The following is a 57,671-nucleotide window of genomic DNA, read 5'->3' as shown; positions in this document are numbered from 1 at the left end:
TACCCCGGACCCCGACCAGGGGTTGTCCACCCCTGGACCCGGACCAGCCAGGGGCTGGACCCAGGCTCGATGAACCGCGCTCCGCGCAGTTCATCGAACAGGCCCGGTCAAGACCGGCAACGGCGTCGCCAACCAAGACAGCCGCGCTGCGGGTTCTGCTGGCAACCTGGCTTCTTCGTCGGCCTGTTTGAAAAACTGCGCGGAGCGCAGTTTTTCAACCCTCGGTCCAGGCTGTGCCTGGTCCGGGGTCGAGGGGGCGGACAGCCCCCCGCGGGGTCCGGGGCAGAGCCCCGGCACGGCGCTTCCGGTGCATCGGCTCGGGTTGCGGCTGCACCCGCTCAGGGCGCGGGCGTGGGAGACCGCGCGGCTCGTTCGAGGGCGGCGAGCTCGATGCGGTGCAAGAGATCCACGCTCCGCGCGTCCCCAGGCGTGGCCTCGACGAGCTTGCGCGCATGGTGCTTCGCTTCCTCGAAGATCCCAAACCGCAGCGTCAACAGCGCGAGGTTCCGGCGCGCAGCCGTCAGGCCCGGATCGGCGCGTAGCGCGGCGAGGTAACGCTCCCGGGCACGGTTGTAATCGTTCTTCTTGTCCGCGATGATCCCCAGGTCGAAGAGCGCCTCCGCGTCGTTCGGGGCTTCCTTCGGGATCGGCGCGAGGACCTTCTCCGCGCCGTCGAGATCGTTCTCGCGGATGAGCAGCGCGCCGAGCAGGACGGCCGCGTCACGACCGGCCCCTCCCTCGAACGCCCGCCGAGCGGACGCGACCGCCTCCGCCGTCCGACCTTGCTGATCGAGCGCCAGCGCGAGCCCGTAGTCGAGCAGCGGCTCGCGCGCGTCCACGAGCGCCGCGCGCGCGACCTCCTCGGCCCGCTTCCCCTCGCCGTTCGTGGCGAGCGTGGCGGCGAGCGCGGCCTGCGCGAGCGCATCGGCCGGGCACCTGCCCGCGGCGTCCTGCGCGGCTTCGAGCGCGCGCGGCATGTCCCGGAGGTGAAGCACGACGAACGCACGGCGCGAGGCGCAGGCGCAGCTCGCGGGCTTCAGCGTGAGACACCGATCGACGACGGCGAGCGCAGCCGCGTGATCCCGCGCCCGCGCCTGGGGCTCGGTGATCACGTCGAGGGCGCGCCGCGCGTCGCCGTCGCGGAGCACGGTCTGCCACCACATCTGCGGCGTCGAAAAGAGCCACTCGGCCGACGCGCCGAAGAGCACGAGGCCGAGGGCCACGACGGCGGACGCGACGAGCCGCGCGTTCCTGCGCGGAGCCACGATCCCCGCGCACGCGGCGAGCCCCGCCCACAGGGGCACGGCGACGAAGAGCACGCCGCGGCCGAGCGGCGCGCGAGGGCCGCGGAAGTACGCGCCGACGACGAGGGACGCGACAACCGAGAGGACGAGCGCGACCGCGGCGATCCTCGCTTCGGGCGAGCGGACGCGGGCGGCGAGGCGAAGCGCGCCGAGCACCACGGCCGCGAGCACCACGGCCGCGACGAGGGCGCCCCCGATCGAACCGGAGCCGGGCTCGGGCGCGAAGAGCGGCGGCGCGATCGCGAGGGCGAACGCGTGCGCCGCGCGCGTGACCGTGTCTACGAGGATCGAGAGGATGGACACGACGAACGAGGACGCCCGTCGCTCAGTTGGTCACCATGACCCAGCCGTTGATCGCGTCGTTCGAGTTCAGCGAGATCGCGGAGACGTTCCGCACGCAGAACCCGACGCTGTACGTCCCTACCGCGAGGCCCGACACCGTGCCGGCGGCGGCGAACGGAGCGCGCGCCGAGATGCTCGCCGTGGTCGTGTACGAGGTCGGGTAGAACGGGATGATCTGACCTCCGGAGGCCTGGTAACAGAGGCCAAAGCCGACCGACGTGGCCGTCCCCGAGCTCGACCCGAGGATGGCCACCGCCGAGCCCGTGATCCGTTGCCCGGCCGCGACGACGTTCACGCTCACCGGCGTCGCCGCCCACGCGAACACGAGCGAGCTCCCGTTCACGGAAATGCCCGGCGCATCGAGGCTCCGGACCGATACGACGCCCGTCTCGCCCTTCGGACCCTGCGGACCGATCCCGCCCGTCTCGCCCTTCGGACCCTGCGGACCGGTCGCGCCCGTCTCGCCCTTCGGACCCTGCGGACCAGTCGCGCCCGTCGCGCCCGTCGCGCCCGTCGCGCCTTTCGCGCCCGTAGCGCCCGTCTCGCCCTTCGGACCCTGCGGACCGGTCGCGCCCGTCGCGCCCGTCGCGCCCGTCGCGCCCTTGGCACCGGCCGCGCCCGTCGGACCCACGGGACCTTGCGGCCCCATGGGACCCATGAGCCCCGTCGGATCCCCGACCCACTTGCCCGTGCTGTCGATCACGAGGGTGTCGCCGACCCAGACCGACGTCGGATGAATGTCGCCGATCGCGTCCCCCGCGACCATCGCGTAGGGCACGCTTTGCACGGGGGATCGCGGCGTCATCTCGGGATCGCTACCGACCTTGATGCCGAGATACCGCACCGAGCCGTCGAAGACGTTCTTGTCGAAGGCCGTGACCGTCCCGAGGTTCGCCGAGAAGTACCCCTCCTCGAACGTGATGTCGTGCGACTCGGTCCAGATCGGATCGGCCGCCGCGGGATCGGCGTAGAGCGCGAACGTCACCTGGAGCGTGCCATTCACCGGGGCATTCTTTTCGTCGTAGAGCCGGCCCTGCTGGGTGATGGTCTGCGGCACCGCGGCCTCTGCGACGGCGGCGCCGGCAGAGAGCGCAAAAGCGACGGCCGAAGCCGAGATCAGGCGCGTGATCATCCCGTTGCTCATGGCAAGCTCCCGTTCGCTCCAATGAGGCCGCCCTGCATCCGATAGCTGGGCGATGTCGTCTTCGTCTGGTTCTGCGTCGGCTGCCCGAGCGTGAAGACCATCTTGTAGCTCGGGCTCCTCACCACGTTGCCGGCGCTCACGGTGTCCGTGCCGGGAGGCCCTGGCGGGACGGGAGGGCTTCCTCCGTCGCCGCCCGTGCCGCCGTCGCCGCCCGTGCCGCCGCCACCACCGCCGCCGCCCGTACCGGCTGTGGATCCGGTCGGCGTGGTGGACGACCCGTCGCCGCCGCACGCCGCCATCCCCAAAAGGAGCAGCGCTGAGAGATACAGAGCCCCGTATTTCATCCGGTTCATGGATGGCCTCGCGGTGGTACGCCTCCGAAGAGCATTAAACAGCCGTTCAGGCTGGAAAGACAAGCTCGAATTTCAGCTAAGCTCTGCGATCGTGACAGGCTTCATCGCTTCCTCGAGGCGGCCTTCGATACCCGGACCGGCCCTCGCAGCCGCCGCCTTCCTCTTCCTTCCCGCGCTCCCTGCCGCTGCCGACGAGGCCCCGCGGAACGCCGACGCGCCGGCCGCCACGAAAGCCCAGGCCGCCGGCGAACCCAAGGCCCCGCCGAATCCGCCTCCAAGCAGCGGCCGCAAAGCCCTCGCCGTCGCCGGCTCCTTCGTCCCCGGCGCGCTCGTGCATGGCACGGGGCACCTCGTCCTCGGCCATACCCGCACCGGCCTCGTGCTCCTCGGCGCCGAGGGCCTCGGGGCGGGGCTCATCGTCGCCGGGCTCGGCGGCGCGGCCGCGACCGGCGCGACGCGCAGGTTCATCGGCCCGATCATCCTCGGCACCGTCACCGGCGCCGCGGTTTTTTTCCTCTCGGCCCTCGCCGACATTTACGGCGTCCTCGCGCCCGAAGGCGGCACCGGCAGCCCCCCGGTCTCTTTGCCCTCGGTCGAGACCCAGCTCGGCGTCATGTTCGTCCATGACCCGAACTTCGCCTACAACGCCTTCCTCACGCCCGGCGCCGACCTCCGCGCCGGCTCGGTCCGCCTCTCGGCCCTCGGCTACTTCGCGCTCGACGACACGAACGCCCGCACCCGCATCTCCGCCGCGTATCGCTTCTTCGGCCCCCGCACCTCGACGAGCGAACGCGCGCGCGACGGCTCGTACTTCGACATCGAGGTCGCCCTGACGAACCACAGCTACGGCACCGAGGGGTTTTCGGTGACGACGGGCGAGGTGAACCTCCTCGGCCGGCTCGACCTCGCCCGCATCGGCCCCACGTTGCGCGGCTCCTTCGCCGAGCTCGGCCTCGGCCTCGCGTATGCCGCGCATCGGTACCCCGGCATCGGCGTCGAGGCGAACGATCTCCTCACCCCACGTATGGCGTTCGGCATGTACCTCGGCCACAGCGGATACCCCCGCGGCGAGGCCATGGCCTATTACGAACACCGCCACGACGGCTTCGCCGGCGGGCTGAAGAACCCTGGCCTCGGCAGCGGCATCGCTGGACATTTCGGGGCGCAGACCCGGCTCTTCTTCTCGCCTCGCTGGGGAGCGCTCTTCGACGTGCAGGGCGGCTCGGCGCTCGTCGGCCGCGCCTCGCTCCTTTTTCGGTATGGAGGGAACCCGTGAAGCCCATCGCCTCGTTTTTCGCCGTGCTCCTCGTCGCGTCCGCCGCGCCGCTCTTCGCCTCTTGCCTCGATGTCGCCGAGGGCCGCGCCCGCCGGGATCTCGACATCGGCCGCGCCTCGCAGGGCGCCGTCCGCGTCGACGTCGCCGAGGGCCTCGCCGCCGTTCGCCGCCTCGGCCCGCGCGAGCTTCATCTCTGGGCCTCCGCGCCCACGCTCTCGTTCCGTTTGACCACGGGCGCCGCCGAGGGGGGCGCCTGGGACGTTCGCATCGAAAACCTCCTCCCCGACGCGGAGCTCGTCGCCGCCACGAAGGCAGGCGCGCCCCTGCCTGTCGAAATCGTCGCCGCGCCCTTCCCCACCGAGCGCACCTTCCGCCTCGATCTCCCCGCGAACGAGGAGATCACGCTCTCGCTCGCCGCGCCCGATCGGGCCTTGCTCGACCCGTGGCGGTTTGCCGTCTTCGCCGACGTCCAGGAGGCCATCGGCGACGTCCAGGACATTTATTCGAAGATGAACACGACGCCTGGCATCCGCTTCGCGCTCATCAGCGGCGACCTCACCGCGCAGGGCACGCCCGAGCAGCTCGAAACGTTCCAGCGCGAGATGAAGACGCTCGTGTTCCCGTGTTACGCGACGCTCGGCAACCACGAGCTCGGCACGCGGGACGACCTCTACCACGAGTATTTCGGCCGCGGGAACTACACCTTCGATTTCCGGAGCGTGCGCTTCTCGATGATCGACTCGGCGAGCGCCACGCTCGATCCGCTCGTCTACACGTGGCTCGACGGCTGGCTCGAAGGGAGCCGCGACCGCTTGCACGTCGTCACGATGCACATCGTGCCGATCGATCCGGTCGGCTCACGCAATGGCTCGTTCGCGAGCCGGGCCGAGGCGGACAAGCTCCTCGCGCAGCTCGCCCGGGGCGGGGTCGACCTCACGTTTTACGGGCACGTCCACTCGTATTACGCCTTCGAGAACGCGGGCATCCCGGCGCACATCACGGGCGGCGGCGGCGCGATCCCGGAGCGGATGGATGGCATCGGCCGTCATTTCCTGACGGTCGACGTCCTGCCGCCCGGCAGGATCGAGCACGTGGCCATCGTTCGCGTCGATTGATCCCACGAACAAAAAGAAAAAGCGCCTACTCGACGGCGGGGGGGGGGAACCGGAGCAGGCGCTCGCGGAGGACTAGAGCAACCCGCGTACCAACCTCAGGAGCCCCCTGCTCCGCGAAGATCCACGCCGGATCGACCTTCCAACATCGCAACCTTGCAAGAAGGCGTTGCATCCGTGCGAGACGACCTCGCCTCCGCCACACATCGGCAATGCTGATCACATTGTCGAGCGATGGACAAAAAAGAGCGCCTACTCGACGGTGGGGGGGGACCGGAGCAGGCGCTCGCAGAGGACTAGAGCAACCCGCGGGCCAATGGAATCGATTCGATCTTTCCACGGCTTACGTGCGCCCTACCCCCCTCGAATCGCATCTCTGCAATGCACGGCGATCACTTCTGCATTCACAGAACGTGCCCATTGTCACACGGCGCAGGATGTCGACATGGAGGAACGGATTCGCGCGTCGCCGCATAAGGCCGTTCAGAGTGGATACGGTAGCGTCGCGCCGAGCACGGTCACGAGCAGAAGCACGACGGGCAAGAGCACGAGGAATACGATGAACGTGTAGCCCATCACGTCGCGCGCTTTGAGGCCGAACAGGCCGAGGATGGGCAGCATCCAGAACGGCTGCACCAGGTTCGCCAGCGCCTCGCCGAGATCGTAGACGGCCACCATCCAGCCGAGATGCACCTTCAGATCGTGCGCCGCCTGCATCACGTACGGCGCCTCGATCACCCATTTCGACCCCCCGCTCGGCACGAACACCCCGAGCACGGCCGAGTACACCGCCACGACCGCCGGGTACGTCCGAGGCGTCGAGAGCCCCACGAAAAAGCCCGCGATCGACTCGTTGAGATGCGTCTTGACGATCAGCGCCGCGATCCCCGCGTAGAACGGAAACTGCAAGATCACGCCCCACACGCCCGGCGTCGCCTCCTTCACCGCGCGCATCAGCCGCGCCGGCGTCCCGTGCAGGAGCACCCCGAGCGTCAGGAAGATCAGGTTCACCGTGTTGAGGTTCAACGCGTTGAGCCCCTGCCCGCTCGAAGCGAAGTACCCGACGAGGTACGCGCCCGAAAGAAGCACGAAGAGCACGCTCAGGAGGGGCGAATGTTCGAGCCACTCGCCCGGCGTCGCCTTGCGCGGCGGCTGGTCCGCTTCGAGCGGAGATCGACCCATATCGATCCCGAGATCCGCCGCGCTCCGCGCCCGCGCCGCGGACGGCGCGTACAGGTACACGAGCACCGTCACGAGGACGATCTCGATCCCGACGGACACGAGGCTCTGCCACAGGAAGATCGTGTCGGACAGCGGGATCACGCCGCCTGGCACCTTGCCACCGGCCTCCACGATCGCGCGCGTCGCCGGTTGCAGCGCGCTCGGCGTCGCCATCTGCAGGGCCGCGCTCCCGCTGAGCCCTTGCGCCCAGATGCTCCCGAGCCCGAGGAACGCGCTCGCGGCGACGGCGCGGTAATCGACGCCGCGCACGCGTCGCGCCGTCTCCTTCGCGAGCATCGCGCTGAAGATCAGCGAAAACCCCCAGTTGAACCACGACGACAGCATGGCGAACAGCGCCACCCACGCGATCGCCACCCGCGGCGAGCGCGGCACGGCGGCGAGCGCGCGGATCAGCCGATACACCGGCCGCGTCGTCGCGACGACGTAGCCTGTGATGATCACGAGCGACATCTGCAACGTGAACGGGATGAGCTCCCAGAACCCGCCGCCCCAGATCGCCGCGACCTCGGCCGCCGCGCTCGCCGCGCCCTGCTTCGACGACAGGCTCACCCACGCCGCGATCACCACGAGGAACGTGGCCACGAGCGCGAACACGAACGCGTCGGGGATCCACCGCTCGGCCCACGCCGTGAACCGCGCCGCGACCCGCTCGAGCGCGCCCGCGGGGGGATCTTCGTTGGTGGGCAGAGGCGCTTTGGGCTTTTCGAGGGAGCTCGGCAGCTCGGCACCGGACATGGGGGAAACCCTACCTCGTTCTGCGTGGGTCTACGCGCATGGTTCTGGCAAGGATGGCCTAGGCGTCGAGGAGGGCCTCGGGCTGGGTGACGCCCTCGACGAGGCGGACGACGAAAGCGCTGACCTGCCGGGGAAGGTCGAGGAGGTCGTGCGCGGCGGTCATGGGGCGAACGGGGAGCGGAGCGCTGGTCGGGGTGGGAATGTGAGGAGAACCTCGATAGCGGATCGGTATGCAAGGGTCGCGTCGAGGAACACCAGTTTGTGCTTGCAAGCCGGACCACGCCTCATGTAACGTATTCTATTTGTGCGGAGTCCGTATTTCCTTCGCTTTGGGTCATCCACATCCTGAGCGGCTTTTTGTCTCTGGATGGGACACCGAGGACCGGTGCGGGTCTGAGGCGAGGGGTATGGCTGCCGCCTCATGAAAAGGAGAGGATCATGTCCAGCAAATCGGAAAAGCCGCAGATCCACTTGGGAATCAAGGCGAAAGGCGACATTGCATTTTTCGTGGAGAGCGCGACTGCAAACCTCGGCGACGTACCAGGATCCGTGGGCGAGTACCGGGCGAAGACCCGATCGCTTCCGGTCCCGGAAGAGCTCGTCGCGCGCTTCGTGGACATTCGCGTGCGGGTGCGGACGATGGGGGGAAATGCGCAGCTCACGTTGTATGCCCATTCCTCGGCGCTGAAGAACGATCCGGAGACAAAAGATATCGATGAACGCTGGCGCATCATCGCGACCAAGATCGTGGGCACGACGCCCACGGTGCTGGAAGGCAGCTTCGATCCGCTGGAGCTCAAGGACTGATGCGCGCGCTGCTTTTTGCGGCGGGGCTCCTCCTCGCCTCGACTGGTGTTGCGAACGCTCAAGCTCCGGATGTCGGAGAAGCGCCGGAGCCCGACATCGTCCCGGGGATGCCTGACGAGGTGCTCCTCGGCATACCCGCCGACCGGCGCAGTCTGACCAAGGCAGGCGTCGACCCGGTCTCGACGATTCCCTCGCTGGGCCTCGCGCCGGATGTCGCAGCGCCGACGCTCGACGTCCTCGCGGCGTCGCTCCTCGTGAGCGAGAAAGGCGCTGCCATTCGCGGGGTCTTCGCCCCCTTCATCTTCTTGGACGAGCCGCCTCCGGTGGTCGCGGACACGCGGGTCGAAATTCGCGGCCAGTCCGACTTCGGCAAGCCCTGGGGGGTATCCGTATCGACGGGGTACAACAGGGTCACCGACCGGCTGCGAAAGCAGCTCGGCGGGAGTGTGGTGGCCAGGATCAAGGACAAGTGCAAGAACACCCTGACATCCGATGCTGAAACAAGGGTAAGGAAGGCGGCCGACGAACTCAGAGTCGCGCTGACGAAATTGAACCTCGAGGGTATGACCGTCCCGACCCTTGTAAACAAGGACGTGGACCGATACGTTCGCGAGCTGTACGTCACCTGGCAAAACACGAAGGTTACCCCGCAATCGGGCAAGGAGCAGCAGATAAAAGAAGCCGAAGCTGCTGCCAAGAAGCTCTACGAAACCACCGGATCAACACTGGAGGGAGCGCGGGGCGAATGCATCTACAAGGCCTACGCCCTCGAACGTATGACGGCAGCCTACTCCAACGGCTGGGCCATTCGCGTCGAGGGGAGCGTCGACTTCTTCCCGTACATCGAAGGGCCCAAGGTGAGCCCCAAGGAAGGCGAGCCGGCAGCGGAGCCGGTAAAGCACGGGATCGCGGGGTTTGGCGGGGCCGGTTCGCTGATCTGGTTCCCCAGCCGCAGCTCACGCGTGAGCGCCACGGTCTCGTACGGGGCGAAACGAGCGACCCCCAAGATCGACGCCCCGCAGCGCCGCATCGGTTTCCTCCTCGAGACGGCGCACAACTACGGCATCGGCGACATCGACGTGAGCGGCTTCCAGCGCGGCATCGCGTTCGGAGGCATGTTCGCCATGCAGCGCTGCCTGGAGGACGCAGGCTGCAACGATCCAGTGCCGTATTACGACGGGGCGATGACGGCGCGGACGTTGACGATCGGCGGCTTCATCGACGTCCGCGCCGCCGAGAAGCTCCAGCTCCGCGTGGGTCTCCCGTTCACCATCCACACGTTCGCCTCGCCGCCTCCCAACACCGAAGGGGGCGGCTTGCTCGCCTGGTCTTTCGCTCCAACGGTCGCCCTGTCGACGACGCAGTGGACGCTGTGATCCTGGTCGCTTCGTAGGCATTCCCCCGCAGCGACCTGCCGCGCCCCACCTGAGCCCAGCCGAGATGCCGCCGCCGAACGTCCTTTTTCATGGGCTCATCCATCCTCCATCACGTTTCCCCACGTCCCGCTCTCCCCTTCACGCGCCGCCTCCCCCCTGTCCCCTGCCGCCGGCCCTTCTTCCCCACGCCCCCTCCCTCGTCGCCGCGCCCGGCTCCCCTCTTCACCACGCCCGCCCTCGCCTCACCGCCCCTTCCCCGTCCCCCCGCCCGCGAACCTCGCGCCCCACCACCTCCCCGCGCTCTTCCCCGCCTGAACCTCGCCTCCCCGCGCCCCCCACCCCCCTCGCATCGCCGCTCCAACGCACCCACCGCCGTACCCCGGGTCACATTCTTTCACCACGAACCTCCCGCCTCGCCGTCTCCTTGCGTGATCTTTACGACCCTCTTTCTTGGATTCCTCCCGACACAAAGGTAGCGTATCCGTCCACCTCGGAGGCTCCCCCCATGACAGTCAAGGTCTCCCGCATGGTCGCGGACCGCGTCGCGATCACCAACACGGTCGTCGCAGCCATCCAGATACATGGCCCGAGCGTGGCGCCCGCCCTCGACGCGCTGCTCTTCCCAAACGGCGTGCCCCCCGGCATGACCATGGGTCACGTCGTCACGGCCCTCGGCCAACTGCTCGGTCGCATCACCACGAGCCTCGTCGAGGCCGATCAAGTCCATACCAACGAGCTCGCCGACGACGACGGCTATCGCAAGAGGCGCGAACAAACCATCGCCGACCTCCGAGGCCAGCTCTTCGCGCTGCGCACAGCCTTCACCAACAACTACGACGTCTCCGTCGCCGCCGCCTACGGCCTCGCCGTAGCCCTGCCCGACGACAACCAAAGCCTCATCCACACCGCCGGCAGCGTCGAAAAACTCCTCCGCACGCGCCCCCTCATCGAAAAACCCAAGATGAAGGGCCTCACCATCGATCCCCTGCTCACCGCCGACGATCTAAAAGCCGCAGCCGACGCCATGCAAAGCGCCCTCGGCGACGTCGAGCGCGAAAGACGCGAAGCACAGGCCACGCTCGACAAGAAAAACACCGAGCTCGAGACCTGGGGCCGTCGTTATCCCGCCATCGCGGATCTCGCCTCCCTGCTCTTCGTCCTCGCCGATCGCCAGGCCCTCGCCGACCGCGTCAAGCCCACCGCCCGCCGTCGCGCCGGCCTGCCCGAAACGGAGGACCTCCCCTCGGACGCGACCCCGCCCGCACCTGCGGCCCCCCCAGAGACCCCCTGACCGGCTTGCCAATCGGCCCATTTGTGCGTCACGATGCCTCCGAGGGGAGGCAACACCCATGGCCGTCCAACTCAACCACACCATCGTTCTCTCGCGCGACCGCGAGAAATCTGCTCATTTCCTGGCCGACATCCTTGGCCTCGTGGTGGCCAAACCGTTCGGGCCGTTCTTGCCTGTCGTCACCGCCAATGGCGTCACGCTGGATTTCATGACCGGCGGTAGCAACATCGCGATCCAGCACTATGCCTTCCTCGTCTCCGAGGAAGAGTTCGACGCGATCCTCGCCCGCCTCGTGCAGCAAAAGGTTCCCATCTGGGCAGATCCGCATGGCCGGCAGCCGGGCCGGATCAACCGCAATGACGGCGGCCGAGGCGTGTACTTCTTCGATCCCTCGGGGCATGGCCTGGAGGCCTTCACCCGCCCTTACGGCAGCGACCCGTCCACCGCGCTGAATGGCATCACGGAAGAGGTCCCAGGCGCCACGGTTTCGAGCGAATTCCCTCGCTGAACGATCCAAGCCTTGGGAACTTTGCGCGTCCAAGCACGTTCGGAGTCCCTCGATGCCCTCTGCTCGCCTCCTCGCCGTCCTCGCCCCGCTCCTCCTCCTCGCCTGTAGCCGCAGCTCCTCGCCTCCGCCGCCCGAGCAGGTCGCCTCTCCGGCTCCGCTTGGCCTCGCTCGTGTAGACCTCGCGAGTGTCCTCCTCGAAGGCATCCCGCACGTACGACAAAAGCCCGATTTTTGCGGCGAGGCTTGTGTCGCCATGGCGCTCGCGCGGCTCGGCCGCCCGCTCGATCAGGACGAGATCTTCGCGAGGACCGGCCTCGATCCGGCGCTCGGCCGCGGCGCGTACACCGCCGAGCTCAAGCGGGCCGTCGAGGCCGTCGGCTTCGACCCGGGACCCGTCTGGTACCGCATCGACGTCGTGAAGGCCGACGAGGCGCTCGGGGCCGAGCTCGCCGCGCTCCATGCCGATCTGCAGAAGGGCATCCCCTCGATCGTCTGCATGCATTACGACGAGAGCCCCACGACCACGGAGCATTTCCGCCTCGTCGTCGGCTACGACGCTTCGCGGGACGAGATCATCTATCACGAGCCCGCCAAGGACGCGGGCGGCTACCTCCGCATGTCGCGGGCGCGCTTCCTCTCGCTCTGGCCGCTCAAATCCAGCAAGGACGCGTGGACCGCGATCCGGCTGCGCCTCGCCCCGCGGGATCTCGAGCTCGCCAAGGCGACGCCAAGCAAGCCCGGGTTCTCCCCGGCCGATTACGCGCAAAAGGTGATGGAGGTCAAGGCGAAGACCGCGCGCCTGCGTGGCGACTTCACCGTCCTCGTCGAGCCTCCGTTCGTCGTCGTCGGCGACGGCCCCGAGGCCCGTGTGCGCAAGGGCGCCGAGGGCACCGTCCGCTGGGCGACCGAAAAACTCAAGAAAGACTATTTCGCCAAGGACCCGTCGCGGATCCTCGTCGTCTGGCTCTTCAAGGACCGACCGAGCTACGAGCGGAACGCGATCACGCTCTTCGGCGAGAGGCCGACCACGCCGTACGGGTATTACACCTCGAAGCATGGCGCGCTCGTCATGAACATCGCGACCGGCGGCGGCACGCTCGTGCACGAGATCGTGCACCCGTTCGTCGAGGCGAATTTTTCCGATTGCCCGCCCTGGTTCAACGAGGGCCTCGGCTCGCTCTACGAGCAGAGCGGCGAGGAGGACGGCCGGATCCACGGCTACACGAACTGGCGCCTGCGCGGCCTGCAATCAGCGATCGCGGAGAACCGCGTCCCCTCGTTCCGCGCGCTCACCGGGATGAACGACGAGGCGTTTTACGAGGGTGATTACGGCGTTCATTACGCCGCCTCGCGTTACCTCTTGTATTACCTCCAGGAGAAGGGCCTGCTCGTCCGGTATTACCACGAGTTCCACGCGAACCGCGAGAAGGACCCGACGGGCTACGACACCCTCCGCCGCGTGCTCGGCGAGGAGGACATGGCGGCCTTCAAGAAGCGCTGGGAGACCTACGTGCTCGGTCTCTCGTTCCCGTGAGGCGGGCGCGGAAGCGCGACGGCCTTGGTGGGCAACGCCGCTGCCGGTCTTGACCGGGCCTGTTCGATGAACTGCGCATTGCGCAGTTCATCGAGCTTGGGTCCAGCCCCTGGCTGGTCCGGGTGCAGGGGCGGACAGCCCCTGCTGGGGCCTGGGGCAACGCCCCAGCGAATCGGCCTCACGCGAGCCGCCGCGCCCGCCGCTCGGCGAGCGCCTCGCGTGCTCGCTTCTCGGCCGCGTCGAGGTACGTGTAAATCACCGGCGTGATGTAGAGCGTGAGGAGCTGCGACACCACGAGCCCGCCGACGACTGCAATGCCGAGCGGCCGCCGTGACTCGGCGCCCGCGCCGAACCCGAGCGCGATTGGCAAGCTGCCTGCGAGCGCCGCCATCGTGGTCATCATGATCGGCCGGAAACGAATGCGCGCCCCGAGCACGATCGCCTCCGCCGCGGGCTTTCCGTCGCGCCGCTCCGCCTCCAGGGCGAAATCGATCATCATGATGGCGTTCTTTTTGACGATCCCCACGAGCAAGAGGATCCCGACGAACGAATACACGTTGAGCTCCTGGCCGAGGACGAGCAGCGCGAGCAGCGCCCCGAACCCCGCCGAGGGCAACCCCGAGAGGATCGTGATCGGGTGGACGAAGCTCTCGTAGAGGATCCCGAGCACCACGTAGATCACCAGAATCGCGAGCAGGAGCAACATCCCCAGGTTGCCGACCGATTCCCGGAAGACCTGGGCGCTGCCGAGGAACTGCGTCCCGAGGGTGTCCGGCAATCGCTCCCGCGCGAGCGCCGACACGCGCGCGACCGCCTCGCCGAGCGGCGCGCCCGGGGCGAGGTTGAAGGAGATCGTCACCGAAGGCAATTGCCCGAGGTGATTGACGCTGAGCGGGCCTGCGCCCTCCTCCGTCCGCGAGACGGCCGCGAGCGGCACGAGCTCGCCGCTGGTCGAGCGCACGTACAGGAGCCCGAGCGCGCTCGGATCCTGCGTGAAGCGCCGATCGAGCTCCAGGATCACGCGATACTGGTTCGTCGGCGCGTAAATCGTCGAGACCTGCCTGCCTGCATACGCCGAGAAGAGCGCCTCCTCGATGCTCTGCGCCGACACGCCGAGCGTCGCCGCGCGGTCCCGATCGATGACGAGTGTGGCCTCGGGCGTCCTTCGTTCGAGATCACTCGTCACGTCGATGAGCCCCGGGATCCCGCGCATCGCCTGTTCGAGATCCGTCGCCGCGTCGTAGAGCTCGTCCACGTCCGCGCCCGTCAACGTGAATTGATAGAGGGACCGCGTGAGCTGGCCGCCGAGGCGAATGGGCGGCGGGTTCTGGAGGAACACCTCGAGCCCCGGGATCTTCGCGAGCTCGGGCCGTAGCTCGGCGATGATGGCCTCGGGTTTCTTGCCGCCGCGCTCGTCGCGATCCTTCAAGCGAATGAAGAGCCGGCCCGTGTTGCCCGCTCCGCTCGGCCCTCCGGCGCCGTAGCTCGACATCACCGACGAAACGCCCGGATGCGCGCGCACGATGGCCGCCGCCGCCGCTTGGTAGCCGCGCATCGCCTCGAACGACGTCCCCTGCGCGGCGCGCGTGAGCGCGAAGATCTGCCCCGTGTCCTCGCTCGGAAACAGGCCCTTCGGCACGATCACCGCGAGCACGATCGTCCCCGCGAAGAGCACGAACGAGGCCATCAGCGTCGCGAACCGGTGCCGCAGCACGAAGCCGAGGCTTTTCGCGTATGCGCGATCCATGCGCCCCGACGGGCCTGCGTGTGGATCGTCTTTCGTTTCGGGCGCGCTTGCGTTCTTCAACCGCAAGAACCGGCTCGCCAGCATGGGCGTGAGGAACAACGAGACCACGCCCGAGACGAGGATCGCGATGCTCATGGTCACGGCGAACTCGCGGAGCAGCCGGCCCACGATCCCGCCGAGAAAAAGCACGGGCACGAACACCGCGACGAGCGAGGTCGTCATCGACACGACCGTGAAGCCGATCTCCCCCGCGCCGTCGAGCGCGGCTTTGAGCGGGGGTTTCCCCATTTCGAGGTGCCGGAAGATGTTCTCCAGGACGACGATCGCGTCGTCCACGACGAACCCGACACAAAGGGTGAGCGCGAGGAGCGAGAGGTTGTCGAGGCTGTAGTCGAGCGCCCACATCCCCGCGAACGTGCCGATGAGCGAGACGGGGAGCGCCACGCTCGCGACGATCGTGGAGCGCAGGTCGCGCAAGAAGATGCCGATGACCAGCACGACGAGCCCGATCGTGACGAGCAACGTGTGCTCGACGTCGGCGACCGATTCACGGATCGAGATCGACCGATCGTAAAGGGTCGCGACCTCGACCGAGGCCGGGATCTCGGCGCGGAGCGCGGGCAGGAGCGCGCGCACGGCGTCGACCACGGCGACCGTGTTCGTCCCCGGCTGGCGCTGGATCGCGAGGACGATCGCCCGCTTGCCGTCGTAATGGCTCGCGACCCGATCGTTCTCGACGCTATCCGTGACCGTGCCGAGCTCCTCCAGTCGGATGGGCGCGCCCTCGCGATAGGCCACGATGATCGGCCGGAACGCACTCGCCCGGTAGAGCTCGCCGCTCGCCTGCACCACGTACGTGCGCGCGGGCCCTTCGAGCACGCCCGTCGGCAAATTCACGTTCTCCCGCGCGACGGCGGCGGCGACCTCGTCGATGCCAATCTCGCGCGAGGCGAGCGCCTGCGGGTCGAGCCGGATGCGCACGGCGTATTTCTGCGAGCCGTAGACGAGGACCTGCGCGACGCCGCGGATCATCGAGATGCGCTGCGCGATCGTGGTCTCGGCATATTCGGAGACCTCCGACAGGGGCAACGTCTCGGCGTGCAGCGCGAGGTACATGATGGGCTGCTCCGCCGGGTTGACCTTTTGAAAGCTCGGCGGCGCCGGCATGTTGGGCGGCAGATCCCGCGCCGCGCGGGAGATCATCGATTGCACGTCGAGCGCCGCCGCGTCGATGTCGCGCGAGAGGTTGAACTGGAGGACGATCTGCGTGGTGCCGAGGCCCGACGTCGACGTCATCGAGTCGATGCCCGCGATGGTCGAGAACTGCCGTTCGAGCGGGGTCGCCACCGCCGCGGCCATCGTCTCCGGGCTCGCGCCCGGGAGCGACGCGCTCACCTGGATGGTCGGAAAATCGACATTCGGCAGATCACTGACCGGGAGCGCGCGAAAACCCGCGATGCCGAAGATCACGATGGCCAGCATCGAGAGCGTGGTCATCACGGGCCGCAGGACAAAAGGCCGGGAGACGTTCATCGCGCCTCCACGCCCGGCGCCGGCGCCGCGCCCGCTGCGCTCCCCGGGCCTTCGCCCACGATCGTCACCTTCGCGCCCGGCTGAATGCGCAATTGCCCATCGGTGACGACGCGCTCGCCGCCCGTGAGCCCCGATTGCACGAGGATCCGCCCGCCGGCCACGCGTTCCCCCACCTGCACGGGCCTCATCTGCGCGGCCTCATCCGCGCCGACGACGAAAACAAACGTACCCGCCGGCCCGGTTTGCAGGGCCTCGGACGGGATCACCACCGCGCCCTCGCGCACGCCGAGCCGCACGGTCGCCTGCACGAATTGCCCCGGCCAGAGGGTGCGTGAAGTATTTTCGAAGGTCGCGCGCAGGCGCAAGGTCCCGGTCGCGCGATCGATCGTGCTGTCGATGAACGAGAGCGTCCCCTCTTCGCCAGGGTTCGGGGCCCCCGCGTCGCCCGACGGCGCCGCCGCGGCGGAGACGGGCAGCGGCCCGGAGGAATTCGCCATCGCCTGCTGCAAGGTCGGCACGCTCGCCTCGGGAATGGCGAACGAGACGAACGCCGGCGCGAGGCGGACAATCTCGACGAGCACCGTCTCATTGGCCCGCACGAGATTGCCCTCGCGCACGAGGATGCTCCCGGTCCGCCCGGCCATGGGGGCACGAATCGTCGTGTATTCGAGATCGAGCCGCCGCGCGACCATGGCCGCGCGAAACGCGTCGACCGCCGCTGCCGCGGCCCGCGCCTCGGCGCGCCGGAGCTCGGCGTCCTGCCGGCTCGCCACGCCCTCTCTCGCGAGCTCTTCGTATCGATCCGCCTGCGCCGCCGCATTCGCCGCTTGCGTCCGGCTCCGCTGCAAGTTCGCCTCCGCCTCGCGCAAGGCGACCTCGAACGGCCGCTTGTCGAGGACGAAGAGCACGTCCCCCTCGGCCACATCCGCGCCCTCCTGGAATTTCACGGCCGTGACGAGCCCAGTCACCCGCGGCCGCAACGAGACGCGCGCCGAAGGTTCGACCGTGCCAATGGCAGAGAGCTCGATAGGCACGTTCGCCACGTCCGAAAATGCCACGCGGACCGGCGGTCTCGGCGGTTCAGCGGGCCCTTTCCGCTCGCGCGAGCAAGCAGGCCCGAGGACGAGGATCGCGAGGACGAGCAAGAACGCTCGCATTCGCGCGGCGTCGATCGGATGGAGGAAGATCACGGCTCGCACGGAGTCCGATGCCACGCAGGACGATTTCGGTGCGCGGCCGGGCGAGCGCGTCGGGCGGATCGCTGGGGCTTTGCCCCAGACCCCAGCAGGGGCTGTCCGCCCCTGCACCTGGACCAGCCAGGGGCTGGACCCAAGCTCGATGAACTGCGCTCCGCGCAGCTCATCGAACAGGCCCGGTCAAGATCGGCAGCGACGTTGTCAACCAAAACAGCCGCGCTGCGGGTTCGGCTGGCACCCCGGCTTCTTCGTCGGCCCGTTTGAACAACTGCGCGAAGCGCAGTTGTTCAAACCCCGGTCCAGGCCGTGCCTGGTCCGGGTCGAGGGGCGGACAGCCCCCGCGGGGTCCGGGGCAGCGCCCCGGCGCGGCGGCTCACCGCAGGAGCGCGAGATACCTCGTCGCGCGCCGCTCCCCTGCATCCGCGCAGGCCAGGAGCAGGCGGCGCGCCTCGATCTTGCGGCGCGCGAAATGGGCGACGAGCGCGCGCGCGAAAAGGACGCTGGGCTCCATCCCTCCGGCCGGATCCCCGAGCCAGTCGTGCCAGGCGAGCGCGAGATCCCAGAACCCGTCGGCGTGGACCTCGGGTTCGTCCTCGTGCACGAGCAGGCCCTCGAGATCGTGCTCCACCGCGTGGCAGAGGACCAAGAGGCCCAGGAACGGGAGCCCATCGCCATGGCCGCGGAGCGATGCCCCTTGCAGCGCGAGCGCGTCCGGGCCCTGCCCCGCCGCCCCCCGCAGCATGCCCATGTCGAGCCGCTTCGGGGGCGGGAGCGCGTCGTTGACGAACGCGAGCATCTTGGGCCAGTCGGCCCGCGGCAGGTGATGGCCGGACTTGCCTGCGAGCGTGAGCTCCCGGAGCGGCCGCTCGGACTCTGCGTCGATACGCTCGACGATCGCGACCACGTTCTCGGCCATGGCATCCTGAACGAATTCGAGCGGGACGTGGTGCGGATCGTCGACGCGGATCCAGTCGCCGTCGAGCTTGCGCAGGAGCGCCGCGAGCTCACCTTGCCGGCTCGCCTTGCCGCGCTCGACGAGCGCGCGCCCGAGCGCGAGGCAGCTCCACGAGACGGGCGTGTCGTCCCCGCCGGCGCGCCCGACCATCTCGGGCACGACGAGCGACATGCCCGCCCCGGAGACGGCCGCGAGGGAGAGCAGGTTCACCGGCTGCTCGCCCTCGACGTGCGTGTAAGAAAACCCCTTTTGTCCGCGAATGGTTCGTCCCATCGATCTCTCGCCTGAGGCGCGCGCGGGATAGCGCGGCAGTCTCCCAGCGTCGGGCGAACCGGGCCGCTTCGTCAAGCCCAAGTCACGGACGCTCGGCGCTCTTCGCCCATTTCTTCCGGAAATGAACGAACGCCACGATCACGACGGTGACGAGCGTCAAGGGCAAGGCGTGCTTGACGACCTCTGCCCGCAGCACCGCGATCCAGCCGAGGAGCGCCTCGCCGAAGAAGCGGCAGAGGCCGATCCAGAGGGTCTGCGCCACGACGATCGCAGGCACGAGCAGGCGCGCAGGGGCGGCGAACGCGCCCGCGAGGGTGCTGGCGATGGGGCCCGGGACGGCCATCACGAGCAGGGGTGCGCTCATCCGCATCGGCTTCATGAGACGCTCGACGCGCCCCTCGGAGGCCACCCCCCGCGCGACGAGCCAGCGCAGGGCGTGGGTCCCCTCGGAGCGACCGAACAGGTACGCGAGCAGGCATTGCCCGACGCAGATGGGCCATGCGACGGCCCAGTACGCGACCGGCGAGGAGACCCCCGCGACGAGGACGAGGTTCGCGGGGACCGGGGAGAGCGCGAGGAGCGCGAGGGGCGCGTGCGCGAAGAGCACCGGCGACAGCGCCGTCCCGAGGATGCGGGCGCCCATGATCACCACGAAAGCCGCGGCCAGGTACGGCCGGCGCGTCGCGAGTACGTCGTTCCCCGGGCCCTCGCTCATTCAACCGTCCTCGTCGTCGCCCTCGTCGTCGCCGTCCGCGTCTTCGTCCTCGTACCCGTCCGCGTCTTCGTCGTCTTCGTCTCCGCCGTCCTCGTAACCGAGACGCCGATTCATCTCGCTGTCAAGGTACGGATTGCCGAACGGATCACGCTCCCAGGGCGGCGGCTCGTCGCTCTTCGCCTGCGAGGCCTTGCCCTGTTCGGTTTTTGTCTCTTTGCTCTCGACCGAAGCCGCGACGGAGGAGATGGCGAGCTCTTGCAGGTCGTGCAGCGTCTCGTCGAGCGTGCGGCCGCCGGCCTCCGCCGTTTGCAGCGCCACGAGTGTGACGACGATGTTCGTGCCCTGGGTCGTGGAGATCTCCTGGACAAACCCGGAGAGCGCCTCGGTCGCGCCTGCGACGCGCGCCACCGCGGGCGGCGGCGGCTCGCCCCGCAGCGCGTCCTTGAGGCGCGCGAGGATCACGTCGTCCCCGAAGCCCGCGTCGCGCAGCGCTTGCAGCCCGAGACGAATGCGCGACCAGCGGAAGCGTGATTCGACGACCTCCGCCGGCTCCTTGGGCATGACCGCGTCGGCCAACGCCGCGAGGGTATCGAGCGCCCCTTCGACCCCCCTCTCCGTAAGCACTTGCAAGGTCTGCGCGATGGAGGTGCGGAGCCTCGGATGGATGCGCGTACCCAGGTGCTCTGCCTGCGCGACCGCGCCCCGCGCCGCCTCGATCGCAGCCTCGTGCTCGCCGCCCTGCGCGCGCGTGACGAGCAGATTCGTGCACGTCGTGAGCAGATCGACGCGCGCCTCGACGAGCGAATCGTCGTCCGCCGCCCGCCCCTCGCCCTCGAACCCGGCGATCACCTTTTCGAGGATGGACCGCGCGCGGTGGAGCCGCTCGATCCCCTCGTCCCTCCGGCCCGCGCCGAGCGAGAGGCCCGCCATGTCGCCCCAGCTCTTCGCCGCCATCGCGCTCTCGACCCCGTCGTGTTTCTCCCGGAGCGCGAGCGCTTTCCCATAATGAACCTCGGTGCCCTCGGCATCCCCGGTCATCCCGAGCGCGCTGCCGAGGTGGTGATAGGCCTCCCCAGCCTCGCGCGAGCCGGCGTCGATTCGCTCGCGAATCGCGACGGCCCGACGGAGCGCGGCCACGCCCTCCTGCGGATCACCGCCCCAGGTCGCGGCGAACCCGAGGTTTTCGAGGCACGTCGCGAGGCCCGGATCCTCGGGCCCGAGCGCCTTTTCCGCCTTGCGCAGCGCCTCGCGCCCGGCCGTGATCGCCTCCTCGTACCGCCCGAGGAACGAGAGCCCCTTCGCGTGGTCGGCGAGCGTCTTCCAATCGAAGGGCGCGCTCTCCGGCGGAAACTCGTACGTCCCCGCGAGGATCCCCTCGAAGCGCGGATCCTCGCGGACCGAATCGAAATAATCGTCGGCCCGCGCCTTGTCGATCCATTCCTTGTCTTTTGCGACGACGAGGGCGAGATCCCGCAGCGCGCCCTCGGGATCGCCCGTGATCGCGCGCTCGCAGGCCCGGTTGAACCAGAGGACGTCGTAGCTGCCGCCGAGCAGCACCTTGCCGTCCTTGTCTACGCGCGCGATCGCCTCGGTGTACGCCGCAATCGCGTCCGCATGGCGCTTCATCGACGTGAGGATGAAGCCCTTGTCCATCCAGGCGAGGGCCGAATCCTCGGCGGCGAGCGCGCGCTCGGCGGCGCGCAGGGCGCCCTCGTTGTCGCCGCGCTTCTGCAAGATCCGGATGTGCTCGCGGATGAGATCCTTCGGCCTCCGCGCCTGGTACGCGAGGATCCCCTCGGCCCACGCGTCGAAGGAGGCGATCTCGGCCGAAGGCGGATCGGCCTTCCCTTTTGCCGCAAGCTCGCGCTGGGCCATGGCTGCTGCGAGCGCCTCGGCGTCCGCGAGCGCCTCGTCCCCCGTATCGTCCGATGTATGCAGATACGCGAGGAGCGCGAGCGGCGTGATCGCACCCGGCAAGAGATCCCGGAGCTTTTTCGCGAGCGGCAGCCCTTCGGGGTTATTGCGCTGCGAGATCGCCCGGAAGAGGATACGCTCGGCCTCGAGGTTCTTTACGTGCGCGTCCATCGCGTCGATCGCGCGATCACACGCCGCCGTGTAGTCGTCGTTCAATCGGTCCCGTACGATCCAGAGGATCGGGTGCAGGTCCTCCCGGGTCGGCAGATCCTCGCGCGAGGCCAGCGTCGGCTCGATCTCGGCCCGCACGACGGCCGCGAGGCCTTCTTCCCCGCGAGAACGATCGATTTCCGAGACGAGCAGCGCCGCGAAGTACGCCTTCCAGACGCGCCCGGTCGCCGCCATGGCCTGCGCCCACGCGGCCGCCGCTTCGAGCTCGTAGAGCGGCATCTCCCTCCACAGGAGACGCGCCGCGGCGACCTCCACGCGGCGCCATTTTTTCTCCGTCAGATCACGCCGGATCGCGTCGCGCAGGTAATCCTCGTTCTGCGTGTCGAGATCCTCGACGAAATCGCCGCGCACGGCCTTTTCGGCGAGCGCATGGAGCTCACGCGCCCATGCCCCCATGTCCTCGGGCACGGGCCCGCCCGCGAGCATCTCGCCGAGCGTCTGCTCCAGCGACGCGTCCGACAGCGCCATGACGGCCTTGTGCGCCATCCAGCGGACGGGCTCCTCTCCGTCACGTAGCCTCGCCGCGAGCACGCTGCGAATTCGATCGGGCAGCGTCGGCGCCGTCACCGCGACGGCCTCGCAAAGCGTGGAGAGCTTTTCCTCGGGCGCCTTCGCCTCCTCCGCCCGCGTCGCGAGTTCGTCCACCGAGCGACGCACGACCGACGATTCGAGCCAGGCGGGCATCGGCTTGCCGCTCCGCCATTCGATGTAGCGGACGCCGAACAGGGGAGAATCGACGAGCACCATGTGCCGCCCTTCGCCCATGTCGACGCTCCAGAAGGGCGGCGCATCGGCCCTGCGCGGCGCGCGCCGCACGACCTGAAAACCCTCCAGCTCCATGCCCTCGAAGATCGAGCGCAGCGAGACGGCTTCGCGAAGGAAATACACGACTTGTTCGCTCACGATGTTCCTCGAAGGTCAGGGTCGGAGGGCGCGCCGCAAATCCTCGATGTTCCCGGCCTCCGTCTCGCGAAGGAGCGCCTCGTGAAGAAATCGCTTGTGCCGCGCGAAGGAAGCGAGCTGATAGCCGAGGCCCCGCTGCCGGGGATCCTCGCGGCCTCCGATTTCAGCGAGCAGGGTCCGCACGGCGGCGCCGTCGTCGCCCATCGTCGCGAGGCACGCCATCCCGTGATAACCGAGCGACGGCGTCTCCTCGGGATTGCGGACCATTTCGAGGAGTTCGTCCGCCTGATATCCACGAAACCGCGCCACGACCGCGAGCGCGTCGACGGGCATGTCCGAGGGCAAACCCTTGGGCAACCCCGGCAAGAGCTGCGTGAGCAGCGGCAGGATGCTCTCGTGCGCGACGGGGGCATACCGGACCTCGAGCACGCAGAACTTGTTCATCGAAGAGATGGTGACCGTGGCGCCGAGGCGGCGTGAGCGCAGCGTGATGCTCGGCACGGCCCCGTCGGCTTGCGCCATGTTCTCGGGCATTCGATAGCCGGCCCCGACGAGCGCGATTCCCGTGGGGTGATCCGGCCACGGATCCTCGGCGAACCGCGTGCCCCAGGGCAGGCTGTCGGTGCCGGGCAGGCCCTGGAAGAACCGCACGATGGTCTCGAAATCGGCGCCCATTTCGGTCTCGGTGCCGAGGAAGATCCGGACGCTCCGGGGCAAACCGACCACCGCCGGCAATGGATCCTGCGTCTCGGGCCAGGCGTACGGCGCAAAGGCCGCGGCGAGCGACGCCGCCGTCGTCCCCGCGGGGATCCAGAGCGGCGGCGGCGTGGTCTCGTGCAGCGCGATCCAGAGCTGATCCGGCCGCGCAGGGTCGGCGAACAACGTCGGATTGTGGATCTTCCGCATCCAGCGGTCGGCCCGCAGATCACCACGCGTCGCGAGCGGGACCACGCCTTCGAGCATACCGAGGCAAGCCTCGTGCGCTTCCGCGGGGATCCACGCCCCGAGCGGCGCGTCGTCCTGCGCCTCCGCGCTGTGGATCCGCGCGGACGCCTCGCGGCTCTCGTGCTCGCTCAGCCACACCCAGCCCGTTTTCCCGGGCTGCCCCGAATCCCCCGCGGTGTCTGCGAAAAGCGCGTCGAGGAAAGGCTTTCGATCCTTCCACCAGTGCGAGGGGAGGCCCATGCCCGGGACGCTCGCACGACCTCGGCGCGAGGACAACGGGAAAGCAGCCCGCCGCATCCGCGCCTCCCGTTTGACGGCGCAAACGGGGCGCCGGGGTTCGTCAGCCGAGGCTGCCGAGGGCCCAGCGCTCGGCCGACTCGACGTCGGGGAACATGCGGTAGGGATAAGGCGGCGTCGACATCCAGAAAATCGCGGTGAGCGCGCCTTTGGGAAAAGCCGCGTCGACGACGAACGCGCACGCCGAACAGCGACGATAAATCTCTACGTTCTGCGCGAGGTGATCCGCCATCGTCTTGCGTTGCTTGGGCGAGAGTTCTTTCGTCCCGCGATAATCGTGCAAGAGGGCGAACCTGCCTCCACGGCTCCGGAGGACGAGCGCCAGATTTTTGACAAACTGCTCGGTTTGCGCCTCGTTCGCGCGCGGATGATTGACCAGGACGACGAGCGGCCAGCGCGATACGTCGAGCACCCCCCCCTCGAGTACGCCCTGGCCTCCCGAAAGCGAGGCGAGCCGGCCCGTGTCACGCGGCGCCGGCAGGCCTCCCGGAGGAGGAACCACCGAGGCGCGGCCGCTGCTCGGCGGCGCCGGCGGTGGTGTGGACTTGAGGATGAACGACATCGTGGCGAAGATACCACCCTTGCTGCGAAACTGCCACAGGGACATCCCCCACGCCCACGTCCGAAACAGGCTCGCCGACCTGGACGTGTTCACCCTTGCCAGGGCCGTGACGCTGGGGAAGCTCGTCGTCCCCTGTGGATCCATTTCGATCCACCCTTGAATCGTCGCACGCGACGATTCTTGCACGAAATGGCCGTTCGGCCCTTGCTACCGCGTGCGGCGTTGCCTGGAAGATGCGGATGGCGATGTTCCGCCAACGCGCGACGCAATCGCCTCGAACTGGCCAAGCTCGAAATCCTCGCCGTTGATCCGGAGGTCGATCCGGTGCTCGCCCGGGTAATGGCGGCGCGTCGTCAAATCGACGAGCGAGACCCGGCCCTGAATCGTCTCCCGCCCCGACGGCGAGAGTTCGAGCGTGCGCACCTTGAAGACCTTGGGGCGGAGTTTTCCGGTCGCGCCGGGATAATGAATCACCGCGTCGACGACGAGCCGCTGCGACGCGCCCGCGCGCGAGCGTGAGACGATTTCGCAAGAGAATCGCGCCTCCTCGCCGAGGGGGACCTTCTTCGGCGTGACGCTCGCCCGCTCGATTGCGATTTCCGGCGCGGCCGAGGCGCCGAGGAGCGCGAGCGCCCCCGGATGCCCGCGCTTGACGAGCCAGCGAAGCGCGTGCCGGACGATCCACGCGCGACCCGGCCCCGCGCCCTCGAGCCAGTGGCGGCACAAGGCGACGACCCGATCCGGATGATCCTTGGCAATGTCGTTGAGGTTGTTCGCGACGCTGTTGCGAACGTACGGCTCGGGATCGTCCTTCAAGATCTCGAGCAGCTCGAGGATGGGCGTGGGATCCGCGATGAACGCGGGCAATCGCTCGGCCCACGGAAGCCGCGGGCGCGTGCCCTCGGAGACGAGGCGGCGCACGTGGGCGCTCGGATCGGAAGCCCAGACCCGGAGCCGCGCGAGCGACCGCTCCGGGTCGCGGAGGAGGAAGGGTCGGATCGAGAACTCGGCCGTGAACACCTGGGTGAGCGCGTGCTGGGCGCGCATCGAGGCCTCGAAGTGTTCGAGCCCTCGCTCCGCCACGAAGGTCAGGTGCGGGAGGTAGAAGAAGCTCGACATCGCGCCCTCGTCGCGGGACGCAGGCGTCTCGAGCGAGCGGAGGAGGATGTCCACGGCGCGCTCGAAGTCGGCCGGCAAGGCGCGCCCGAGCGCCGCGGCGATGTGGCGCCCGCGCTCCTTGAGCTCCTTGTCGTCGAGCCCGGTCTTGGCCTCGGCGATGAACGTTCGCGCTGGAAAGTCGGGCCAGGCGCCCCGGATCGAGGCCGCGATGCGGCGCACGAGGCGTTCGTCGAAGAAGAGCTTGAGCGGCTCGGCCATGCGGGCGTCGCCATGACACGAGGCGGCGGAGGCGGGAAGGCGCGCGCGCGCGCGGACGAAATTTTTCGGGGTGGGGCCTTTCCCCGTCCTTTCCGATCGGAAATCTACCCAGGCGCGCGGGACCTCGCGTAGCCTGTACGCGCAGTGGTCCCGGAGTTCAGTCAGGCGTCGGACCGGTTCCTCATCGAAGGTCGCGCAGGCAGCGGCGGCATGGGGGACATTTACAAGGCGACCGACCAGCTCACAGGACAGGAGGTCGCGCTGAAGCTCCTGCGCGACAGCGCGACGCCGCAGGAGCGCGTGCGGTTCATGCGCGAGATCGCCATTCTCGCGGACCTGCGCCACCCGAACATCGTCCAGTACATCACGCACGGGACGTGGAACGACGGGCGGCTGTTCTTCGCGATGGAATGGCTCGACGGCGAGGATCTTGGCCAGCGGCAGCGGCGCGCGCCGCTCGGCATGCGCGACGCGGTGGAGGTCGTCCGGCGATCGTCGGCGGCGATGGCCGCGATCCACGCGCGGAACGTGGTTCATCGCGACCTGAAGCTCTCGAACATCTTCCTCGTCCGCGGCAAGGGCACGGCCATCAAGCTGATCGATTTCGGCGTGGTGAAGCCGCCCGTCCCCGACGAGTACCAGACCGAACGCGGGACGATCATCGGGACGCCGCATTTCATGGCCCCCGAGCAGGCCCGCGGCGAGCCGATCGACGAGCGCGCCGACGTGTACTCGCTCGGCGCGGTGCTGTTCCGCCTCGTGACGGGACGGAACGTCTTCGAGACGGAGCACGTGATCGCGCTGCTCGGCCGCCTCGTGCTGGAAGATCCGCCGAACCCGCAGAGCATCCGCTTCGACGTGCCCGAGGCGCTCGCCGACGTGATCCTGCGCTCGGTCGCGCGAAACCGCGAGGGTCGCTTCGAGAACAGCGGCGAGCTCGCCCGCGCCCTCGCCCGCGTCGGCCAGCTCAACAACGATCCACCCGCGACCGATCGCAGCAGCGCCTCGGCGGTCCGCTCCCTGCCCGGTCAGAAGCCGATCACCATCACCGACGCAGGCGCGCCGCCCGTGCCCGCCTCGCGCCCCGGATCCGCCGAGCGCCGCGTGGTCGCCTCCGTGCTCTTCGAGCTCGCCGGCGCGCGCCTCGACGCCGAGGCCGATCGGAAGCTGCGCGCCGTGCTCGGCGACGACACGCGCCTCGAACCGCTGCTCGATCAGCAGATGGTGGCCGTGCTCGGCGTGGAGCACTCGCGCGGGGACGAGGTGATGCGCGCCGCCCGCGCCGCGCTCGTCGTGACGCAAGCGCTGCCGACGGCGCGCGCCGCCGTGGCGATCGGCCTGGCGATCCGCGGCCGGGCGAACCTCGCGGGCCAGGCGCTCGAGCGCGCCGTGGGCCAGATCGAGCTCGCGAGCCCGGGCACGGTCCGCGTCGACACGCACGCCGCGAGCGCGCTCGAAGGTCGGTTCGTCCTGCAAGCCGACGCGCGCGGGGGCGTGCTGCTGCGCGAGGACACGAGCGGGTTCGTCGCGCGGCAACTCCTCGGCCGTCCCACGCCGACCGTGGGCCGCGAGAAGGAGATCGCGCTCCTGCAAGGCATTTACGGCGAGCTCCTGGAGGACGCGACGCCGCGGGGCGCGCTCGTCCTCGGCGCCGTGGGCATCGGCAAGAGCCGCGTGCGGAGCGAGCTCGTGCAGCGGCTGGAGGTCGCGCCGGTGCGCCCGGAGCTGCTCATCTGCCGCGGCGACTCGCTCAGCCAGACGTCGAGCCTGTCCGCGCTCGGCCGCGCGCTCCGCGCCGTGATGGGCCTGCAGGACGGCGAGGCGCCGGCCGATCAGGTGCTGAAGGTGCGCCGGCACGTGGCCTCGCGCCTGCCGCCGGGACAACGCTTCGTCGCGGGGTTCTTGGGGGAGCTCGTCGGCGTGACGTTCCCCGATCAGGACGACGAGCCGCTGCGGGCCGCGCGCGCGAGCGCCGAGCTGATGCAGGCGCGCCTGCGCATGTCGCTCGAAGCGTACATCCGCGCCGAGGCGGATCGCGCGCCGCAGGTGCTCGTGCTCGAAGACGTGCACTGGGCCGACGACACGACGCTCGAAATGGTCGACTGGCTGCTCGGCTGCGCGGACCTGCGTTTCGCCGTGTTCGCCTTCGGCCGCACGGAGCTCGCCTCGCGGCTCGGCGGGCTCTGGGAGCGCCGCGCCATCACGCGCCTCTCGCTCGCGCCGCTCTCCCCGCTCGCCGCCGATCGCCTGGTCTCCGCGGCCCTGCCGGGCATGGACGCGGCCACACGGACGAACCTCGTGAAACGCGCCGATGGCAACGCGCTTTTCTTGGAGGAGCTCGTCCGCTGCGCCGCCGAGGGCCGGAACGAGCTGCCGCTCACGGTGCAGGCCGTGGTGCAGCTCCGCCTCGATCGTATGTCCTCCAAGGTCCGCGAGGTCCTGCGCGCGGCCTCCGTCTTCGGCCAGTCGTTCTGGACCGGCGGCGTGACCGCGCTCATCGGCCGGAGCGTGGGCCTGGAGCTCTCGGAGCTCTTCGCCGCGGAGATCGTGGCCCGGCAGCCGGAGTCGCGTATCGCCGGGGAGGACGAGTGGATCTTCCGCCAGGCGCTCGTGCGGGACGCCGCGTACGAGGCGATCCTCGACGAGGATCGCGCCGCGCTGCACCTCGCCGCGGGCAACTGGCTCGAATCCGTGGGCGACGTCGACGCGGGCCTCATCGCACGGCACGCAGACGCAGGCGGCGCGCACGAGCGCGCGGCGCGGCTTTACGCGCGGGCCACGAAGCAGGCCTACACGAACGGCGCGCAGCTCGAGACGGCCCTCGAGCTCGCGAACCGCGGCCTCGCCTGCGGGGCGGCCGGCGAGGTGCGCGTGCAGCTTCTCGTCGCGCGGGCGCAGTTCTCGATCTTCATGGGCCGGCTGCTCGACGGGATCGCCGCGGCCGAAGAAGCGGCGCAGCTCGCGCGCGCCGGCTCGGACATGTGGGGCGAGGCGCAGCGGCTCGCAGCGGCCGCGCTCATCGAGTCGGGCCGCGCCGCCGAGGGAGACGATCGCGCGGCGAGGGCCCTGACGCCGCCCTACGCGAACACGCTCTCGCCGCCGATCCGCGCGAGCCTGCTCGCGGTGCGCGTCCGCGGCCTCGTCGATCGCCTGCAGCCCGGCGAGGCGATGCGCGTGGCGAACGACGCCGTCGAAGCGGCCCGCGCCTCCGGGGCCAGCGAAGCGCTCGTGCGCGCCCTCGACGCGCGGCTCTTCGCGATCGCCCACATGAACGACCCCTCCGAGGTCGTCACCACGGGCGCGTCGCTCATCGAGGTCGCCGAGAGCATCAGCGACATCGCCTTCGCCACGCGCGGACGCCTGAACGTGGGCTCCGCGCTGAACCACCTCGGCATGTTCGAGGAGGCGCAGTCGATGCTGGAGCGCGCGCTCTTCGACGCCCGCGCGCGCCGCATGCGCATCCTGGAAGCCTTCGCGCTGCACAACCTCGGCATGAGCTACGCGCGCCTCGGCAACCTCGATCTCGGCATCGACCACCAGCGCCAGGCCGCCCGCATCGCCGACGAGACGAACGCCGCGCGCCTGCGGGTGAACACGCGCATCTACGAGACGATCTTCCTCGTCTGGCGCGGCGCCCCCGGCGACCTCGCCACCGCGCTGAGCCTCGCCCGCTGGGCCATCGAGGAGACACGCGCGCAGCCGGCCCTCCAGGTCCTCGCGCTCTTCGCGCTCTCCCGCGTCCAGCTCGCCCGGCGCGCCGTCGACGCCGCGGTCGAGACCGCTCGCGACGCGAACGCGCGCCTCGCCTCGGCGCCCGTCGAGGAGTGGGAAGAAGGCATCCGCGTCACGCTCATCGAAGCCCTGCTCTCGGTCGGCGAAGACGAAGAGGCGAACGCCGTCCTCGACGCGGCCTTCACGGCCCTCACGGAGCGCGTCCACACGATCCGCATGCCTCATCATCGCGAGGCCTTCGTTCGTCGCAACGAAGAGGTCTATCGGATCGTCCAGTATGCCTACCACCGGCTGGGCCGGTATTTTCAGGCGGGCACCTGATCGGCGCGCGACGCGCTTCTCCGCTCGAACGCGGAAGGTTCGTTCGGTAGCACGCAAGAAATCGTTGCGTCGACCCGGCTTCGGGGTTAGTCCCCCGGGGTGATGCGTGCAGATCGTACTGGTTTCGTGGGTCCTCGGCGTTCGTCTTGGCTCCAAGGGTTGCGGGCTCCCGTGCTCGCGGCCGCGCTCGTCGCAGGTGTGGGCGGGTTCTTCGCGGCGGAGGAGACGGCCGCGGCGCAGTCGAAGATCGCCGTCATCGACGTGCGTCGCGCGATGCTGGAGACCGAGAAGGGCTTGCGTGTCCAGGCGACGCTGAAGAAGCTCTTCGACAGCCGGCAGGTCGAGCTCGACGCCAAGCAGCAAAAGCTCCAGGCCGAGAAGGAAGCGCTGGAGAAGGACGCGCAGAACAAGAAGGTGTCCCAGGACCAGCTCCAGCGGCGCTTCGAGGCCCTGCAGAAGCAGGCGGCCGAGCTCCAGGCGATCGCGATGGAGTACCAGCGCGAGATGCAGCGCAAGGAGACGGAGATGACGACGCCGATCTACCAGGAGATCATCGGCATCGTGCGCCGGATCGCGGCCCAGGACGGCTTCGAGATCATCCTGGAGAAGACCGCCGTCCCCTACATGCGCGCCGATCTGGAGATCACGGATCGCGCGATCCAGATGTACAACAGCGCTCAAGGCGGCGGTGACGCAGGGGGCAAACCGCCCGCGACGCAGCCGGGCAAGCCTGCCGCCCCCGCGGCGCCTGCGACGGCCCCCGCGCCCGCGCCGAAGAAGAAGTAAGCGGCTCGCCTCCAGGCGAACCCCGCAGATACGAAAGCCGGATCCGAGGCGCGAGGAGCGCAGGATCCGGCTTCGTTCGTTCGAACGTGTCGTTCAGAGGATGCGGCAGCAGAACGTCGTCGCGTTGTCCGGCGTGATCGCGCCCGTGGCCTGTCCGCCGCCGGAGACCGCGCAAGCGCCGCCGCTCGGCGGGTTCGTGATCGCCGCCTTGCGCCCGAGGATCGTCGCGAAGTTGTTCGGCAGGTTCGCGCACTGGCCGGCCGTGAAGCTCGCGAGCTCGCTGTTGCAGCCGGTGTCGCTGGAGACCTGGATCGTGGCGTCGCACGAGCTGCCCGTGGGCGAACCGCAGGTGCATGTGGTGCATGCACGCGAATCCTCGACGTCCTCGTAGAAGAGGTGCTTGTCGGCGTACTGCCCGGCGGGGCAGCTATTGTCGCCGCCCTTGAAGACGCAGACCTCGCCCAGGAACGGCAGCGGCGCGCGCGGCTGGCAAACCTCGCCCGCGCCGCATCCGCCGCCCTTGGGCGCGTTGATGCACGCCTTGCCGAGGAACGCCCAGCTCTCGGGCGGCTTGTTCGCGACGCCACCCGCGGGATCGCAGCTCCCGCCGACAATCGTGGGCTTCGGCGCGCTCACCGAGGGATTGCACGGAGCGCCGCCGCAGACCTGCTCGAGCGCGTAGCCGGACTGCGCGGAGCAGGCCCCCGTCCAGTTCTGCGGAGGGTTGAAGGGGTTCGAGATCCCCGCCACCTGGCCGCAGGGTTTGTCGGAGAGGGTGATCGTGGTCGGCAACGTGCAGGTCTGGCCCGTCGGCGATCCACACGTGCAGGCCGAGCAGGTATGCGGCGGCGTGAGCAGCGTGTGGTTACCCGTGTACGTATTCGAAGCGAACGCGCCCGAACACGACGGCTCCTGCGCCTCTGCGCCCTCGAAAAGCGCGGCGAACCCCTCCCAACCGACGGGCGCTTCGGGCACGCAGGAAAACCCCGGCGTGCAATCGTCGTCCGCGCAGTCGACGAGCGTATCGCCGTCGTCGTCGGTGCCGTTCAGGCAATCCTCGGTGCCGGGCACTCCGCCCTGCCCGCCCATGCCGTCGCCGCCCGAGCCGCCCTGCCCGCCCTGCCCGCCCTGCCCGCCGCTGCCCGAAGGCTCGGGTTCGTCGAACGTGTAAGCCGGATAGAGGCACGCGGCCGGCATCGCGACCACGCCGATCCCCGCGACCAAGAGCCACGAAGCCACGCGCACGGACGAACGTGCTCGACGCGCCATCAGAACCTCCCCACGAGGCTCACGCCGCCGAGGCTCGCGCCGGGCGCGGCGCCGATGAACCGCGCGCCTCGCTCGGTCTCCGCCGAGGCCGATGGCGCCGACGACTTTTTCGAGCCCCCCGTCGCGAGCAGGATGACGCCCGTGATCAAGCTCGCGGCCCCGACGCCCACGGCCGCCTCGGCGATCCCCGTGAACAGCCGCCCTTGATCCGCGGTCGGCTTCGCCGACGGCGGGCACGACGTATCGCCGCCGCAGAGATCCTCGAGCTCGTTGATCGTCGATTGCCGTGGCCCGAAGAAGAGCGCGAGCCCGGCGCCGATGCCTGCGACGCCGATGCCCGTGAGCACGATCCCCGGGATGCTGGGCCCGCTCGACGGAGGCGGCGGCGGCGGAGGCGGCGGCGGCGGCCTCTCCTCGTTTTTCGGGCCGTCCGACGTCGCGGGCTCGTCCTTGACCACGACCTCCACGGTCTTCTTGTCGCGCTCGGGGACGTTGATCGAGTCCTTCCAGATCTCGCGGTTGCCGAGCTTCGCCACGATGTAGTGCGGGCCGGGATCGACGGGCATCTCCACGCCGACCTGCGTCGCGCCGAGCTCGGTGCCGTCGAGCTCGATGACGGCCGCCTCCGCGCCCTTGCCACGCGCGATCGTGAGCTTCGGCAGGCGCTCCTCGATGGCCGCGATCTTCGGCGTGGCCGCGGTGGCGACGTCCGCGGCCTTCTTATCGCCCGCGGCCGCGCTCGCCGCGAGCCTGTAATTGCCGAGCGCCGAGAGCAGCTTGCCGAGCTTCTCCTCGCACTCGGCGATGTTGAAGGCGACCTGCGGGGTCATCTTCACGGCGGCGACGGCCTTGAACTTCACGAGCGCGCCGGAGCAGTTGTTCGCCGCGCTGAGCGCGATGCCCTCGCGGAAGAGCGTGCGCGCCTTGTCGAGCTCTTCTTTCGATTGTGCAGAGGCGTCCCCCTGCGAGAAGAGCGCGATCGCCGCGGCGCCGGCCATCCACGCCACGCGCGCCGCGCGACGCGCCCTTCGCTGAGACATGTTCATCGACCTCTGCTCCCGACGCCCGCGATCCCCTCGAGGCTGCGAGCGATTCGATTCTACCCGACCCCCGCGCGCGCCGGAACACCCGCGCGAACGCCGCGCGGGCTCCGCAGAGCCAACGTCACTTCTTCGCCTTGCCGAGGTCGAGCTTGACGCGCGGCCGCCCCGTGGACGTCGTCGCCGTCGCGCTCGCCGTCGCGGTGGTCGTCGGGGCCGCGCTCGCCGTCGACGTCGCCGTTGCGCTCGCGGTCGCGGTCGCGGTGGTCGTCGGGGCCGCGCTCGCCGTCGACGTCGCCGTCGCGGTGGCCGTCGCCGTCGTCTTCACGGTCGTCGTGGGCGCCGTGAACTTCGTCCGCTCCCCGATCGGAATCCGATCGTCGCCGAGGATGCACATCTTCGTCGTGTCGCTGGCCGTGAGCGTGTCGCAGAGCTTGTAGCCCTCGGGGCACTCGCCGGGGCCCTGGCACGTGGCCGAGCAGAAGCCGGGATCGCTCGGCGCATCGGCCTTCTTCAAGCAGAAGCCGTGATCGCACTCCGCCGCGGTCGTACAGCTCGCGCCGACCTTCGAGCCGGCGGCCTTGCTGCACTCCAGCCCCGAGCCCGTGTCCTTGGCGCGACAAACGAGCCCATCGCCGCAGTCCTTGTCGTACGTGCAGCTCTTCGTGCAGATGCTGCCCGTCGCCGCGCACTGAAGCGATGCGCAGTCCGTGTCCTTCGTGCAGGCCACGCCGAACGCCTTCTTCTCGGGTTCCTCCTGCTTCAAGAACCCACAGCCAACTGCCCCGAGACCGAGGAAGAGCGCGATCATCGCCCCGCCTCGCAGCGCCCCACCCACCATCGCCCCACGGGTCTTGCTCATGGTTCCTCTCTCGCCGCGCGAGAGCGCGGGCCGTGGGTCCGTCTACCACAGCACGGCCGCCGAGGGACAAGCTCCTGCGGCGCGCCCCGGCGGGTCCGCTATGATGCGTGCCCGATGACCTCCTTCTTCCAGGGCCCTCACCCGCCGCCCGACGGCGCCTTCGCCACCTCCGCCCAAGACCCCGTGCCCTCGCGCGTCCGCGTCGAAGACGACCGGACGGGCATGCACCCCGCCGCCCTCCGCCGTGCGTTCACCGACCACGTGCAGTTCTCGCGCGCACGCGACTTCGAGGCCGCGACGAGCTTCGATCGCTTCGTCGCGCTCTCGCTCGCCGTCCGCGATCGCCTCGTGGAGCGCTGGTCGCAGACGCAACGCACGTACTACGAGAAGGACGTCAAGCGCGCCTACTACCTCTCGGCCGAGTTCCTCCTCGGCCGCGCGCTCCAGTCGAACCTGCAGGCCCTCGGCGTCGAGGAGACCTACCGAACGGTCCTGAAGGAGCTCGGGATCGACCTCGACGAGATGATGGAGCTCGAGCACGACGCGGGCCTCGGCAACGGCGGCCTCGGGCGGCTCGCCGCCTGCATCCTGGAGTCGATGGCCACGCTGGAGCTGCCTGGCCAGGGCTACGGCATCCGGTACGAGTTCGGCATTTTCGAGCAAATCATCCGCGACGGCGCGCAGGTCGAGCGCGCCGACGAGTGGCTCAAATTCGGCAATCCCTGGGAAATCGAGCGGCCCGAATACGCGGTCACCGTCGGCTTCGGCGGCCGCACCGAGATGGTCCAAGACGGCCGCGGCGGCTACCGCGTCCTCTGGAACCCGGCCGATCACGTGCTCGGCGTCCCTTACGACACGCCCATCGCGGGCCACGGATCGGGCACGGTGAACACGCTGCGGCTCTGGGCGGCCCGCGCCCACGAGGACTTCGACTTCGGCCTCTTCAACGCCGGCGACTACGTGAGCGCGGTCCAGCAGAAGAACGCCTCCGAGGTCATCTCCAAGGTCCTCTACCCGAACGACAACTTCGACAAGGGCAAGGAGCTCAGGCTCCGGCAGGAGTACTTCTTCGTCGCCTGCTCGATCCACGACATCGTCTGGCGCTACACGAAGACGCACGACGACTTCTCGAAGTTCGGCGACAAGGTCGCGATCCAGCTCAACGACACGCACCCGGCAATCGCCATCGCCGAGCTCATGCGCGTGCTCGTCGACGAGCACGCCCTCTCCTGGGACGAGGCCTGGACGCAGACCGTGCGGGCCTTCGGTTACACGAACCACACGCTCCTGCCCGAGGCGCTCGAGCGCTGGCCCGTCGCGCTCTTCGAGCGCATCTTGCCGCGCCACCTGGAGATCATCCAGGAGATCAACCGGCGCCTGCTCCGCGCGGTGACCGTCGCCTTCCCCTACGATCAAGGCCGCGCCCGGCGCATGAGCATCTTCGAGGAGGGCCCCGAGCGGATGGTCCGCATGGCGCACCTCGCGGTCATCGGCTCGCACTCGGTCAATGGCGTCGCCAAGCTCCACAGCGAGCTCGTGCGCACCTCGCTCTTCCGCGACTTCCACGAGTTCTGGCCCGAGCGCTTCAGCAACAAGACGAACGGCGTCACGCCGCGCCGCTGGCTCTTCGCCTGCAACCCGAAGCTCTCCCGGCTCATCACCTCCCGCATCGGCCCGCGCTTCGTCACCGAGCTCGAGCGCCTCGCCGAGCTCGAGCCCGCCGTGGACGACCCGTCGTTCCTCGCGGAGCTCCGCGCAATCAAGCGCGCGAACAAGGAGGCGCTCGCCCGCATCGTCAAGCGCGATCTCGGCTTCGACGTCGACGTCCGCGCGATCTTCGACGTCCAGATCAAGCGCCTGCACGAATACAAGCGCCAGCTCTTGAACGCGCTCCACATCGTCACGCTCTACCTGCGCGCCAAGCGCGGCGAGCGCGTGCACCCGCGGCTCTTCATCTTCGGCGCCAAGGCGGCGCCCGGGTATCGGCAGGCCAAGCTCATCATCAAGCTCATCCACGCCATCGCCTCCGTCGTGAACGGCGACAGCCGCGTCCCCGAGCTCAAGGTCGCCTTCCTGCCGAACTACCGCGTCTCGCTCGCCGAGAAGATCATCCCGGCGGCCGATCTCTCCGAGCAGATCTCGACGGCCGGCATGGAGGCCTCCGGCACCGGCAACATGAAGCTCGCGATGAACGGCGCGCTCACGATCGGCACCTACGACGGCGCCAACATCGAGATCCGCGAGGCCGTCGGGGCCGAAAACTTCTTCCTCTTCGGGCTCACGGCCGAGGAGGTCGAGGCGCGCCTCGCGTCGGGCGTGCCCGGCCGCGCCGTGTACGAGGCCGATCCCGAGCTGCGCGAGGCGCTCGACTTCATCCGCTCCGGCTTCTTCTCGCCGGACGAGCCCGACGCTTTCCACCCCCTCGTCGACGAGCTGCTCGGCCGCGACCGATACCTCGTGATGAGCGATTTCCGCGCGTATGCCGACGCGCAGAAGGTCGTCGAGCGGGCGTTCCTCGACGAGGAGGGCTGGTCGCGCAAGGCGGCCCTCAACATCGCGCGGGTCGGCAGCTTCTCGTCGGACCGCACGGTACGCGAATACGCGAATGAAATCTGGCAGATCGAGCCCTGCCCCATCCGCCTCGTCCCCGAGGATCCTGCCGCCGAGTAGGGCCCCTCCGCCCGCTGCGCCCCGAGCATATCGATTCCCGGCGCGCGACCACCGGCGCGCCGGGCCCTGGCTTGCTAGTCTGTTCGGCCCCCCGAGACGTATGGCGAACGATCCGCGTGAACGAGAGGACCACGAAGGCGATCTCGCGACCCAGAAGAAGCGCAAGGTCGAGAAGGTCCGCCGCTACAAGGTCCTCCTCCACAACGACAACTACACGACGATGGAGTTCGTCGTTCTCGTGCTCGTGAAGTTCTTTCACAGGACCGACACGGAAGCGACACACATCATGCTCAGCGTGCACCACAAGGGCAGCGGCGTCGCGGGCGTCTACACCAAGGATGTCGCCGAGACGAAGGTCACCCAGGTGCAGAGCTTCGCGAGGCAACACGGCATGCCCCTCCGGCTTTCGGCCGAACCCGAGTAGGAACCATGAAGATCAGCCCCGAGGTCGAGATCGCCTTCAAGCTGGCCACGCACGAGGCCATCCGCCGACGGCACGAGTACGTGACCGTCGAGCACCTTCTCTACGCGCTCACGTTCGACGAGGAGACGGCAAACGTGATCCGCAAGGCGGGCGGAGATCTATCGAAGCTGAAGAAGCTCCTGGTGCGCTTCCTCGAAGAAGAGATCGAGGCCTTGCCCGAGCACGTCGAGTCCGAGCCCGTCGTCTCGCTCGGCTTTCAGAACGTCGTGGGCCGCGCGGCCGTGCACGTCCAAAACACGAACCAGAAGGAGCTCAAGGGCGCGAACGTCCTCGTCGCGGTCTTCTCCGAGCGTGAGTCGCCCGCGGTGCAGATGCTCCGCGAGTCCGACCTGCAGCGCCTCGACGTGGTGAACTACCTGTCGCACGGCATCGCGAAGGAAGGCGAGGACGACGAGATCGGCCCGGAGGACGCGACCGAGGGCGCGGACGCCGCCGAGGCCGAGGGCGAAGGCCGCGAGAGCCGCCGCGATCCGCTCGCCTCGTTCACCGTGAACCTGAACAAGGAAGCGGAGAGCGGGCGCATCGATCCGCTGGTCGGCCGGACGATCGAGCTCGAGCGCACGATTCAGGTCCTCGCGCGCCGCCGCAAGAACAACCCTTTGCTCATCGGCGACGCCGGCGTCGGCAAGACCGCCATCGCCGAGGGCCTCGCCATGAAGATCGTCAAGGGCGACGTCCCGCAGGCGATCAAGGGCGCGACGATCTACGCGCTCGACATGGGCGCGCTCATCGCCGGCACGCGTTACCGCGGCGACTTCGAGAACCGGCTGAAGGGCGTGCTCAAGGCCCTCGAAAAGCAGCCGGGCGCGATCCTGTTCATCGACGAGATCCACACGATCATCGGCGCCGGCGCCGCGAGCGGAGGCACGATGGACGCCTCGAACCTGCTCAAGCCCGCGCTCGCCTCCGGCCGCCTGCGTTGCATCGGCGCGACGACCTTCCAGGAGTACCGCGGGCACCTCGAGCGCGACAGCGCCCTCGCGCGTCGCTTCCAGCGCATCGAGATCAACGAGCCCTCGGTCGACGAGACGCGCCAGATCCTCGAAGGCCTGCGCAAGCACTACGAGGAGTTCCACAAGGTCCGCTTCACGGACGCCGCGCTCGAAGCGGCCGCGAAGCTCAGCGACCGCTACCTCCGGGATCGGCGCTTGCCCGACAAGGCGATCGATCTGCTCGACGAGGCCGGCGCCGCGGCGCGCCTCGCCCACGGCGAGGGCTACACGGTCGACGTCTCCGACATCGAGATCGTCGTCGCGAAGATGGCGCAGATCCCGCCGCGCCAGGTCTCGACCTCGGATCGCGCGCAGCTCAAGGATCTGCAGAAGGAGCTCGAAGGCGTGGTCTTCGGCCAGGCCGAGGCCGTCTCGCAGCTCGCGAGCGCCATCAAGCTCTCGCGCGCGGGCCTGCGTTCGCCGGAGAAGCCGATCGGCTCGTTCCTCTTCACGGGCCCGACGGGCGTCGGCAAGACCGAGCTCGCCAAGCAGCTCGCGAAGGTCATGGGGATCGAGTTCCTCCGCTTCGACATGAGCGAGTACCAGGAGCGGCACACGGTCTCGCGCCTCATCGGCGCGCCGCCCGGCTACGTCGGCTTCGATCGCGGCGGCCTGCTCACCGAGGCGATCGCGAAGACGCCACACGCCGTGCTCCTGCTCGACGAGATCGAGAAGGCGCACCCGGACATCTTCCAGGTGCTCCTGCAGGTCATGGACCACGGCACGCTCACGGACAACAACGGCAAGAAGAGCTCCTTCCGGCACGTCGTGCTCATCATGACGAGCAACGTCGGCGCCCGGGAGCTCACGCAGACGCGCCTCGGCTTCGGCGAGCGCGGCAACGTGGGCGACGACGATCGCGCCTTCAAGAACGTGTTCAGCCCGGAGTTCAGGAACCGCCTCGACGCGCGCATCATGTTCAAGCCGCTCGATCCGAGCGTCATGGGCAGCATCGTCGACAAGTTCATCCGCGAGATCGAAGCGCTCGTGGGCGACAAGGGCGTGACCATCCAGGTCACCGACGCGGCGCGCGATTACCTCGCGAAGAAGGGCTACGATCCGGCCTTTGGCGCGCGCCCGCTCGGTCGTGTCATCGAACGCGAGCTCAAGCCTCGGCTCGGCGACGAGATCCTCTTCGGCGAGCTCGAGCACGGCGGAAAGGCCGTGGTCGACCTGAAGGACGACGCGCTCTCGTTCTCGTTCCTCCCGAACGAGCCGCCGGCCGACGAGAAGAAGGCCGAGCCGCCGAAGGAGACCGAAGCCACGGCCCAGGCCTGACGCGAACCGGCGCGGGCGAACGAAGCGGGGGCTCTTCCCACGGGAGGAGCCCCCGTGTTCGTTTCAGTTCAGCGAATACGGCATCGCGAGCGTGAACTCTGCGATCTCGGCGTCGAACGCGGGCCCGCCGCGCTCGGGGTACATCTGGTAGGTGCCGCGCATCGAGCCACGCGGCGTCTCGAGCACACAGCCGCTCGTGTACTCGAAGTGCTCTCCGGGCCGGAGGGTCGGCTGCTTGCCGACGACGCCGGGGCCTCGGACTTCTTCGACCTTTCCGTTTCCGTCGGTGATGATCCAGTGCCGGGTGCGGAGCTGCGCGGTCTCGCTGCTCTCGTTCGAGATGCGCACCGTGTAGGCGAATACGTAACGCCTCGCGCTCGGCATGGATTGCGACGGCACGTACACGGTCGTGACGTAGACGCGGATTCCGTTCGTGATGGCGGTGGACACGTTCCTGCCGTGCCACGCGCCCGCGCCGTCCACAAGGGGACTTTCGGAGGTGACGGAAAGCCGGGCCGTGTTGACAGCTCTCATGCTCGTCCGCACGTTCCCCGAACCGTGAACGACAACGACGACCATTCAGGCGAGAGAGCTGTTCCGGCGCAGGCTTCGTCCCTCCCCTCCCTCTCCTCGCCTTTCGCGGGGGTCACGGGAGCCGCGTCGCCCCCGGCGCCAGGGGGGCTCGTGCCGGTCGACCCGCTCCCGGGCCTCACGGCCATCGGCCCGGTGCACGAGCGCAAGGCGCGGGACTGGTCGCTCGTCCTGCAGTCGATGTCGGTCTGGCACATGATGCGCTGGACGTTCCGGGGCTGGGTCCTCGTCGTGCGGGACGAGGATTACGATCACGCGTCGAGCTCGATCGATCGGTACGAGGCCGAGAACCGGGATTGGCCGCCGCAAAAGGTCCGCGAGCGGCCGCGGCACGCGCCCTCGATCATCGCGCCGCTCCTCTTTGCCGCGCTCGCCCTGTTTTTCGTGGTCACGGGTCCCGTCGCGCACAACTCGTTCTGGTTCCAGCGCGGCCGCGCCGAGAGCAACCTCGTCCTCGGCGCGGAGCCTTGGCGCGCGCTGACGGCGCTCACGCTGCACGCGGACTCGTCGCACGTGATCGGCAACGTCATTTCGGGCGCGATCTTCGCGTCGGCCGTGCAACGCAGGCTCGGCCCGGGCGGCGCGGCGCTCGCGATCCTCACGGCGGGAACGCTCGGCAACGTCGCGAACGCGGTCGCGTATCACACGATGGGCCACGACGTGCATCGCTCGATCGGCGCGTCGACGGCGGTCTTTGGGGCGATCGGGCTGCTCGCGGCCACGCAGCTCGCGCTCGACCGGGATCACGCGGCGGGGCGCAAGCGCACGATGCAGGAGATCGCGGCGCCAATCGTCGGCGGACTCGCGCTCCTCGGCGCGCTCGGCGCGAGCCCGCAATCCGATCTCGGCGCGCATTTCTTCGGGTTTGTCGCGGGCGTGGTGGTGGGCCTCGGCGCGGCGCTCGTCGTACGCAGGACCCGGCCTTCGCCGCGGCCGTGGCTCCAGGCGGGGCTGCTCGGGGCCACGATCGCGCTCCTGCTCGGCGCGTGGCGCCTGGCCCTGCCGTACCGGCTCGTCTGGCCGTTCTGAGTCGGATCAGTCGACGGGCCAGAGCCCGACCGTGCCGCCGACCCAGGTGAGATCTTTGTTCTGATCGACGCCGAGCATCTTGCCGCGCGAGAGCCGCACGAGGTTCAGCACGAGCTGGGGCGCGGGCTCGTCGGGCGCGCGCAGGAACATCATCCGCACCTCGCCCTTCACACCCGAGCCGTCGGGCATCGGCAGCGCGGGCTCGTACTGGATCTTCTCCTGCAAGAGCCAGCCGTGCCGATCCGACGCCGGGATCGCCGCGATGTCTTCCTTCGTCGGATCCACCTTCACGCCCGCGCCCGCGAACGAGAAGAGCGGCTTCAGCACGTAGCGCTCGAGATCGTGCGGGATCTCCTCGAGCTCCGAGAGGTACCGCGCGCGGGGCACAGCCGGGTGATCGATGTACGGCAGCGTGTACTTCGACCACGTCCAGTACCAGTTCGGGTGCGAGCACCACGTGATGTCGAGCTCCTCGGTGTAGCGGAACGGGAGCTCGATCTTGCGCGCCTCGAGCTCGTCGAAGACCACGCGGTTGTAGATGCGGCGCACCTGCACGAGCTTGCCGTTCACCTTGCGGAAGAGCCTCCGCCCCTCGCGCACGAGCGCGGTCGGGCAGACGGCGTCGACGCCGACGAGCTCCTTCGTCGCGAGGAAGTCCGGGTAGGTCTTCTGGTTCGGCGGATCGATGTCGAGCAGCACGACGTTCGCCGGATCCTCGTCCGCGAGCACGGCCTTGCGCAGCCGCGCGACGAACGCGTCGCGATCGAGCCCGCCGAAGAAGATCGACCATTTTCGATCGAGCCCCGGCATCGTGCGCATCACGTCGGCCATGACCTCGCTCTGCAGCACCATGAGCGCGTAGAGCGAGGGGAAGGCCTGCAGCTCGACCACGCGCCCTTCGAGCTCTCCGCTCGGCCCGCGCACGATCGCGAAGTCGACCTGCACGCAGTTCGGCAAGGGGTCCATCCCCGGCGCGTCGAGGTGCGCGGGGATCGCGCGCTTCATCGTCTCGATCACGTTCGGCCGCGAGATCTGCTGCACGATCTCGGTCGCGGATTTCGCGAGATACGCGCGCAGCCCCTCGGGCAAGAAGAGCGGCGTCTCGGCCACGCGGAAGGGGATCTTCGAGCCGACCCTGCGCTCCAGGCGATCGAGGTAGTCCGCGTAGGTGTTGGGTCCGAAGGCTGCGTTGTAGGCGCGGCGAAAGGCGGGATCCATGCGCTCTCCTTGGTAGCACGAGCGGGGTGCGTCGCGGCAGGGGATGGATCCCGAGGCGCGTCGGGTGCTAACGTCTCCCCGTGCTCACCCGACGATCCATCACGGCCCTCGGGGTCGTGATCCTTTCGCTCTCGGCGACGGCGTGTTCGTCCCTGACGCGGCCCGACGAGATCACCATCAAGGCTGAACCCGCGGCGGCTCCCGCGCCCCCGCCTGCTCCGGCGGCGCCTGCCAGGCAGCCCGCCGCTGCGCCGGCCCCTGCGCCTGGTGGAGGTGGTTGAGGCGGTTGACAAGGCCCCGGTCCGGAGCCTGAAATTCCCTGCCTCGACCCCCGCCCTCCGCCCCGCGACATTCCGCATGCGCTAGGCACGAGTTCGCTCGTGTCGACCGGAACGGACGGTACCCCGTGACATCCCTGCCCTCGCTCCACGAGACCCCTGAGCACGCCCGGCTGCGGGACGAGATCCGCCGCTTCGCGAGCCGCGAGATCGCGCCCTTCGCCCATGCCTGGGAGGAGGCAAACGAGTTCCCCCGCGAACTCTACGAGAAGGCCAGCCGCGCCGGCTTGCTCGGCATCGGGTATCCCGAGGCCTACGGCGGATCCGGCGGGGATCTCTCGCACGCGATCGCCGCGACCGAGGAGATGATCACCGCCGGCACGTCCGTGGGCACCGCCGTCGGCCTGGGCAGCCACGCGATCGCGCTCCCGCCGATCCTGAACTTCGGCACCGACGCGCAGAAGCAGCGGTTCCTCCCGCCCGTGCTCGCGGGCGAGAAGATCGCGGCGCTCGCGATCACCGAGCCCGGCGGCGGCAGCGACGTCGCCTCGCTCGCGACGCGCGCGATCAAGGACGGCGATCATTACGTCGTCACGGGCGCCAAGACGTTCATCACCTCGGGGTGCCGCGCCGACTTCGTGACGACCGCCGTGCGCACGGGCGGCGAAGGGCACGGCGGGATCTCGCTGCTCGTGATCGAGCGCGGGATGCCCGGTTTTTCCGTGGGCAAGAAGCTCGCGAAGATGGGCTGGTGGGCCTCGGACACGGCCGAGCTCGTCTTCGACGGCTGCCGCGTTCCGCGGGACAACCTCATCGGCGAGGAGAACGCCGGGTTCATCCCGATCATGACGAACTTCGCCGTCGAGCGCCTGCTCCTCGCCGGCAACTGCGTGGCGATCGCCTCGCTCGCGTACGACGAGGCCGTGCGCTACGCGCGCGAGCGGCGCGCCTTCGGCAAGCCGATCATGGGCTTTCAGGTGCTTCGCCACAAGCTCGCGAACATGGCGACGCGGATCGCGGCGGCGCGCGCCCTCATGAACGACGTCGTCGCGCGCTACCTGCGCGGCGACATGGTCACGGGGCTCGCCGCGATGGCGAAGAACACCGCGACGGACGCTTGCTCGTTCGTCTGCGACGAGGCCGTGCAGATCTTCGGCGGCCACGGCTACATGCGCGAGACGCTCGTCGAGCGCCTCTACCGCGACGCGCGGCTCTACCCGATCGGCGGCGGCACGCGCGAGATCATGAACGAGATCATCTGCAAGACGGAGGGCTACTAGCCACCATGGCAACGCGAAACCGACTCCTCGCTGCTCTGCTCGCGCCTGTCGCGATCCTCGCCCTCTCGGCCTGTGAGAAGACGCCCGAGCCTCCCCCGAGCGGCGCGCCGGACAAGGCGCGCCCCGCCCCCGCGGCGCCCGCGGGCAGCGCGAGCCCGGGCGCAGCCGCGCCGCAGCGGAAAGGCCCGACCGACGTCGCGTACGACGTCCCCGAGGGCTGGCAGAAGGCCGAGAACCCGAGCCCGATGCGCAAGGCGACCTTCAAGATCCCGCGGGCCGAGGGAGACTCCGAGGACGCCGAGATGAGCGTCTCGCAGGCCGGCGGCACGATCGATCAGAACGTGCAGCGCTGGTCGGGTCAGTTCGAGCGCGGAAAGGACGACACGACCACGCGACAGGATCGCAAGGTCGGGGAGCTCTCCGTGACGGTCGTCGAGATCCACGGCACGTTCTCGGGCGGCATGGGCATGCCGGGCGCTGCGCCGGCCGGGCCGAAGCCGAGCTGGGCGCTGCTCGGCGCGATCGTGGAGACCGATGGAGCGCTGACCTTCTTCAAGCTCACGGGCCCCGAGAAGACCGTCACCGCTGCGAAGCCCGCGTTCGAGAAGTTCGTCGAGAGCCTGCGCGCCAAATAGCCCTCGACGTAGCCCTCGCCGCGTTACACTGCTTTGTGCCGCGCCCCCGGAATCCCGGCTGCGGCGCTCTTCCCTCGCACGTACGTTTCCTTCTTCAGCCATCACGCCCCAGCCCGGGGCGGGAGGAGTCCCATGCGTCGCCGTCGCCGCTCCTTGAAACCGCTTTTTTATGTGCTCGCGGGCCTCACCACCGGCGCTGCCATCGCCGCCGGCTGCGCGGCTACGTCCCCCGGCAACAAGTTCGAGCCCGGTGAAGGCGGGTCCGGCGGAGAAACCCATGGCGGCGGCGGCGGCAGCATGCCCACGTCGTCCTCGAGCGGGATGGGCGGCGAAGGCGGGATCTTCATCCCGAACGACGACGGCGGAACGGACGCGCCGATCGACGTCCCGATGAACCCCTGCGGCACGCAATGCGGCCCCACGGAGCTCTGCGACCCCGACCACCTCGGCACCGACGACGACTGCGACGGCGAGACGGACGAGGATTGCCCCTGCGCCGCGGGCCAGGCGCATCCCTGCTTCAAGGGCGATCCGTCCTACCGCGGCACGCCCGGCTGCTTCGACGGCACCATGAAGTGCAGCGAGAACGGCTACTGGTCGTCCTGCAACGGGGGTGTCCACGCGACCGACCTGTGCTTCCTGAACGACACGAGCGCGTGCCACCCGATGACGACGGCGCCGTTCGTCGACGTGAACCTCAAGGACGGCACGGGGAACTTCAGCGCCGACGCGCTCCCGGGCTCCGAGACGTGGACCGTCACCTGCCCCGACGGCGTGAACCCCTGCCCCGGCGTGAACGGCTCGGCCCCCGCGGACGACTTCAAGCCGCTCCAGTCGGGCGAGTACACCGTGACGTACACGAAGGGCGTGGCCGGCGGCGGCACCGCGACGTGCACGTATCCGCTCTTCGTCGGCGCGCCGGGCTTGCGCGTCGAGCTCGAGTGGGAGCACGACCTCGGCGGCGACGGCGTCGACCTCGATCTGCACCTGCACCAGCCGAACAACACGCAGCCCTGGGCCATCTCGGGCGAGCCGCAGGACTGTACGTGGTCGAACTGCGTCTTCTCCTACTTCGACGACAACTCGTCCGACGCGCCGTCCTGGTTCCCGGCGAACGGGAACCCGCCGGACCCCGTGTCCTGGTACCTCGACCCGGTCTTCGAGAAAAACACCTGCTACTTCGCGCCGCGCGGCGTGGGCCAGAAATGGCAGTCCCTCGGCATGGGTTGCCACAACCCGCGGCTCGACCTCGACAACATCGACTGCGATCCGACTCTCACGGACCCGAACGCCTCCAAGTTCTGCGCGCCGGAGAACGCGAACGTCGACTTCCCCCCGAAGAACCAGTGGTTCCGCGTCGGCGTGCACTACTACAGCAATGACGCCAAGACCTACGACGTCCACCCGACGGTCAAGATCTTCTGCGACGGCGCGCTCTCGGCAGAGCTCGGGCCGAAGGGCTACTACGATCCCGAGTCGCCGATCACGTTCACCCCGGTCGACGGCGCGAAGCTGCCCGGCGGCAACCGCTTCTGGCTGGTCGCGGACGTGGCCTTCCGCGAGTCCAACCAGTGCGGCGCGCGCGGCTGCGTGGTCAAGCCGCTCTACTCGGACGAGGCCGGCAAGACTCCGCTCTTCACCTACGACGAGATCGCCGAGCAGAGCTTCGGCCCCGCCGTCCCGCCCCCGGTCTCGCCCTAGATCGGGACGTCCCCTTCGAACACCCGATGAAAGGCCGGAGGCAACACCTCCGGCCCGATCGAAGGCTCCGGCCACGTGGCCGAGAGCGTATTCCAAAGCAGAATCGTCTTGCCCGGATGGGCCACGCACGCGCGGCGCAGGCCCACGAGCGCCTTGCCGCTGTACGTGATCTCGCCCGGCACGCCGAGGAGCCGCGTCACCTCGGGCGCGGCCTCGATCGCCTCGGGCGTCGGATGCCCGTAGCCGCGCCCCGCGACGCCGTGATCGACCTCGAAGCGCGGCGGCGGCAGGTTCCGCCGCAGCACGCGTGATCCCGCGTGACGCGCGAGCTTCTGCGCCGTGGCCTCGACGAGGAGCCGGAGCGTCACGCGGTTGCAGGCGAAGCGCTCGGTGATCCGCGCGGCGATCACCGTCGTCGGCCAGCCGAGCAGCATCATGCCGAGCGAGAGCGCCGCCACCGTACCGCCGCTCCCTGCGGGCAGGACGATCAGATCCGGCCGTGGCATCTCGCCCCGCGCGACCTGATCGGCGAGCTCGAACGCGGCCCCGACGTAGCCGAGGTTCGCCATCGGCCCCGACGCGCCGGGCGGCACGAAGTACGCCTTGCGCGCCCTCGCGAGCTCGCGCGCCGTGACGATCGCCGTCCGGGCGTAGCCGCCGCCGTGGATCAGGCGCCCGCCGGCGGAAGCTTGCACCAGCAACGAACGGCGCGCGAACGAGGTGATGGGCTGGTCGAAGAGCACGCTCGTCACGTCGAAGCCGAGCGCGCGGCCGAACAGGATCGTCGCAGTCACCTGCGTCGAGGCGAGGCCGCCCACGGTGACGATCTCGCGCGCGCCGCGCTCCTTCGCGTCGGCCAGGATGTGCTCGAAGCGCCGGACCTTGTTGCCACCGAAGAGCGACGACACGAGGTCGTCGCGCTTCATCCAGACGTCGTCGCGCCCGAGATAGTCGGCGATCGCCGTGCAGCGCTCGACCGGCGTGGGTGCGGCTGCGAGCGGCAGCCAGGGCACCACGCGGGCGAGGGCTGGGTACTCGGCGAAGAGGCGCGGCTCGCGGGGGCCCTCCGCGAGCGCGCCCGGGGTCGTCCTGGCTGCCGCGTCGTTCTTCATCGCCGGTGCGAGTAGAGCACCACGCGCGCGGCTCCGCCAGGAGGCGCCCTCGTGCTATACGGTCGCGCCACGAGGCGCGCTGCCGTTCGCGCCCGCATCGCAGAGGAGACCCGACCGATGGCTCGCGTGCACAACTTCAACGCCGGACCTGCCGCGCTCCCCCTCGCCGCGCTCGAGCGTGCCCAGCGCGAGCTGCTCGATTTCGAGGGCACGGGCATGTCGATCATCGAGCACAGCCACCGGGGCAAGGCGTTCGAGGGCGTGCACGACGAGGCCCTCTCGCTCTTCCGCGAGCTGCTCGCGATCCCCGACGACTACCACGTACTCTTCCTCCAGGGCGGCGCGAGCCACCAGTTCGCGATGGTCCCGCTGAACCTCCTGCCTCCCGGGAAAAGCGCCGATTACGTCCTCACGGGCGGCTGGTCCGAGAAGGCGTACGAAGAGGCGGGGCGGATCGGCACGGTCCGCGTGGCTGCGACGACGGCCGAGGGCAAGCGGTACACCCGGATCCCGCGGCAGAACGAGCTCTCGCTCGATCCGAGCGCGGCGTACGTGCACATCACCACGAACAACACGCTCTTCGGCACGCAGTGGCACGACGTCCCGGTCGCGGGCGACGTCCCCCTCGTCGCGGACATGTCGAGCGATTTCCTCTGGCGCCCCATCGACGTCCGCCGGTACGCGCTGATTTACGCCGGCGCGCAGAAGAACATCGGCCCCTCGGGCGTCACGGTCGTCGTCGCGCGCAAAGATCTCGTCGAGAACAGCCGCAAGGACATCCCCAAGATCTTCCAGTACCGGACACACGCCGAGAACAACTCGCTCTACAACACGCCGCCGACGTTCGCGATTTACCTCATGCGAAATGTCCTCGCGGTCGCCAAGGAGCTCGGTGGTTTGCCCGAGATCGAGCGGAAAAACAGGGCGAAGGCGGGCTTGCTCTACGGCACGCTCGACGAGCTCTCCGGGTTTTACCGCGCGCCGGTCGAGCGCGAGAGCCGCAGCGTGATGAACGTCGTCTTCCGCCTCCCCACCGAGGAGCTCGAGAAGCGGTTCGTCGCCGAGGCCGCGAAACAAGGTATGGTCGGGCTCGCCGGCCATCGCGTCACCGGCGGCATCCGGGTCTCGCTCTACAACGCCGTGGAGCTCGCGTCTGTCGAGGCGCTCGTTCGCTTCATGAAGGATTTCGCGAAGCAATCGGGTTGACGGTGAAGTAGCTCGCAGAAAGGCCCCATTCCGCGGCCATGGCTCTAAGTCACGCGTGTGAATGCACGGGCTCGTGACGGTCACATGACGGCCCCACGCACGCCGCATCGTAACTTTCCTGCGCGCACGATCCTTCCACGCTCGGTACGACTTGGAGTAAGCTGGGACGAGCATGAGTAGCTTGGGCCCCGGAGCCGTGATTGCCGGGAAATATCGCCTGATCGGCCTCCTCGGAAAAGGAGCGATGGGCGAAGTGTGGCGCGCGGAGCACGTGACGCTCGGCGCGCCCGTCGCCATCAAGCTCATCGACGTCGATCTCCTCGGATCGAACGGTGCGAACGAGAACAGCGAGATCGTCCAGCGCTTCTTCCGCGAGGCGAAGGCCGCTGCCGCGCTGCGCACGCCGCACGTCGTGCAGATCCAGGATCACGGCTACGACGGAGCCCTTCCCTACATCGCGATGGAGATGCTCGAGGGCGAGACGCTCGAGCAGCGCATCGAGCGCGTGCGGGTGCTCCCGCCGCTGGTGACCACCACGATCATCACGCACATCGCGCGCGCCGTGGGCAAGGCGCACGAGGCCGGCATCGTCCACCGCGATCTCAAGCCGAGCAACGTCTTCCTCGTGCGCAACGACGAGGACGAGATCGCGAAGGTCCTCGACTTCGGCATCGCGAAGGCCATCGGCGGCGGCGTGCTCGGCAGCCAGGGCGGCGTCTCCACGCGCACCGGCTCGGTCGTCGGCACGCCTTGCTACATGAGCCCGGAGCAAGCGCTCGGGAACAAGACGATCGATCAACGCGCCGATCTCTGGGCGCTCGGCGTCATCGCCTACGAGTGCGTGACCGGCATCCGCCCCTTCGACAGCGAGGCCCTCGGCGATCTCATCGTGCAGATCTGCGCGCGCCCCTTGCCCGTGCCCTCCGCCGTCGCGCCCGTCCCCGATGGCTTCGACCATTGGTTCGCCAAGGCCTGCTCGCGCGAGCCGAACGAGCGCTTCCAGACCGCGAAGGAGCTCGCCGAGTCGCTGCGCTGGATCCTCTGCCCGGATCAATCGGGCGTCTGGAAGCTCAGCCAGACGCATCCCTCGCTGCCGAACATCGTGATGCCGCATGCGCGCGTCTCGGCCCCGGGCCCCGAGCCGTCGGCGTTCGCCAAAACGAGCACGCCCGATCCGACGACGATGACCCACCGCGGGCTCGTCTCGGCCGTCGCGCCGGCCCAGCCCGCGCAAAAGAAGACGCGCCCCGCCGTGATCGTGGGTGCGATCGCGGCCCTCGTGATCGGCGCTGCGACCGTGGGCGTGCTCCTCTCGACGAAAGGCCCGTTCGCGACGACGGACGCGACAGACCCGTCGGCCTCGCCGCCCTCCGCGTCCCCCGCGGCGCCTCCGCCAGCGGAGTCGGTCGCCGCGCCGACGACGGCTTCGGCGGCCCCTGAGCCTGCACCTTTGCCGTCACCTTCGTCTGCCGTGTCGCCCACGAGCGAGCCTGCCGCGGCGACCCCGAGCACCGCGCCGACGCCCAGCGCGGCGCCGTCGACGACCACGCGGTACCCGATCAACAAGGGCGGGACGACGACCAAGAAGTCCGGTACGACCAAGAAGCCCAACTGGGGGATCTGACGGCGACGGGCACTTCCGTTCGCGGACGGATCGAAGGAGCGTGAGGGAAACGATGCGGTTGTCGAAGTGGATCGGCTCGCTGCTCGTAGGCGCAGCTCTCTGCGCCTCGCCGGCGTGGGCGCAGCCGATCGACGATCAAGTGCGTATCGCCGCCCGCGCGCTCGCGGACGAGGGCTACGCCCTCTACGAGCAGGGCAAATACGCCGACGCGCTCGTGAAGTTCGACCGCGCCGACGCGCTCGTCAACGCGCCCACCGTAAAACTCCTCGCGGCGCGCACGCTGGAGAAGCTCGGCCGCCTCGTCGAGGCCGCGGAGCGGTACCGCTCGATCACGATCCTGCAGCTCGACGACAAGGCGCCCGAGGCCTTCCGCGACGCGCAGGAGACGGCCACCAAGGAGCTCGCCGCGCTCTCGCCGCGCATCCCCACGATCGAGCTCACCGTGCAGGGCGCCGGCGCAGAGATCGCGACCGTCATGCTCGACGGCAAGGTATTTCCGCGCGCGCTCATCGGCGTGAAGACGCCGCTGAACCCCGGCGTGCACCGCGTCGAGGCCGACACGCCGGCGTCCGCGGCCGCCCTCGACCTCAAGATCGACGAGAAGCAGGCCGCCCGCGCCGTGCTGGAGCTCAAGCCGAAGAGCGGCACCGAGCCCGTCGGCGGCGACCTCGTCACGCCCCCCGGCGGGAGCCCCGACACGCCGCCCAAGCCCCCCGGCGCCACGCAGCGGCTCCTCGGCTACATCAGCCTCGGCGTCGGCGGCGCGGCCGCGATCGGCGGCGGCGGCGCGCTGATCAGCGCCTACACCACGCGCAGCGAAATGAAAGCGTTCTGCGAGCGTGAGGTGAACGGCGACAACCCCTGCACGAACAAGAGCGAGACCGACGACACCCCCGAGTCGCCTGTCAGATACAAGAACTACCGCGACAGCATCGACACGAAGGCGGCGATCTCGACCGCCCTGTTCGTCGTGGGCGGCGTCGGCCTCACGGCAGGGGTCGTCCTCCTCTTGACGGCGCCCAAGGCCAAGCCCGCCTCGCCCACGAAGGCGAGCATCGAGCCCTTGATCGGCCTCGGCAGCGTCGGCCTGCGCGGCACCTTCTGACCTCGCCCGCCGGCCTCGCCGGGGCCCCGCTCGGCCGCCTGCACAAAGAGTGAGAACGGGCGGGGGCTGGGCACATGTTCACCATCGATGGGACGAGCGAACCCGCCGATGGGATTGACCCCCGACGAACGTTTGGTGCTCGAAACGCGCGCCCGGGCCCCGACCGAGAAGGACACGCACGAACACACGCAGGCGGTGCGTGCGAAGATCGTGCTCGCTTGCGCCGCGGGCCATGACGTCGCGTACGTCGCGACGCACGTCGGCGTCGGGCGGCGGGTCGTCACGCGCTGGCGCGACAGGTTCGTCCGCGACCGGCTCCCGGGCCTGGAAGACCGCCCCCGGCGCGGCGCCCCCCGACGCATCTCGGACGCACGTGTCGACGAGCTCCTCCGCCGCGCGCTCGAACCTACGCCCGAGGGCGCTCGCGGCTGGTCCCGACGCACCCTCGCCAGGGCCACCGGGCTCAGCCGCTCCACCGTCGACCGCGTCCTGCGCCGTTTCTGCGTCGCCGTGGGCCCCCAAGGCCCACGCCGCCCGCCCGCGCGTACCGGGTACCCGCGGAGCGCCGGGGGGCCTGCGCCTCCTCCCGGGACCGACATCGGCGCCCCCGGGTCCACATCTTCGCGCCGCCGACGGAGCGATTCCAGCCGCGAGGGGCAGTCCTCGACGGCCGACGGCGCCCCGCGGACATCCACACCCTCGCTTTGGCCCACAAAGCTTCGCCTTCGCCCGCTCGTGTAGGTAAGGCCCTCGCCTTACGTGGGATCGCCGAAAAACCCGGCCTCTCTGGCGCAATGCAGGAGGGGTTTGGCGTAACGCACTTGATCTGTTGCGAAAAACCCCACGGTCGAGGGCGGCCGCTTCCCTCGTGCTTTTGCAAGCCGATGGGCGGGCTCGTGCATCGAAGATTGCCGTCGCGCCCGCTCGATTCCGAGGAGCGTCCATCGTGGCGAAGCCGCGTGGTCTCTTCTTTGATTGGCGAGCGTATGCGCCGGAGGGGTGTGCACCTCCTTGCCCGCACGCCATCGCGCGCTCGCTCGGGCAAGGACGGGACAGACCTTTCCATGAGGCGCCGTGTTCGTCCGCTCGCCGAAAGCGAGCGAGCGATCGCGCGCTTTGCAGCATCGAGAATGAGGCTCTGCCAAACCCGATGAAGTCGTCTGTCCGGCCCGATTCTCCCATGCTCGAGCGCCCCCGTTCGTCGGGGCAAAACACGAGCATGCGAACGGTTCGGGCCGGCGTGCACGAGATCGCTCGCTCCGCGACCATTTCTCACGGCATCAGGAACACGCGCTACCGAGCGCAGCTTGACGTCATTTCGCGCGGCCCAACAGCAATCCGCGAAGCAACACGGCGCCCGGCTGGAGCATCGAGCGGGGCGTCACAAGGAGGGGCACATGATCGAGAAGGACCAGCACGAGACCGCGAGGAACAGCGGCGAGGCCGAGGACATGCAGCAGGCGGAGACGTCGCAGGTTCGCGCGGCAGAAGCCGCCGAGCAGGCGGAGGAGCACGAGGGGCCGGTCTCTTCGAGCGACCTCGGGCCGGCGACCGATCGCAAGCCCGCCTCACAGCGAGGCTTCGCGGCCATGGAGCGCGACAAGCAGCGCGCCATCGCGAGCAAGGGTGGCAAAGCCGCGCACGAAAAGGGCACGGCCCACGAATTCACGCCCGACGAGGCGCGCCAGGCGGGCAAGAAGGGCGGCGAGGTCGTCAGCCAGAACCGCAAGCACATGGCCGAGATCGGCCGCAAGGGCGGCGAACGCGTGAGCCAGGACCGCGAGCACATGGCGCAGATCGGCCGCAAGGGCGGCGAGGCCGTGTCGAGCGATCGGGCCCACATGGCGCAGATTGGGCGCAAGGGTGGTGAGGCGCGCGGCACCCATTGACCGCAATCGCTCGCGGGGGAGCGGCGCCCGTCGCTCCCCTCGCGCGAGACGGGTAGAGGCCGCTGGCTCGGCTCGCCGTGATGGGGCACCATCGGGGCGCGCCATGGCCATGTCTCAGCCCGGAAACCAAGGAACGACGCCGCACGACGGGAGGCTGTCGTGAGCTCGCTCGTCGTGCGTGTCGTCGGCGTGGGGGATGCTTTCACCACGCGTCATTTCAATGCAAGCTTCCTCGTCGAGGCCGGCGCGACGCGGATCCTCGTCGACGCGCCGCCCGCGCTCGGGCGGGCGCTCGGCGATCTCGGCGCGCGCGGGGGCCCTCCGATCGGGCTCGCCGACATCGATCACGTGGTCATCACGCACCTGCACGGCGATCACGTGGGGGGGCTCGAGCAGCTCCTCTTTTTTCGGCGGTTCGTCACGGGGAAACGCGTCGCGCTGCACGCGGCGCCCGAGGTGCTCGCGGGGCTCTGGGAGACGCGTCTCCGGGGCGGAATGGATACCCTCATGTCGCCCGACGGAACCCGCACGTCGCTCACCCTGGACGATTACGCGGACGTGTCGCCGCTCGGCGCCGGGACGAACTCCATCGGGGATCTCGACCTCGAATGGCGGCCGACGATCCACCACATTCCCACGTCGGCGCTTCGATTTTCCGCGGGCGGGGCTCGCTTCGGGTACAGCGCCGACACTGCGTTTGATCCCACGCTGATCGACTGGCTCGCCGAGGCGGACCTCTTTTTCCACGAGACGAACCTCGGCGTCCACACGCCGCTCGCCTCGCTCGTGGGGCTGCCGGAGGACGTGAAGCGCCGCATGCGGCTCATTCATTACCCGGATTTTCACGATCCGGAACACTCGCCCATCGTGTGCACGCACGAGGGCGAGCGTTTCGAGATCTGATCAGAAGCACGCGTCCGGCGTTTTCAGGAGCGCCCGCGCCGGCTCCGAGAGCGGCGCATCCGCAAGATCGCCGAGGAACGCGGTCGTCGCGGCCGGATCGTCGGCGAGCATCCGCACCCCGATGCAGATCGCCCGCGCGTGCACCGGCCGCGTCGCTTCGTCGTGCAGGAGGTCGCGCAGCACGACCACGAAGTCGCTGATGCCCGTGGCCGTGTTGAAGACCGCCCACGAGGCCCCGTTCATCGCCGACGACAAGGTCTCCGCGGTCCGCGTCGCGCGGAGCAGGTCGAGGTAAAACGTCACCCACGAGGCCGAGGTCACGTCGCGCGCGCGCCGCGCCAGGTGATCGAGGGCGATGCGACGCGCCCGGAGCGAGGGCGCCTTCGTGGCCACCACGCCGAACGTGGCGAGCTCGTGATCGTCTTGGAGCCGCAACGACGCGAGGTACTGGAGCCGCGTGAAGGCTACGTCCGCGGCCGGGAGGCCCGCTTCGAGCTTCACCCATTCCGCGCTGAAGAGCTCATCCACCGGCACGACGTCGCTGCACGCGCCGAGCCCCGTGCCGATCCACCCGAGCCCGAACGAGGGCGGGCCCGCTTCGACGAGCGGCGCGAGGGCCACCGCCCAGGCCTCTCGCTCCGCTGGATCCTCCGTGCTCGCCGCGAGCCCGCAGCCGAGCTGCAATGCGAGCGCCTTCGCCCCGTCCGCGTCGAGTTCGCCGAGGAGCCCCGTGATCTCGGCGGGCGTGATCATCGCCGCGCCCGACGCGCCAGCCACGCGGAGCGCATTCATCTGCGCCGCCCCGCCGAGCCCCGCGAGCACGGTTTTTCCGTTCGCCGAGAGCGGCACGCGCGCCGAGAGCCATGCGGCCGTGTTCACATCATCCCCCGTGACCTCGAAATCCGGGTGCACGTCGTCCGGATCCACGACGAGCAAGACGTCCGTCGCCGCGGCCGGAATCACGGCCCGCGCGCCGCCGAGCAGCGAGACTTCCTCGGCCGATCCCTCCGCGCCATACCAGCGCACCACGAGCGGCGCGACGAGCGCCCCGTCGGGATCGTCGAGCCCGATCGCGAAGGCGGCGTTGGGCTCCGCTTGAAGCTCGATCCGCGGCATCGCTCTCGCGTCGATCGCGCGCCGCACCCGTGCCGTCGCCTCGGGCCCGAGCGCCTCGGCAAATGCGTCGACGAACGCGTCGGTCCCGATCGTGCCGAACCTGTGCGCGTCGAGGACCTTTCGCAGCGTCTCGAAATACACCTCGTCCCCCGCCAACCCCCGGATCTGCGCGTGCAGCCAGGCCGCGCGGCCGTAGGGGCCCGACGTGTATTTGTCGGCCGGCGCGAGGGAGGGATCGCGGATGGGCACCCCGTCCTCGGGGTAGAATTGATCCCCGTGCAGCGACCCCTCCGCGCTCGCGTCCGTGAACGCGCGCCCGGCCTCGTATTCGAGCTGGTTCGCCATTCCCTCCTTGATCCAGACGTCGTCCCAGGTCTCGATCGTGACGAGGTCGCCGAACCATTGATGCGCGAGTTCGTGCGCGGCGAGGTAAAAATCACCGGCGATCGCGGGCTCCGTGCTGATCGTCTCGCGCTGGAACGAGATGCCCGCGTTCTCCATGCCTCCGCCGGGGAACGAGGGCACGAGCACGAGGGCGTATCGCTCGAACGGATAGGGCCCGACGAGCGGCTCGAGCCGATCGATCATGCCAGCGAGCGCCTTCGCCATGTCGGCGTGGCTGCCGGGGAGCCCGCGGCGGTGCCAGACCTCGACGGGCAAGCCGGTCTTCGTCTGGGACTTGGCCACCTCGAACTGGCTCACGGCGAACGCCATTTGATAGGTCGGCAGCGTCCAGGAGGTCTCGTATTTCACGCGGTGCGCGCCCGTCCCCTCCTCGGCATCGAGCACGAGCCGGCCATTGGCGATGAGCTGCTCTTGGGCCGGGACCTTCAAGGCGACGGAGAACGTCGCGCGGTCGCTCGGATCGTTCGTGCAGGGCATCCACCACGACGTGCCGAGCGGCTCGGAGTCCGTGAAGACGGCTCGGCCGACGACGGGATCCCCGAGCCGCGTGGAGATGGCATACAGGTTGTCGCTCGTGCCGGCCTCGTAATCGATCTCGATCTCGACCGTTCGTCCCTTGCTGGCGCTGGGCGCGTCCTCCAGCGAGATGGCGAGCACGCCGCTCTGCGCGTCGACCTCGTAATCGAGATCCTCCACGCCGGCGATACGAACGGCCTTCACGGCGACGCGGCTGTCGAGGGCGATCGCAGGCGTATCCTCCGTGAGCGTGAGCGTCACGGAGACGGTCGCGTCGAGCTTGCGCGTATTCCAATCGAACACGCCGTCGAGCTCGTATCGATCGACGTCATAACCGCGCGTGGCCTCCTCGAGCGGGGAGCTACCGCAGCCAATGGTCAGGAACGGGATCGTGAGGGCGGGAAGAAAAGCGAGGCAAAGAGGGCGCATGTCGCCATGCTACCCGGGCGGGCTCGGGACGCTACATGGCGATCGCGCCGAGGTCGTGTCGGACCTCGCGCGGCGGCGGGATCCACTCCTCGTCGGGGCCCTCGGCCGGAATCTCGACGGGCCTCCCATCGTACATGCGGCGCTTGGCGGGCCAGAGGAAGGTGCGGAAGAGATACCCGAGCATCGAGGGCTGATCGAGCTCCGGGTGGATGAACGGCGCGACCCGCTTCGCGTGCTCCGCGGGCAAGAGGCTCCAGTGCAGGCCCGGCTCCATGTGGTGGATCGTGTGGTAGCCGTTGTTGTAGGCCATGAAATTGACGAACTTGCCGAGGAAATTCCGCGAATGGTTGTATTCGCTCTCCTGATCACATCCGTCGTGCTGGAGGTAATTCATCGAGATGATGCCCCAGGCCGCATACTGGTGCGGGATGATCACGTAGATCAGGAATTTCTTCCAATCGAGCGCGAGGAGGACGCCCATCGTGCCGAGGAAGACCGTCGCTTCGAGGATCATCTGCCGGAACCAAGGCGGGTTCTGGCGGTACATCGCCTTGAAGTACCGCATGTCGGCGAGGAAGACGTCCCTGCCCACGGTCGGCATGAAGAGCAGGCCGTTCAGCAGGTTCCAGCGATACCGCACCTTCGTCGTGCGCATCACGTCGCGCCGCGTCTGCGTGTGCTTGTGGTGGCTCAGGTTGTGGCCCGGCACGAAGGCGCTGACGGGATGGCCGTAGGTCAACGTGAGCACGACCTGGAAGGCGCGGTTCACCCAGCGCTTCTTGAACACGGGGGAATGTACGGTGTTGTGCGTGGCCACGGCGCCGAGGAACGAGAACACACACGTCACCGCGAGCAGCGGGATCGCGAGCCAGAGCGCGCTCGGCGCGTAGACCCACTGCACGGCGACCAGCGCGAAGTAGATCGCCACGAAGCACAACGTTCGGAGGTCCGCTCGGTAACGAAGCATGAAAAGTCACCCGGCGGGCAGCCCAGCCCACGTGTCGAAAGTTCGACACTGTGTAGCGCATTTTGGACCGTCCAGGGCGTCGAAAATGCGGGCAGGCCCGCACGAGTCCCCTCTTTCGGGCGCAGCGCCGGGGTTTCACCCCGGACCCGACCAGGGGCTGAGCATTGGTCTCATCATGAAGTCGCTTCGCTGGGGCTTTGCCCCAGGCCCCAGCAGGGGCTGTCCGCCCCTGCACCTGGACCAGCCAGGGGCTGGACCCAAGCTCGATGATCTGCGCGGGGCGCAGCTCATCGAACAGGCCCGGTCAAGACCAGTAGCGACGTTGCCCACCGAGACAGCCGCGCTGCGGGTTCTGCTGGCAACCTGGGTTCTTCGTAGGCCCGTTTGAAAAACTGCGCGGGGCGCAGTTTTTCAACCCTCGGTCCAGGCTGTGCCCTGAGCATTGGTTCCATCTCCGATCGGTACATTCCCCCCCTCTGACGACATTTAGCGAGGGAGATGTTGGATGCAGAGGTGGCCTCGTCGGCGGAAGCGTGGGCACAGGAGGAGTTCGGGCATGCG

General features: G+C 69.2%; 44 protein-coding genes. 24 read left to right on the top strand and 20 right to left on the bottom strand.

Annotated elements, in window-relative coordinates; translation table 11 throughout:
* Positions 1–338: 338 nt before the first annotated feature.
* Genes E8A74_RS41330 through E8A74_RS41320 form a run of 3 tightly spaced genes read right to left on the bottom strand, consistent with a single transcriptional unit; the run spans position 339 to position 3,134 of the window.
* Positions 339–1,607 carry a tetratricopeptide repeat protein gene (locus E8A74_RS41330; RefSeq protein ID WP_136934630.1) on the bottom strand — a complete coding sequence of 423 codons (1,269 nt, stop codon included), beginning with the start codon at positions 1,605–1,607 and terminating at the stop codon, positions 339–341.
* Between the two features lie 22 nt (positions 1,608–1,629).
* Positions 1,630–2,790 (bottom strand): collagen-like protein, encoded by a 1,161-nt coding sequence (locus E8A74_RS55720; RefSeq protein ID WP_269749924.1) that lies wholly within the window; start codon positions 2,788–2,790, stop codon positions 1,630–1,632.
* Entirely contained in the window at positions 2,787–3,134 is a 348-nt protein-coding gene (locus tag E8A74_RS41320) for a hypothetical protein (protein WP_232379976.1), read from the bottom strand. The genes E8A74_RS55720 and E8A74_RS41320 overlap by 4 nt, the downstream gene beginning before the upstream one ends.
* Before the next feature lie 100 nt (positions 3,135–3,234).
* On the opposite strand from E8A74_RS41320, the gene E8A74_RS41315 reads away from it, so the two are divergent.
* Entirely contained in the window at positions 3,235–4,419 is a 1,185-nt protein-coding gene (locus tag E8A74_RS41315) for a hypothetical protein (RefSeq protein ID WP_136934629.1), read from the top strand.
* A complete protein-coding gene (locus tag E8A74_RS41310; RefSeq protein ID WP_276568026.1) occupies positions 4,416–5,534 on the top strand; it encodes a metallophosphoesterase family protein in 1,119 nt (372 codons plus the stop codon). Before E8A74_RS41315 ends, E8A74_RS41310 begins: the two co-directional genes overlap by 4 nt.
* A gap of 480 nt (positions 5,535–6,014) precedes the next feature.
* Here E8A74_RS41310 and E8A74_RS41305 read toward each other — a convergent pair whose 3' ends face one another.
* Positions 6,015–7,508 carry a short-chain fatty acid transporter gene (locus E8A74_RS41305; protein WP_136934628.1) on the bottom strand — a complete coding sequence of 498 codons (1,494 nt, stop codon included), beginning with the start codon at positions 7,506–7,508 and terminating at the stop codon, positions 6,015–6,017.
* Positions 7,509–7,946: 438 nt separating this feature from the next.
* Here E8A74_RS41305 and E8A74_RS41300 point away from each other — a divergent pair, with 438 nt between their 5' ends.
* The 5 genes from E8A74_RS41300 (at position 7,947) to E8A74_RS41280 (ending at position 13,024) form a co-directional block, all read left to right on the top strand.
* Complete coding sequence (locus E8A74_RS41300) at positions 7,947–8,315, top strand: hypothetical protein (RefSeq protein WP_136934627.1); 369 nt, start codon at positions 7,947–7,949, stop codon at positions 8,313–8,315.
* A 305-nt stretch (positions 8,316–8,620) separates the two neighbouring features.
* Complete coding sequence (locus E8A74_RS41295) at positions 8,621–9,691, top strand: hypothetical protein (protein WP_136934626.1); 1,071 nt, start codon at positions 8,621–8,623, stop codon at positions 9,689–9,691.
* Between the two features lie 505 nt (positions 9,692–10,196).
* Complete coding sequence (locus E8A74_RS41290) at positions 10,197–10,982, top strand: hypothetical protein (protein WP_136934625.1); 786 nt, start codon at positions 10,197–10,199, stop codon at positions 10,980–10,982.
* A 58-nt stretch (positions 10,983–11,040) separates the two neighbouring features.
* Positions 11,041–11,490, top strand: a complete 450-nt coding sequence (locus E8A74_RS41285; protein ID WP_136934624.1) for a VOC family protein — start codon at positions 11,041–11,043, stop codon at positions 11,488–11,490.
* Between the two features lie 52 nt (positions 11,491–11,542).
* The gene (locus E8A74_RS41280; RefSeq protein WP_136934623.1) at positions 11,543–13,024 is read left to right on the top strand and encodes a C39 family peptidase; all 1,482 of its coding nucleotides are present in this window, start codon (positions 11,543–11,545) and stop codon (positions 13,022–13,024) included.
* Positions 13,025–13,202: 178 nt separating this feature from the next.
* On the opposite strand, the gene E8A74_RS41275 is transcribed toward E8A74_RS41280, so the two are convergent.
* The 7 genes from E8A74_RS41275 to E8A74_RS41245 form a co-directional block, all read right to left on the bottom strand.
* Positions 13,203–16,304: an efflux RND transporter permease subunit gene (locus tag E8A74_RS41275; RefSeq protein ID WP_136934622.1), complete on the bottom strand. Its 3,102-nt coding sequence runs from the start codon at positions 16,302–16,304 to the stop codon at positions 13,203–13,205.
* Positions 16,301–17,494, bottom strand: coding sequence for an efflux RND transporter periplasmic adaptor subunit (locus tag E8A74_RS41270; RefSeq protein ID WP_136934621.1), 1,194 nt, complete (start codon positions 17,492–17,494; stop codon positions 16,301–16,303). Before E8A74_RS41270 ends, E8A74_RS41275 begins: the two co-directional genes overlap by 4 nt.
* Before the next feature lie 379 nt (positions 17,495–17,873).
* Complete coding sequence (locus E8A74_RS41265; RefSeq protein ID WP_136934620.1) at positions 17,874–18,728, bottom strand: hypothetical protein; 855 nt, start codon at positions 18,726–18,728, stop codon at positions 17,874–17,876.
* A gap of 82 nt (positions 18,729–18,810) precedes the next feature.
* Positions 18,811–19,443: a hypothetical protein gene (locus tag E8A74_RS41260; RefSeq protein ID WP_136934619.1), complete on the bottom strand. Its 633-nt coding sequence runs from the start codon at positions 19,441–19,443 to the stop codon at positions 18,811–18,813.
* On the bottom strand, positions 19,444–22,491 hold the full coding sequence (locus tag E8A74_RS41255; protein WP_136934618.1) for a tetratricopeptide repeat protein: 3,048 nt from the start codon (positions 22,489–22,491) through the stop codon (positions 19,444–19,446).
* Positions 22,492–22,506: 15 nt separating this feature from the next.
* Positions 22,507–23,676: a hypothetical protein gene (locus E8A74_RS41250; RefSeq protein WP_136934617.1), complete on the bottom strand. Its 1,170-nt coding sequence runs from the start codon at positions 23,674–23,676 to the stop codon at positions 22,507–22,509.
* 100 nt (positions 23,677–23,776) lie between these two features.
* Positions 23,777–24,295 carry a hypothetical protein gene (locus E8A74_RS41245; RefSeq protein ID WP_136934616.1) on the bottom strand — a complete coding sequence of 173 codons (519 nt, stop codon included), beginning with the start codon at positions 24,293–24,295 and terminating at the stop codon, positions 23,777–23,779.
* Here E8A74_RS41245 and E8A74_RS53325 point away from each other — a divergent pair.
* Positions 24,285–24,455: a hypothetical protein gene (locus E8A74_RS53325; RefSeq protein ID WP_170229767.1), complete on the top strand. Its 171-nt coding sequence runs from the start codon at positions 24,285–24,287 to the stop codon at positions 24,453–24,455. The genes E8A74_RS41245 and E8A74_RS53325 overlap by 11 nt on opposite strands.
* 47 nt (positions 24,456–24,502) lie before the next feature.
* On the opposite strand, the gene E8A74_RS41240 is transcribed toward E8A74_RS53325, so the two are convergent.
* Complete coding sequence (locus E8A74_RS41240) at positions 24,503–25,672, bottom strand: DNA alkylation repair protein (protein ID WP_136934615.1); 1,170 nt, start codon at positions 25,670–25,672, stop codon at positions 24,503–24,505.
* Positions 25,673–25,816: 144 nt separating this feature from the next.
* Here E8A74_RS41240 and E8A74_RS41235 point away from each other — a divergent pair, with 144 nt between their 5' ends.
* Complete coding sequence (locus tag E8A74_RS41235; protein ID WP_136934614.1) at positions 25,817–29,725, top strand: serine/threonine-protein kinase; 3,909 nt, start codon at positions 25,817–25,819, stop codon at positions 29,723–29,725.
* 159 nt (positions 29,726–29,884) lie between these two features.
* Entirely contained in the window at positions 29,885–30,511 is a 627-nt protein-coding gene (locus E8A74_RS41230; RefSeq protein WP_232379974.1) for an OmpH/Skp family outer membrane protein, read from the top strand.
* Positions 30,512–30,604: 93 nt separating this feature from the next.
* Here the strand turns inward: E8A74_RS41230 and E8A74_RS53320 are convergent, their stop codons facing one another.
* The 3 genes from E8A74_RS53320 to E8A74_RS41210 form a co-directional block, all read right to left on the bottom strand.
* Positions 30,605–31,780, bottom strand: coding sequence for a hypothetical protein (locus tag E8A74_RS53320; RefSeq protein WP_170229766.1), 1,176 nt, complete (start codon positions 31,778–31,780; stop codon positions 30,605–30,607).
* The gene (locus E8A74_RS41215) at positions 31,780–32,820 is read right to left on the bottom strand and encodes a hypothetical protein (RefSeq protein ID WP_136934612.1); all 1,041 of its coding nucleotides are present in this window, start codon (positions 32,818–32,820) and stop codon (positions 31,780–31,782) included. Before E8A74_RS41215 ends, E8A74_RS53320 begins: the two co-directional genes overlap by 1 nt.
* Positions 32,821–32,944: 124 nt before the next feature.
* Positions 32,945–33,682 (bottom strand): hypothetical protein, encoded by a 738-nt coding sequence (locus tag E8A74_RS41210; RefSeq protein WP_136934611.1) that lies wholly within the window; start codon positions 33,680–33,682, stop codon positions 32,945–32,947.
* Positions 33,683–33,796: 114 nt separating this feature from the next.
* Here E8A74_RS41210 and E8A74_RS41205 point away from each other — a divergent pair, with 114 nt between their 5' ends.
* The 3 genes from E8A74_RS41205 to clpA all read left to right on the top strand — a co-directional run bounded on the left by E8A74_RS41205 (position 33,797) and on the right by clpA (position 39,106).
* On the top strand, positions 33,797–36,352 hold the full coding sequence (locus E8A74_RS41205) for a glycogen/starch/alpha-glucan phosphorylase (protein ID WP_136934610.1): 2,556 nt from the start codon (positions 33,797–33,799) through the stop codon (positions 36,350–36,352).
* Between the two features lie 100 nt (positions 36,353–36,452).
* Positions 36,453–36,776 (top strand): ATP-dependent Clp protease adapter ClpS, encoded by a 324-nt coding sequence (clpS, locus tag E8A74_RS41200; protein WP_136934609.1) that lies wholly within the window; start codon positions 36,453–36,455, stop codon positions 36,774–36,776.
* 5 nt (positions 36,777–36,781) lie between these two features.
* A complete protein-coding gene (gene clpA, locus E8A74_RS41195) occupies positions 36,782–39,106 on the top strand; it encodes an ATP-dependent Clp protease ATP-binding subunit ClpA (RefSeq protein ID WP_136934608.1) in 2,325 nt (774 codons plus the stop codon).
* Positions 39,107–39,169: 63 nt separating this feature from the next.
* Here clpA and apaG read toward each other — a convergent pair whose 3' ends face one another.
* Entirely contained in the window at positions 39,170–39,556 is a 387-nt protein-coding gene (gene apaG, locus E8A74_RS41190) for a Co2+/Mg2+ efflux protein ApaG (RefSeq protein ID WP_211365568.1), read from the bottom strand.
* Between the two features lie 234 nt (positions 39,557–39,790).
* Between apaG and E8A74_RS41185 the strand changes: the two genes are divergently transcribed.
* The gene (locus E8A74_RS41185; protein ID WP_232379973.1) at positions 39,791–40,726 is read left to right on the top strand and encodes a rhomboid family intramembrane serine protease; all 936 of its coding nucleotides are present in this window, start codon (positions 39,791–39,793) and stop codon (positions 40,724–40,726) included.
* 6 nt (positions 40,727–40,732) lie between these two features.
* On the opposite strand, the gene E8A74_RS41180 is transcribed toward E8A74_RS41185, so the two are convergent.
* The gene (locus E8A74_RS41180) at positions 40,733–41,944 is read right to left on the bottom strand and encodes a hypothetical protein (protein WP_136934606.1); all 1,212 of its coding nucleotides are present in this window, start codon (positions 41,942–41,944) and stop codon (positions 40,733–40,735) included.
* A gap of 80 nt (positions 41,945–42,024) precedes the next feature.
* On the opposite strand from E8A74_RS41180, the gene E8A74_RS41175 reads away from it, so the two are divergent.
* The 4 genes from E8A74_RS41175 (at position 42,025) to E8A74_RS41160 (ending at position 45,838) form a co-directional block, all read left to right on the top strand.
* The gene (locus E8A74_RS41175; RefSeq protein WP_136934605.1) at positions 42,025–42,225 is read left to right on the top strand and encodes a hypothetical protein; all 201 of its coding nucleotides are present in this window, start codon (positions 42,025–42,027) and stop codon (positions 42,223–42,225) included.
* Positions 42,226–42,350: 125 nt separating this feature from the next.
* Positions 42,351–43,502 carry an acyl-CoA dehydrogenase family protein gene (locus tag E8A74_RS41170; protein WP_136934604.1) on the top strand — a complete coding sequence of 384 codons (1,152 nt, stop codon included), beginning with the start codon at positions 42,351–42,353 and terminating at the stop codon, positions 43,500–43,502.
* Between the two features lie 5 nt (positions 43,503–43,507).
* Positions 43,508–44,137 carry a hypothetical protein gene (locus E8A74_RS41165; RefSeq protein WP_136934603.1) on the top strand — a complete coding sequence of 210 codons (630 nt, stop codon included), beginning with the start codon at positions 43,508–43,510 and terminating at the stop codon, positions 44,135–44,137.
* Positions 44,138–44,269: 132 nt separating this feature from the next.
* The gene (locus E8A74_RS41160) at positions 44,270–45,838 is read left to right on the top strand and encodes a hypothetical protein (protein ID WP_136934602.1); all 1,569 of its coding nucleotides are present in this window, start codon (positions 44,270–44,272) and stop codon (positions 45,836–45,838) included.
* Here the strand turns inward: E8A74_RS41160 and E8A74_RS41155 are convergent.
* Positions 45,835–46,950: a 1-aminocyclopropane-1-carboxylate deaminase/D-cysteine desulfhydrase gene (locus tag E8A74_RS41155; RefSeq protein WP_136934601.1), complete on the bottom strand. Its 1,116-nt coding sequence runs from the start codon at positions 46,948–46,950 to the stop codon at positions 45,835–45,837. The two genes, E8A74_RS41160 and E8A74_RS41155, sit on opposite strands and share 4 nt — an antisense overlap.
* Positions 46,951–47,067: 117 nt before the next feature.
* Here E8A74_RS41155 and serC point away from each other — a divergent pair, with 117 nt between their 5' ends.
* From serC to E8A74_RS41125, 6 genes are all read left to right on the top strand, one after another.
* A complete protein-coding gene (gene serC, locus E8A74_RS41150) occupies positions 47,068–48,156 on the top strand; it encodes a 3-phosphoserine/phosphohydroxythreonine transaminase (protein ID WP_136934600.1) in 1,089 nt (362 codons plus the stop codon).
* A gap of 172 nt (positions 48,157–48,328) precedes the next feature.
* Positions 48,329–49,780: a serine/threonine-protein kinase gene (locus tag E8A74_RS41145; protein ID WP_136934599.1), complete on the top strand. Its 1,452-nt coding sequence runs from the start codon at positions 48,329–48,331 to the stop codon at positions 49,778–49,780.
* A 52-nt stretch (positions 49,781–49,832) separates the two neighbouring features.
* On the top strand, positions 49,833–50,885 hold the full coding sequence (locus E8A74_RS41140) for a tetratricopeptide repeat protein (protein WP_136934598.1): 1,053 nt from the start codon (positions 49,833–49,835) through the stop codon (positions 50,883–50,885).
* Positions 50,886–50,972: 87 nt separating this feature from the next.
* Positions 50,973–51,626, top strand: coding sequence for a helix-turn-helix domain-containing protein (locus E8A74_RS56160; RefSeq protein WP_136934597.1), 654 nt, complete (start codon positions 50,973–50,975; stop codon positions 51,624–51,626).
* A gap of 656 nt (positions 51,627–52,282) precedes the next feature.
* Entirely contained in the window at positions 52,283–52,774 is a 492-nt protein-coding gene (locus tag E8A74_RS55185; RefSeq protein ID WP_232379972.1) for a KGG domain-containing protein, read from the top strand.
* A 159-nt stretch (positions 52,775–52,933) separates the two neighbouring features.
* Positions 52,934–53,677, top strand: coding sequence for an MBL fold metallo-hydrolase (locus E8A74_RS41125; protein WP_170229764.1), 744 nt, complete (start codon positions 52,934–52,936; stop codon positions 53,675–53,677).
* Here E8A74_RS41125 and E8A74_RS41120 read toward each other — a convergent pair whose 3' ends face one another.
* Together E8A74_RS41120 and E8A74_RS41115 are read right to left on the bottom strand one after the other, a co-directional pair.
* Positions 53,678–56,143, bottom strand: coding sequence for a M1 family aminopeptidase (locus E8A74_RS41120; RefSeq protein ID WP_136934595.1), 2,466 nt, complete (start codon positions 56,141–56,143; stop codon positions 53,678–53,680).
* 31 nt (positions 56,144–56,174) lie between these two features.
* On the bottom strand, positions 56,175–57,110 hold the full coding sequence (locus E8A74_RS41115; RefSeq protein WP_136934594.1) for a fatty acid desaturase family protein: 936 nt from the start codon (positions 57,108–57,110) through the stop codon (positions 56,175–56,177).
* Positions 57,111–57,671: the final 561 nt, after the last annotated feature.

This window comes from Polyangium fumosum, assembly GCF_005144585.1.
GTDB classification, from domain to species: domain Bacteria; phylum Myxococcota_A; class Polyangia; order Polyangiales; family Polyangiaceae; genus Polyangium; species Polyangium fumosum.
Note: the sequence above shows the minus strand (reverse complement) of the source record. Positions and strands in the feature narration are given on the sequence as shown.

Coding starts and splice junctions, on each gene's coding strand:
- E8A74_RS41260 (WP_136934619.1), bottom strand. CDS start 19,443: ATGAGCGAGGGCCCGGGGAACGACGTACTCGCGACGCGCCGGCCGTAC.
- E8A74_RS53325 (WP_170229767.1), top strand. CDS start 24,285: ATGAACGACATCGTGGCGAAGATACCACCCTTGCTGCGAAACTGCCAC.
- E8A74_RS41305 (WP_136934628.1), bottom strand. CDS start 7,508: ATGTCCGGTGCCGAGCTGCCGAGCTCCCTCGAAAAGCCCAAAGCGCCT.
- E8A74_RS41265 (WP_136934620.1), bottom strand. CDS start 18,728: ATGGGACGAACCATTCGCGGACAAAAGGGGTTTTCTTACACGCACGTC.
- E8A74_RS41115 (WP_136934594.1), bottom strand. CDS start 57,110: ATGCTTCGTTACCGAGCGGACCTCCGAACGTTGTGCTTCGTGGCGATC.
- E8A74_RS41280 (WP_136934623.1), top strand. CDS start 11,543: ATGCCCTCTGCTCGCCTCCTCGCCGTCCTCGCCCCGCTCCTCCTCCTC.
- E8A74_RS41145 (WP_136934599.1), top strand. CDS start 48,329: ATGAGTAGCTTGGGCCCCGGAGCCGTGATTGCCGGGAAATATCGCCTG.
- E8A74_RS41285 (WP_136934624.1), top strand. CDS start 11,041: ATGGCCGTCCAACTCAACCACACCATCGTTCTCTCGCGCGACCGCGAG.
- serC (WP_136934600.1), top strand. CDS start 47,068: ATGGCTCGCGTGCACAACTTCAACGCCGGACCTGCCGCGCTCCCCCTC.
- E8A74_RS41215 (WP_136934612.1), bottom strand. CDS start 32,820: ATGTCTCAGCGAAGGGCGCGTCGCGCGGCGCGCGTGGCGTGGATGGCC.
- E8A74_RS41180 (WP_136934606.1), bottom strand. CDS start 41,944: ATGGATCCCGCCTTTCGCCGCGCCTACAACGCAGCCTTCGGACCCAAC.
- clpS (WP_136934609.1), top strand. CDS start 36,453: ATGGCGAACGATCCGCGTGAACGAGAGGACCACGAAGGCGATCTCGCG.
- E8A74_RS41140 (WP_136934598.1), top strand. CDS start 49,833: ATGCGGTTGTCGAAGTGGATCGGCTCGCTGCTCGTAGGCGCAGCTCTC.
- E8A74_RS41160 (WP_136934602.1), top strand. CDS start 44,270: ATGCGTCGCCGTCGCCGCTCCTTGAAACCGCTTTTTTATGTGCTCGCG.
- clpA (WP_136934608.1), top strand. CDS start 36,782: ATGAAGATCAGCCCCGAGGTCGAGATCGCCTTCAAGCTGGCCACGCAC.
- E8A74_RS41275 (WP_136934622.1), bottom strand. CDS start 16,304: ATGAACGTCTCCCGGCCTTTTGTCCTGCGGCCCGTGATGACCACGCTC.
- E8A74_RS41320 (WP_232379976.1), bottom strand. CDS start 3,134: ATGAAATACGGGGCTCTGTATCTCTCAGCGCTGCTCCTTTTGGGGATG.
- E8A74_RS41240 (WP_136934615.1), bottom strand. CDS start 25,672: ATGGCCGAGCCGCTCAAGCTCTTCTTCGACGAACGCCTCGTGCGCCGC.
- E8A74_RS56160 (WP_136934597.1), top strand. CDS start 50,973: ATGGGACGAGCGAACCCGCCGATGGGATTGACCCCCGACGAACGTTTG.
- E8A74_RS41300 (WP_136934627.1), top strand. CDS start 7,947: ATGTCCAGCAAATCGGAAAAGCCGCAGATCCACTTGGGAATCAAGGCG.
- E8A74_RS41245 (WP_136934616.1), bottom strand. CDS start 24,295: ATGTCGTTCATCCTCAAGTCCACACCACCGCCGGCGCCGCCGAGCAGC.
- E8A74_RS41165 (WP_136934603.1), top strand. CDS start 43,508: ATGGCAACGCGAAACCGACTCCTCGCTGCTCTGCTCGCGCCTGTCGCG.
- E8A74_RS41210 (WP_136934611.1), bottom strand. CDS start 33,682: ATGAGCAAGACCCGTGGGGCGATGGTGGGTGGGGCGCTGCGAGGCGGG.
- E8A74_RS41290 (WP_136934625.1), top strand. CDS start 10,197: ATGACAGTCAAGGTCTCCCGCATGGTCGCGGACCGCGTCGCGATCACC.
- E8A74_RS53320 (WP_170229766.1), bottom strand. CDS start 31,780: ATGGCGCGTCGAGCACGTTCGTCCGTGCGCGTGGCTTCGTGGCTCTTG.
- E8A74_RS55185 (WP_232379972.1), top strand. CDS start 52,283: ATGATCGAGAAGGACCAGCACGAGACCGCGAGGAACAGCGGCGAGGCC.
- E8A74_RS41120 (WP_136934595.1), bottom strand. CDS start 56,143: ATGCGCCCTCTTTGCCTCGCTTTTCTTCCCGCCCTCACGATCCCGTTC.
- E8A74_RS41155 (WP_136934601.1), bottom strand. CDS start 46,950: ATGAAGAACGACGCGGCAGCCAGGACGACCCCGGGCGCGCTCGCGGAG.
- E8A74_RS41205 (WP_136934610.1), top strand. CDS start 33,797: ATGACCTCCTTCTTCCAGGGCCCTCACCCGCCGCCCGACGGCGCCTTC.
- E8A74_RS41250 (WP_136934617.1), bottom strand. CDS start 23,676: ATGGGCCTCCCCTCGCACTGGTGGAAGGATCGAAAGCCTTTCCTCGAC.
- E8A74_RS55720 (WP_269749924.1), bottom strand. CDS start 2,790: ATGAGCAACGGGATGATCACGCGCCTGATCTCGGCTTCGGCCGTCGCT.